Source organism: Vibrio barjaei (genome assembly GCF_001639065.2).
Lineage (GTDB): Bacteria > Pseudomonadota > Gammaproteobacteria > Enterobacterales > Vibrionaceae > Vibrio > Vibrio barjaei.
On sequence record NZ_LQXO02000003.1, the window covers coordinates 1 to 57,671 of the forward strand.

The 57,671-nt window shown below is 44.5% G+C and carries 49 protein-coding genes and 1 tRNA gene; 32 read left to right on the forward strand and 18 right to left on the reverse strand.

The window, feature by feature from the left end:
• The first annotated feature begins 116 nt into the window (after positions 1 to 116).
• Positions 117 to 192, forward strand: a tRNA-Asn gene (locus tag AWH66_RS00060).
• A 259-nt stretch (positions 193 to 451) separates the two neighbouring features.
• Here AWH66_RS00060 and AWH66_RS00065 read toward each other — a convergent pair.
• Positions 452 to 1,774, reverse strand: a complete 1,323-nt coding sequence (locus AWH66_RS00065; protein WP_063606659.1) for a cation:proton antiporter — start codon at positions 1,772 to 1,774, stop codon at positions 452 to 454.
• A gap of 300 nt (positions 1,775 to 2,074) precedes the next feature.
• Between AWH66_RS00065 and metH the strand changes: the two genes are divergently transcribed.
• Positions 2,075 to 5,752 carry a methionine synthase gene (gene metH, locus AWH66_RS00070; RefSeq protein ID WP_063606658.1) on the forward strand — a complete coding sequence of 1,226 codons (3,678 nt, stop codon included), beginning with the start codon at positions 2,075 to 2,077 and terminating at the stop codon, positions 5,750 to 5,752.
• Between the two features lie 65 nt (positions 5,753 to 5,817).
• Here the strand turns inward: metH and AWH66_RS00075 are convergent, their stop codons facing one another.
• The gene (locus AWH66_RS00075) at positions 5,818 to 7,086 is read right to left on the reverse strand and encodes an HlyC/CorC family transporter (RefSeq protein ID WP_063606657.1); all 1,269 of its coding nucleotides are present in this window, start codon (positions 7,084 to 7,086) and stop codon (positions 5,818 to 5,820) included.
• A 104-nt stretch (positions 7,087 to 7,190) separates the two neighbouring features.
• Positions 7,191 to 7,985 (reverse strand): cytochrome C assembly family protein, encoded by a 795-nt coding sequence (locus tag AWH66_RS00080; protein ID WP_038224308.1) that lies wholly within the window; start codon positions 7,983 to 7,985, stop codon positions 7,191 to 7,193.
• 172 nt (positions 7,986 to 8,157) lie between these two features.
• Here AWH66_RS00080 and ffh point away from each other — a divergent pair, with 172 nt between their 5' ends.
• The 5 genes from ffh to rplS all read left to right on the forward strand — a co-directional run bounded on the left by ffh (position 8,158) and on the right by rplS (position 11,765).
• A complete protein-coding gene (gene ffh / locus AWH66_RS00085; RefSeq protein WP_063606656.1) occupies positions 8,158 to 9,537 on the forward strand; it encodes a signal recognition particle protein in 1,380 nt (459 codons plus the stop codon).
• A 221-nt stretch (positions 9,538 to 9,758) separates the two neighbouring features.
• Positions 9,759 to 10,007, forward strand: coding sequence for a 30S ribosomal protein S16 (gene rpsP, locus AWH66_RS00090; protein WP_031494887.1), 249 nt, complete (start codon positions 9,759 to 9,761; stop codon positions 10,005 to 10,007).
• A gap of 20 nt (positions 10,008 to 10,027) precedes the next feature.
• Entirely contained in the window at positions 10,028 to 10,585 is a 558-nt protein-coding gene (rimM, locus tag AWH66_RS00095) for a ribosome maturation factor RimM (RefSeq protein WP_143081441.1), read from the forward strand.
• A 34-nt stretch (positions 10,586 to 10,619) separates the two neighbouring features.
• On the forward strand, positions 10,620 to 11,369 hold the full coding sequence (gene trmD, locus AWH66_RS00100; protein ID WP_063606655.1) for a tRNA (guanosine(37)-N1)-methyltransferase TrmD: 750 nt from the start codon (positions 10,620 to 10,622) through the stop codon (positions 11,367 to 11,369).
• 42 nt (positions 11,370 to 11,411) lie between these two features.
• Positions 11,412 to 11,765 (forward strand): 50S ribosomal protein L19, encoded by a 354-nt coding sequence (gene rplS, locus AWH66_RS00105; RefSeq protein WP_006074418.1) that lies wholly within the window; start codon positions 11,412 to 11,414, stop codon positions 11,763 to 11,765.
• Between the two features lie 187 nt (positions 11,766 to 11,952).
• Here the strand turns inward: rplS and yacG are convergent, their stop codons facing one another.
• The 8 genes from yacG to nadC all read right to left on the reverse strand — a co-directional run bounded on the left by yacG (position 11,953) and on the right by nadC (position 19,003).
• Positions 11,953 to 12,147: a DNA gyrase inhibitor YacG gene (gene yacG / locus AWH66_RS00110; protein WP_006074419.1), complete on the reverse strand. Its 195-nt coding sequence runs from the start codon at positions 12,145 to 12,147 to the stop codon at positions 11,953 to 11,955.
• Positions 12,148 to 12,168: 21 nt separating this feature from the next.
• Entirely contained in the window at positions 12,169 to 12,909 is a 741-nt protein-coding gene (gene zapD, locus AWH66_RS00115; RefSeq protein ID WP_063606654.1) for a cell division protein ZapD, read from the reverse strand.
• 31 nt (positions 12,910 to 12,940) lie between these two features.
• Positions 12,941 to 13,549, reverse strand: a complete 609-nt coding sequence (coaE, locus tag AWH66_RS00120; RefSeq protein ID WP_063606653.1) for a dephospho-CoA kinase — start codon at positions 13,547 to 13,549, stop codon at positions 12,941 to 12,943.
• Positions 13,550 to 13,551: 2 nt separating this feature from the next.
• Entirely contained in the window at positions 13,552 to 14,421 is an 870-nt protein-coding gene (locus AWH66_RS00125; protein ID WP_063606652.1) for a prepilin peptidase, read from the reverse strand.
• Between the two features lie 42 nt (positions 14,422 to 14,463).
• Positions 14,464 to 15,690: a type II secretion system F family protein gene (locus AWH66_RS00130; RefSeq protein ID WP_063606651.1), complete on the reverse strand. Its 1,227-nt coding sequence runs from the start codon at positions 15,688 to 15,690 to the stop codon at positions 14,464 to 14,466.
• Between the two features lie 10 nt (positions 15,691 to 15,700).
• Complete coding sequence (gene pilB, locus AWH66_RS00135) at positions 15,701 to 17,392, reverse strand: type IV-A pilus assembly ATPase PilB (protein WP_063606670.1); 1,692 nt, start codon at positions 17,390 to 17,392, stop codon at positions 15,701 to 15,703.
• Positions 17,392 to 17,871 carry a pilin gene (locus tag AWH66_RS00140; RefSeq protein ID WP_063606650.1) on the reverse strand — a complete coding sequence of 160 codons (480 nt, stop codon included), beginning with the start codon at positions 17,869 to 17,871 and terminating at the stop codon, positions 17,392 to 17,394. The genes pilB and AWH66_RS00140 overlap by 1 nt, the downstream gene beginning before the upstream one ends.
• Positions 17,872 to 18,112: 241 nt before the next feature.
• Positions 18,113 to 19,003 (reverse strand): carboxylating nicotinate-nucleotide diphosphorylase, encoded by an 891-nt coding sequence (gene nadC / locus AWH66_RS00145; protein ID WP_063606649.1) that lies wholly within the window; start codon positions 19,001 to 19,003, stop codon positions 18,113 to 18,115.
• Positions 19,004 to 19,138: 135 nt separating this feature from the next.
• Here nadC and ampD point away from each other — a divergent pair, with 135 nt between their 5' ends.
• The 5 genes from ampD to lpdA all read left to right on the forward strand — a co-directional run bounded on the left by ampD (position 19,139) and on the right by lpdA (position 27,272).
• Positions 19,139 to 19,723, forward strand: coding sequence for a 1,6-anhydro-N-acetylmuramyl-L-alanine amidase AmpD (gene ampD, locus AWH66_RS00150; protein ID WP_063606648.1), 585 nt, complete (start codon positions 19,139 to 19,141; stop codon positions 19,721 to 19,723).
• Positions 19,724 to 20,108: 385 nt separating this feature from the next.
• Entirely contained in the window at positions 20,109 to 20,876 is a 768-nt protein-coding gene (gene pdhR, locus AWH66_RS00155; protein ID WP_006074432.1) for a pyruvate dehydrogenase complex transcriptional repressor PdhR, read from the forward strand.
• Positions 20,877 to 20,932: 56 nt separating this feature from the next.
• Positions 20,933 to 23,596, forward strand: a complete 2,664-nt coding sequence (gene aceE, locus AWH66_RS00160; RefSeq protein WP_063606647.1) for a pyruvate dehydrogenase (acetyl-transferring), homodimeric type — start codon at positions 20,933 to 20,935, stop codon at positions 23,594 to 23,596.
• A gap of 30 nt (positions 23,597 to 23,626) precedes the next feature.
• Complete coding sequence (gene aceF, locus AWH66_RS00165) at positions 23,627 to 25,519, forward strand: pyruvate dehydrogenase complex dihydrolipoyllysine-residue acetyltransferase (protein ID WP_063606646.1); 1,893 nt, start codon at positions 23,627 to 23,629, stop codon at positions 25,517 to 25,519.
• Between the two features lie 325 nt (positions 25,520 to 25,844).
• Positions 25,845 to 27,272, forward strand: coding sequence for a dihydrolipoyl dehydrogenase (gene lpdA / locus AWH66_RS00170; protein WP_063606645.1), 1,428 nt, complete (start codon positions 25,845 to 25,847; stop codon positions 27,270 to 27,272).
• Positions 27,273 to 27,373: 101 nt separating this feature from the next.
• Here lpdA and AWH66_RS00175 read toward each other — a convergent pair whose 3' ends face one another.
• Complete coding sequence (locus AWH66_RS00175) at positions 27,374 to 27,994, reverse strand: LuxR/HapR/OpaR family quorum-sensing transcriptional regulator (protein ID WP_063606644.1); 621 nt, start codon at positions 27,992 to 27,994, stop codon at positions 27,374 to 27,376.
• Between the two features lie 527 nt (positions 27,995 to 28,521).
• Between AWH66_RS00175 and hpt the strand changes: the two genes are divergently transcribed.
• Positions 28,522 to 29,052 (forward strand): hypoxanthine phosphoribosyltransferase, encoded by a 531-nt coding sequence (gene hpt, locus AWH66_RS00180; RefSeq protein WP_006074437.1) that lies wholly within the window; start codon positions 28,522 to 28,524, stop codon positions 29,050 to 29,052.
• Between the two features lie 64 nt (positions 29,053 to 29,116).
• Here the strand turns inward: hpt and can are convergent, their stop codons facing one another.
• Positions 29,117 to 29,776, reverse strand: coding sequence for a carbonate dehydratase (gene can / locus AWH66_RS00185; RefSeq protein WP_006074438.1), 660 nt, complete (start codon positions 29,774 to 29,776; stop codon positions 29,117 to 29,119).
• Positions 29,777 to 30,008: 232 nt separating this feature from the next.
• On the opposite strand from can, the gene AWH66_RS00190 reads away from it, so the two are divergent.
• From AWH66_RS00190 to hldE, 5 genes are all read left to right on the forward strand, one after another.
• The gene (locus AWH66_RS00190) at positions 30,009 to 31,652 is read left to right on the forward strand and encodes a SulP family inorganic anion transporter (RefSeq protein ID WP_063606643.1); all 1,644 of its coding nucleotides are present in this window, start codon (positions 30,009 to 30,011) and stop codon (positions 31,650 to 31,652) included.
• 165 nt (positions 31,653 to 31,817) lie between these two features.
• On the forward strand, positions 31,818 to 32,738 hold the full coding sequence (locus AWH66_RS00195; protein WP_038223002.1) for an ABC transporter ATP-binding protein: 921 nt from the start codon (positions 31,818 to 31,820) through the stop codon (positions 32,736 to 32,738).
• Positions 32,739 to 32,743: 5 nt separating this feature from the next.
• Entirely contained in the window at positions 32,744 to 33,514 is a 771-nt protein-coding gene (locus AWH66_RS00200; RefSeq protein ID WP_063606669.1) for an ABC transporter permease, read from the forward strand.
• A 91-nt stretch (positions 33,515 to 33,605) separates the two neighbouring features.
• Positions 33,606 to 36,455: a bifunctional [glutamate--ammonia ligase]-adenylyl-L-tyrosine phosphorylase/[glutamate--ammonia-ligase] adenylyltransferase gene (gene glnE / locus AWH66_RS00205; protein WP_063606642.1), complete on the forward strand. Its 2,850-nt coding sequence runs from the start codon at positions 33,606 to 33,608 to the stop codon at positions 36,453 to 36,455.
• Positions 36,456 to 36,576: 121 nt separating this feature from the next.
• On the forward strand, positions 36,577 to 38,007 hold the full coding sequence (gene hldE / locus AWH66_RS00210) for a bifunctional D-glycero-beta-D-manno-heptose-7-phosphate kinase/D-glycero-beta-D-manno-heptose 1-phosphate adenylyltransferase HldE (protein ID WP_038224335.1): 1,431 nt from the start codon (positions 36,577 to 36,579) through the stop codon (positions 38,005 to 38,007).
• Between the two features lie 65 nt (positions 38,008 to 38,072).
• On the opposite strand, the gene tolC is transcribed toward hldE, so the two are convergent.
• Positions 38,073 to 39,383, reverse strand: a complete 1,311-nt coding sequence (gene tolC, locus AWH66_RS00215; protein ID WP_063606641.1) for an outer membrane channel protein TolC — start codon at positions 39,381 to 39,383, stop codon at positions 38,073 to 38,075.
• 236 nt (positions 39,384 to 39,619) lie between these two features.
• Here tolC and nudF point away from each other — a divergent pair, with 236 nt between their 5' ends.
• The 6 genes from nudF to parC all read left to right on the forward strand — a co-directional run bounded on the left by nudF (position 39,620) and on the right by parC (position 46,536).
• Complete coding sequence (gene nudF / locus AWH66_RS00220) at positions 39,620 to 40,243, forward strand: ADP-ribose diphosphatase (protein ID WP_063606640.1); 624 nt, start codon at positions 39,620 to 39,622, stop codon at positions 40,241 to 40,243.
• 9 nt (positions 40,244 to 40,252) lie between these two features.
• Positions 40,253 to 40,699, forward strand: coding sequence for a DUF1249 family protein (locus AWH66_RS00225; RefSeq protein ID WP_006074454.1), 447 nt, complete (start codon positions 40,253 to 40,255; stop codon positions 40,697 to 40,699).
• Positions 40,700 to 40,727: 28 nt separating this feature from the next.
• Entirely contained in the window at positions 40,728 to 41,552 is an 825-nt protein-coding gene (gene cpdA, locus AWH66_RS00230; RefSeq protein WP_063606639.1) for a 3',5'-cyclic-AMP phosphodiesterase, read from the forward strand.
• A complete protein-coding gene (gene yqiA / locus AWH66_RS00235; protein WP_063606638.1) occupies positions 41,552 to 42,139 on the forward strand; it encodes an esterase YqiA in 588 nt (195 codons plus the stop codon). Before cpdA ends, yqiA begins: the two co-directional genes overlap by 1 nt.
• 237 nt (positions 42,140 to 42,376) lie before the next feature.
• Complete coding sequence (gene parE / locus AWH66_RS00240; protein ID WP_063606637.1) at positions 42,377 to 44,257, forward strand: DNA topoisomerase IV subunit B; 1,881 nt, start codon at positions 42,377 to 42,379, stop codon at positions 44,255 to 44,257.
• A gap of 2 nt (positions 44,258 to 44,259) precedes the next feature.
• The gene (parC, locus tag AWH66_RS00245; protein ID WP_063606636.1) at positions 44,260 to 46,536 is read left to right on the forward strand and encodes a DNA topoisomerase IV subunit A; all 2,277 of its coding nucleotides are present in this window, start codon (positions 44,260 to 44,262) and stop codon (positions 46,534 to 46,536) included.
• A gap of 92 nt (positions 46,537 to 46,628) precedes the next feature.
• Here parC and degS read toward each other — a convergent pair whose 3' ends face one another.
• The 3 genes from degS to zapG form a co-directional block, all read right to left on the reverse strand.
• Positions 46,629 to 47,693: an outer membrane-stress sensor serine endopeptidase DegS gene (gene degS, locus AWH66_RS00250; RefSeq protein WP_038222997.1), complete on the reverse strand. Its 1,065-nt coding sequence runs from the start codon at positions 47,691 to 47,693 to the stop codon at positions 46,629 to 46,631.
• 242 nt (positions 47,694 to 47,935) lie between these two features.
• Positions 47,936 to 49,303 carry a Do family serine endopeptidase gene (locus AWH66_RS00255; protein ID WP_063606635.1) on the reverse strand — a complete coding sequence of 456 codons (1,368 nt, stop codon included), beginning with the start codon at positions 49,301 to 49,303 and terminating at the stop codon, positions 47,936 to 47,938.
• A gap of 115 nt (positions 49,304 to 49,418) precedes the next feature.
• Positions 49,419 to 49,877: a Z-ring associated protein ZapG gene (gene zapG / locus AWH66_RS00260; protein WP_063606634.1), complete on the reverse strand. Its 459-nt coding sequence runs from the start codon at positions 49,875 to 49,877 to the stop codon at positions 49,419 to 49,421.
• A gap of 140 nt (positions 49,878 to 50,017) precedes the next feature.
• Here zapG and zapE point away from each other — a divergent pair, with 140 nt between their 5' ends.
• The 8 genes from zapE (at position 50,018) to sspB (ending at position 56,433) form a co-directional block, all read left to right on the forward strand.
• Positions 50,018 to 51,121, forward strand: coding sequence for a cell division protein ZapE (gene zapE, locus AWH66_RS00265; protein WP_063606633.1), 1,104 nt, complete (start codon positions 50,018 to 50,020; stop codon positions 51,119 to 51,121).
• Positions 51,122 to 51,323: 202 nt separating this feature from the next.
• Entirely contained in the window at positions 51,324 to 51,752 is a 429-nt protein-coding gene (gene rplM / locus AWH66_RS00270; protein WP_006075739.1) for a 50S ribosomal protein L13, read from the forward strand.
• 15 nt (positions 51,753 to 51,767) lie between these two features.
• The gene (rpsI, locus tag AWH66_RS00275; protein ID WP_006075740.1) at positions 51,768 to 52,160 is read left to right on the forward strand and encodes a 30S ribosomal protein S9; all 393 of its coding nucleotides are present in this window, start codon (positions 51,768 to 51,770) and stop codon (positions 52,158 to 52,160) included.
• 464 nt (positions 52,161 to 52,624) lie between these two features.
• Positions 52,625 to 53,215: a ubiquinol-cytochrome c reductase iron-sulfur subunit gene (gene petA / locus AWH66_RS00280; protein ID WP_038224352.1), complete on the forward strand. Its 591-nt coding sequence runs from the start codon at positions 52,625 to 52,627 to the stop codon at positions 53,213 to 53,215.
• Complete coding sequence (locus AWH66_RS00285; protein WP_063606632.1) at positions 53,215 to 54,480, forward strand: cytochrome b; 1,266 nt, start codon at positions 53,215 to 53,217, stop codon at positions 54,478 to 54,480. Before petA ends, AWH66_RS00285 begins: the two co-directional genes overlap by 1 nt.
• On the forward strand, positions 54,477 to 55,214 hold the full coding sequence (locus tag AWH66_RS00290; RefSeq protein WP_063606631.1) for a cytochrome c1: 738 nt from the start codon (positions 54,477 to 54,479) through the stop codon (positions 55,212 to 55,214). Before AWH66_RS00285 ends, AWH66_RS00290 begins: the two co-directional genes overlap by 4 nt.
• Positions 55,215 to 55,302: 88 nt before the next feature.
• Positions 55,303 to 55,938 carry a stringent starvation protein SspA gene (gene sspA / locus AWH66_RS00295; RefSeq protein ID WP_006075657.1) on the forward strand — a complete coding sequence of 212 codons (636 nt, stop codon included), beginning with the start codon at positions 55,303 to 55,305 and terminating at the stop codon, positions 55,936 to 55,938.
• Between the two features lie 6 nt (positions 55,939 to 55,944).
• Positions 55,945 to 56,433: a ClpXP protease specificity-enhancing factor gene (gene sspB / locus AWH66_RS00300; RefSeq protein WP_063606668.1), complete on the forward strand. Its 489-nt coding sequence runs from the start codon at positions 55,945 to 55,947 to the stop codon at positions 56,431 to 56,433.
• A 471-nt stretch (positions 56,434 to 56,904) separates the two neighbouring features.
• On the opposite strand, the gene AWH66_RS00305 is transcribed toward sspB, so the two are convergent.
• Positions 56,905 to 57,588 carry a GntR family transcriptional regulator gene (locus AWH66_RS00305; RefSeq protein ID WP_063606630.1) on the reverse strand — a complete coding sequence of 228 codons (684 nt, stop codon included), beginning with the start codon at positions 57,586 to 57,588 and terminating at the stop codon, positions 56,905 to 56,907.
• Positions 57,589 to 57,671: the final 83 nt, after the last annotated feature.

The window sequence follows — 57,671 nt, forward strand, 5'->3', positions numbered from 1 at the left end:
TCGGTAGAGCAGAGGATTGAAAATCCTCGTGTCGGTGGTTCGATTCCGCCTCGAGGCACCATTATTTGGTGCTTAAGCAAATAATGGTCTTAATGACCAGTGCTTACACAAATAATTCCCCCTTAGTTCAGTTGGTAGAACGGCGGACTGTTAATCCGTATGTCGCAGGTTCGAGTCCCGCAGGGGGAGCCACTTTAAAAAAGACCGCATCGAAAGATGCGGTCTTTTTGCATTTATGGTCCTAAGCTTTGCAAGCTTGATGTCGCTGACCTAAGCAGCCCCGTCGTATGTCGCTACGAGTGAATGTTCAGTGGAACCACTTATAAATAGGCCGTCTCGTAAGAGACGGCCTATTTTGCATTTGATGTATCTTAGCATTACTACTTCAATCCTATCTGCATAAAAAAGCCCCACCGATAAGGCGAGGCTCTTAGTAGATATTAAAGGTTCACTACTCCTGATGGGCGCTAGTTTGCTCTTGAACCGCTTTCTTTGCCGCCATTTCCTTCTCTGCAAGCTTCGCTTTTTCAATCATAGGTGTAATGGTGGAGCCTTGAATAAGAATAGAGAAAACCACCACAGAGTAGGTCATAACAAGAATTATCTCTTTAACGTCGATAAGTTTGTCTTCGATAACCCAAATTCCCGATGGAATAGAGAGTGCCATTGCTAAAGCAAGACCGCCGCGTAGGCCTCCCCACGTTAAAATTCGAACTGACCAAGGGTTATAAGTGCGATAGCGTTTAAAGCCTACATAGGCCAGTGCGACACTTAAATAGCGTGCACCAAGAACCAGAGGAATAGAGAAGGCCATCAAAATCCAGTCTTCCTGATGGAATTGGAACAGCAGCATCGACATACCAATAAGTAAGAACAGTACGCCATTTAAAAACTCATCAACAAGCTCCCAGAAGTGGTCTAGGTGGTCTTCTGTTTCTTTTGAGAAGCCGATATAACGAGTCCAGTTACCGATCATAATGCCTGACACCACCATCGACAATGGGCCTGATACATGAAGTACTTCGGCAAAAGCATAGCCAGCCGTTGGGATGCCTATGGTTAATAGTAGTTCCATAGAGTGGTCGTCGGTCGAGCTAATTAGGTAGTGAAATACTAAGCCTAAAACAAAGCCATATAAGATACCGCCCAGAGCCTCTTGTAAGAACAACATAGTCACGCTGCCGACAGTTGGTGTCTCACTGCCAAAAGCGATTGTAAAGAGTGTGACGAAGATAACCAGACCGAAACCATCGTTAAACAATGACTCACCTTCCACCTGCGTTGAAACGCGTTCAGGGGCTTTGAGCTTTTTGACGATAGCTAATACCGCGATAGGGTCTGTTGGAGAGATAAGAGCACCAAACAGCAAGCAGTAAATGAGATCAAACTGAATGCCAATGACACTACAAAATCCATACAACACAAAACCGATGAAGAAGGTCGAGAATAGTGTGGCACCGAGTGCGAGTACAGTGATTTCCCATTTCTGATCTTTTAAGTGAGGCAATTTAATACCCAAACCACCTGCAAAGAGCAAGAAACCAAGGATCCCTTGTAGAAGGAAGTCTTCAAAATCTATATCAGCTACGGTTTCTGTGGCAATCTCAGTAAGTTGAAACCAATCGTTTTGGCCAGCAATCAAGATGAGTAGCGACAGCATCATTGCACCAGCTGTGATGGCTATCGTAGTCTGCATTTTTCCTATTTTGCTGTTTACAAAGGCAATTAACATTGCCGCTGCCGACAAAAAACATAAAGTCTGATAAACGGACATCACTCCACCTAGTTTGTAAAAAAATGTTAATGGGATTTTGTGCTTCTCTTACAGGAATATCAATCACTATTTTTGAATTCATTCCTCTTGTTTATAGATTAGAGCTTAATGAGGTAACTTGCGGATTTTTCTCATAACCGAAATGAAACTGGAGCCAGCGGGTTGAATACAGAAGCGCTTGTGTCGGTCCTTTTAGTTAGATAACGTGGAAGGCAATAAGACCAGAAAGATTTTTGGACGTCTAGATTTCTAAAAAATCTATGATACGATGACGGCATAAGCAAGGAATGAGGCAGTATCGTGGGAAGTAACGTAAGACAACAAATAGAGAGTCAGCTAAGGCAACGAATTCTACTGATTGATGGTGGTATGGGTACCATGATTCAGGGCTATAAGCTTGAGGAAGAAGATTACCGAGGTGAGCGCTTTGCTGATTGGCCGAGTGATCTGAAGGGCAACAATGACCTTTTAGTATTGACTCAGCCAGCACTTATTAAAGAGATCCATAGCGCTTATCTGGAAGCCGGCGCGGACATCTTAGAGACTAATACCTTTAACGCTACCACGATAGCGATGGCCGACTATGATATGGAATCGCTCAGCGAGGAAATTAACTACCAAGCGGCAAAGCTGGCTCGTGAAGCTGCAGATGAGTGGACGACTAAAACGCCAGACCGACCTCGCTATGTTGCAGGTGTACTTGGCCCAACCAACAGAACTTGTTCAATATCTCCCGATGTGAATGATCCTGGTTATCGCAATGTCTCGTTTGATGAATTGGTCGAAGCGTACTCAGAATCAACACATGCACTTATCAAAGGTGGTTCAGACCTCATCCTTATCGAAACTATCTTCGATACACTTAATGCGAAGGCGTGTGCTTTTGCCGTCGAATCTGTGTTCGAAGAGCTTGGCTATGAACTACCAGTGATGATTTCGGGCACAATTACCGATGCATCCGGACGAACTCTTTCAGGTCAAACAACAGAAGCTTTCTATAACGCGTTACGTCACGTAAGACCGCTTTCCTTTGGCTTAAACTGCGCTTTAGGCCCTGATGAGCTGAGACAATATGTTGAAGAAATGTCGCGTATTGGTGAGAGCTTTGTTTCTGCTCACCCTAATGCAGGTTTACCTAATGCCTTTGGTGAATATGACTTGTCGCCAGAAGATATGGCAGAGCACATTGGTGAGTGGGCGCGTAGTGGATTCTTAAACCTCGTTGGTGGTTGTTGTGGTACGACACCAGAGCATATTCGTCAAATGGCGAATGCCGTTGAAGGTGTCACTCCTCGTCCTCTACCAGAGCTACCTGTAGCTTGTCGACTATCAGGGTTAGAGCCACTGACGATTGAGAAAGACTCTTTATTTATTAACGTTGGTGAACGTACTAACGTAACGGGCTCTGCACGATTCAAGCGCCTTATCAAAGAAGAGCAATATGATGAAGCGTTAGAGGTTGCTCGTCAGCAAGTCGAAAATGGCGCGCAGATCATCGATATCAATATGGATGAAGGCATGCTTGATGCCGAGGCGTGCATGGTTCGTTTTTTAAACCTGTGTGCTTCTGAGCCTGAAATCTCTAAAGTGCCAATCATGGTTGACTCATCAAAATGGGAAGTGATTGAGGCTGGCCTGAAGTGTATTCAAGGTAAAGGTATCGTTAACTCGATTTCCATGAAGGAAGGCAAAGAGAAATTTGTCGAGCAAGCGAAGCTTATCAGGCGCTATGGTGCGGCGGTTATCGTGATGGCGTTTGATGAAATTGGCCAAGCAGAGACACGTGAGCGTAAGCTAGAAATTTGTACCAATGCCTACAATATTCTTGTCGATGAGGTTGGTTTCCCACCTGAAGATATCATTTTTGACCCTAATATTTTCGCAGTGGCGACAGGTATAGAAGAGCACAATAACTACGCTGTGGATTTCATTGAAGCCGTTGCTGATATTAAACGTGATCTGCCACATGCCATGATTTCTGGCGGTGTATCTAATGTCTCGTTCTCTTTCCGCGGTAACAACTATGTCCGCGAAGCCATTCATGCAGTGTTCCTTTATCACTGTTTTAAAAATGGTATGGACATGGGTATCGTAAATGCTGGTCAGCTTGAGATTTACGACAATGTGCCAGAGAAATTGCGTGAAGCGGTTGAAGATGTCGTACTTAACCGCCGTGATGATGGCACAGAAAGACTGCTTGATATTGCCGCTGAGTATGCCAATAAGGGAGTGGGCAAGGAGGAGGATGCAAGTGCACTTGAATGGCGCACTTGGCCGGTCTCAAAGCGTTTAGAGCATGCTTTGGTAAAAGGTATCACTGAGTTTATTGTTGAAGATACCGAAGAGGCGCGTTTGAATGCGTCTAAACCTCTGGAAGTCATTGAAGGGCCATTAATGGATGGCATGAACGTGGTGGGTGACCTATTTGGTGAAGGCAAAATGTTCTTACCTCAGGTTGTAAAATCCGCTCGTGTTATGAAGCAGGCGGTTGCTCATCTAGAACCGTTTATTAATGCAGAAAAACAAGCAGGTTCTTCAAACGGTAAAATCTTACTTGCGACAGTGAAAGGTGATGTACACGATATTGGTAAGAACATCGTTGGTGTTGTACTGCAATGTAACAACTACGAAATCATCGACCTTGGCGTTATGGTGCCTTGTGAAAAGATTCTTAAAGTCGCCAAAGAAGAGAATGTGGATATTGTCGGCCTGTCTGGACTGATTACTCCGTCTCTTGATGAGATGGTCCATGTGGCGAAAGAGATGGAGCGTCAAGGCTTTACATTACCACTGTTGATAGGCGGTGCTACTACATCCAAAGCGCACACGGCAGTGAAGATCGAACAGAACTACAGCGAACCTGTCGTTTACGTGAATAACGCATCTCGTGCGGTTGGTGTTTGTACTTCACTGTTATCTGAAGAGCTTAAACCAGCCTTTATTGAAAAGCTTGATATCGATTATGAACGCGTGCGCGATCAGCACAACCGTAAAAAGCCTAGAACTAAACCGGTGACGCTTGAAGAAGCTAGAGCAAACAAAGTGGATATTGATTGGCAAAACTACACGCCACCTATTCCAGCGAAGCCGGGCGTACATGTATTCGAGGACTTTGAGGTCGCAACACTAAGAAATTATATCGATTGGACACCTTTCTTTATGACTTGGTCGCTGGTGGGCAAGTATCCAGCGATACTAGAGCATGAAGAGGTTGGTGAAGAAGCGAAGCGATTGTTCCACGATGCAAATGAGTTGTTAGACCGAGTTGAACGTGAAGGCTTGCTAAAAGTGAGTGGCATGTGTGCCTTGTTCCCAGCGGCATCTGTCGGAGATGATATTGAAGTATACTCTGACGAAACTCGCACCCAAGTTCGCAAAGTACTGCATAACTTGCGTCAGCAAACTGAAAAGCCTAAAGGATTCAATTACTGTCTTTCTGATTATGTAGCGCCAAAAGAAAGTGGCAAGCAAGATTGGATTGGTGCGTTTGCGGTAACTGGTGGTATTGGTGAGCGTGAACTGGCTGACGAGTACAAAGCTCAAGGTGACGATTACAATGCGATCATGATCCAAGCGGTTGCCGATCGTTTAGCAGAAGCGTTTGCAGAATATATGCATGAGAAAGTTCGCAAAGAGATCTGGGGTTACTCAGCAGATGAAGCCCTGTCTAATGACGATCTGATTCGTGAAAAGTATCAAGGTATCCGTCCAGCCCCAGGTTATCCAGCCTGTCCAGAGCATACGGAAAAAGGTGCATTGTGGGAGCTACTCGAAGTTGAGCAAACTATCGGTATGTCACTGACTTCTAGCTATGCGATGTGGCCAGGTGCTTCTGTGTCCGGATGGTATTTCTCACACCCTGATTCTCGATACTTTGCAATTGCACAGATTCAACAAGATCAGGTAGACAGCTATGCTGATCGTAAAGGCTGGGATCAAACGGAAGCTGAGAAGTGGCTAGGGCCTAATATCAACTAGGTTGTTCCATATTGGAAATATAGAAAACGGCACCTTTTGGTGCCGTTTCTTTTAATACGGATTGGCTATTTCTTACTCTTTGGAAAAACTTTGACCATCTTGATACGATTCTCTTCGAGTTCAACAATTTCCATTTGATGATCGGCGACCTGAACACTCAGGTGGCTTTCAGGAATATCTTCCAAATACTCCAGCATTAAGCCATTCAGTGTTCTAGGGCCATCTGTTGGCAGGTTCCATTTAAGGCCTTTATTAATGTCTCGGATGTTGGCGCTTCCTTCGATCAAGAAGCTTCCGTCCCCTTGCGGTGTAATTTCATCAGAGAGTGTTGGCGCCATTGAAGTTGTGAACTCACCAACAATTTCCTCGAGAATGTCTTCAAGGGTGACTAGGCCATTAATATCACCGTACTCATCAACGATCAGTCCGATACGTTCTTTATTACGTTGGAACTTCAGCATTTGCACGTTGAGTGGTGTTCCCTCAGGAATGAAGTAAACCTCATCAGCACTTCGGAGCAAGGTCTCTTTGGTGAACTCGTTTTTCTCCAACATTAAACGATAAGATTCACGCAGACGCAGCATCCCAACTACTTCATCAATCTGATCACGATACAGCACCACACGACCATGAGGTGAGTGGGTTAACTGACGAACGATTGATTTCCAATCATCATTAATATTGATACCAGTAATCTCGTTACGAGGGATCATAATGTCATTTACGGTCACGTGTTCAAGATCGAGAATAGAAATCAGCATATCTTGGTGACGTCGTGGGATCAGCGAGCCTGCTTCATTAACTACCGTTCTCAGCTCCTCAGAGCTTAAATGATCTTCATCATTGTGATTAACGCGAATACCCAATAAGCGAATGAAGCCGTTAGTAATAAAGTTAACTAAAACGACCAGAGGAGACAGAACCTTCATCAGAATGGTCAGCAAGATACTGCTCATAAAAGAGACGCGTTCTGGGTACAGTGCGGCGAGCGTTTTCGGAGTGACTTCGGCAAAGACCAAAATAACCAGAGTCAATGCGCCTGTGGCAATGGCGACACCAATATCACCATAAAGACGCAAACCGATGACGGTGGCGATGGCTGAGGCGAGAATATTAACGAGGTTGTTACCGATGAGAATTAACCCAATCAACCGATCTGGGCGATTGAGTAAGCGCTCGACGCGTTTTGCGCCTTTGTGGCCTGTCTTAGAAAGATGTTTAAGTCGATAGCGGTTCAGAGACATCATCCCTGTCTCTGAACCGGAAAAGTAGCCGGAAATTACAATTAGACCTGCCAGGATTGCAAACAAAATACCGGTCGAAATGTCGTCCAAAACTTCAAAATTCCTTTAGTTAATAGCTGGTTAATTAATGAACCATTTATACTGTGTTGTCAACGCGACATTCGTAGTGTGCTAAGTAGAGCATATCAAGCCATTTAGCTTAGTATGATTTCCCTAACGAATCGGCTACCGAAGTATGCCAGAGTCAGCAAGGTTGCGCCTGCAACAGCAAACCAAGTCACTTTTTTGCCGCGCCATCCTTTGCGGTAATGTCCCCAAAGCAATACTGAGTAGATAATCCAAGCCAAGAACGAAAGCACACCTTTGTGAGCCTTGCCTTGAGCAAACATATCTTGAACAAACACAAAACCAGTAAGAAGCGTTGCGGTAAGCAGACCAGTGCCAATCAAAATGATCTTGAAAAGCTGTCTTTCAACCATCATTAAAGGTGGAAGATTAGGATTAATGGTCAGTGCTTTCTTATTCTTAAGCTTATGGTCAAGCCACGCTAATTGAATTGCGTAAAGCGCACCAATGGAGAGCGTAGAATAGGAAAAAAGTGCTAACGAAATATGAATCAGCAGTTTTGGATTATGCTCTAAGTGAGTGATAAACGCGGTTGGAACAAAAGCGGCGGCGGAGAGGTTAATGGCGGCAAAGCCGTAAACCACAGGCAACAAGAACCAAATTCGCGTTTTCAGCATGGCGATGCTCATAAATAGCGAAATAATGAAGCCAATTAATGAAGCGACATTCAAGATGCTGAGGTTTTGTCCACTGCCACTTAAGATGAGATCACTGAGTAGCCACGCATGGAAAGCTAGTGCTAAAACCGCACTGACGAGAACAGTTTTTGTACGGATCCCGACCTGATGAACCAAGCCTGGGATAATTGTAACGATGGCCAGCACATAAAGAATAGCGGCCGCAATTGCGATTAAACTGTCCATTTTTCCTAAAAAATCGATTGCTTAGAGCTGGAATTATACCCTGCATCGTCTCAATGAGCCATCGCAGAAGTAAAAAGTATTGACTCGTATTTGATCTTGTTAGGTATGACTCTCACTGCTGGCTAAGGTATACTCATTACAATTGATCGCAATTTACAGCGAAGAGAAAGAAATGTTTGAGAATTTAACGGATCGTCTATCCAAAACGCTGAAGAATATCAGCGGCAAAGGTCGTCTGACCGACGACAATATTAAAGATACTCTGCGCGAAGTTCGCATGGCGCTTCTAGAAGCCGACGTTGCTCTGCCAGTAGTTCGAGATTTCATCAAAGGCGTAAAAGAGCGTGCCGTTGGTGTTGAAGTTTCTAAATCCTTAACTCCGGGCCAAGAGTTCATCAAGATCGTTCAAGCTGAGCTTGAGTCGGTTATGGGTGAATCCAACGAAGCACTGGACCTAGCTGCGCAGCCGCCTGCGGTCATCTTAATGGCAGGTCTGCAAGGTGCGGGTAAAACGACCAGTGTTGGTAAACTCTCTAAACTGCTGCATGAGCGTGACAAGAAGAAAGTTCTTGTGGTGTCTGCCGACGTTTATCGTCCAGCTGCGATCAAACAGCTAGAAACACTTGCTACCGATATTGGCGTTGACTTCTTCCCTTCATCTGCAGATCAAAAGCCAATTGATATCGCCAATGCAGCTATCGATCATGCGAAGAAAAAGTTTTATGACGTATTGATTGTCGATACCGCGGGTCGTTTAGCGGTTGACCATGAGATGATGGATGAGATTAAAGATCTCCATTCAGCAATCAACCCTGTCGAAACGCTGTTTGTTGTCGATGCGATGACAGGTCAGGATGCCGCGAACACAGCAAAAGCTTTTGGTGATGCGCTGCCGTTAACGGGTGTCATCTTAACTAAAGTCGACGGTGATGCTCGTGGTGGTGCTGCGCTTTCTGTTCGTCATATTACCGGTAAACCCGTTAAGTTCTTGGGTGTGGGTGAAAAGACTGACGCACTAGAACCTTTCCACCCAGATCGTGTTGCATCACGCATCTTGGGTATGGGTGATGTTCTTTCTCTTATCGAAGATCTACAGCGTAATGTTGATACCGATAAAGCAGAAAAAATGGCGAAGAAGTTCAAGGAGAAGAAAGGTTTCGACCTAGAAGATTTCCGTGAGCAACTTGGTCAGATGCAAAATATGGGCGGTATGATGGGAATGATGGACAAGCTGCCTGGCATGTCTAACTTACCTGATAACGTTAAAGACAAAGTTGACGACAAGATGTTTAAGCAGATGGAAGCGATCATTAGCTCAATGACAATGAAAGAGCGTCAACGTCCTGAATTAATTAAAGGTTCTCGTAAAAAGCGTATCGCTGCGGGTTCTGGTACTCAAGTGCAAGATGTTAACCGTCTATTGAAGCAATTCACTCAGATGCAAAAAATGATGAAGAAGATGCAGAAAGGCGGTATGCGCGGAATGATGCGCAACATGCAAGGCATGATGGGTGGCATGGGTGGTGGTGGCTTCAATCCATTTGGTCGCTAGCCGTGGATTGGCTCAGGTTTCAGTCCCTTAAGTTTCAAACTGTTATCTGCGTCACACGAGAAATGCCAGCCAAAAACTGGTGAAAAAATAGCTAAACCCCTTGCAATGCCTCGGAATAAGAGTAAAATTCCGGGGCTTTATTTTGGCACGAGACCTCAGGTTGCTCATTAGAGAAACACTTCTGAGGTCATTTTTATTATTGAGAAAGCAAAGAGGACGATATGGTAACCATTCGTTTGGCACGTCACGGCGCTAAGAAGCGTCCATTCTATCAAATCGTAGTAGCGGACAGCCGCAATGCAGCGACTGGCCGTTTCATCGAGAAAGTGGGTTTCTTTAACCCAACTGCTACTGGTCAAGAAGAAGGTCTACGTCTAGACCTAGAGCGCGTTAACCACTGGGTTGGTCAAGGCGCAACAGTTTCTGACCGTGTTGCTAAGCTAGTTAAAGACGCTCAAAAAGCGGCTTAATTATTAGTTTAGTTAGCAGTATGTCGTCGATGAAAGGTAATGAAACTATGAGCAATACTCCCGAAAGAATTGTTGTAGGTAAATTTGGTTCTACTTATGGCATTCGTGGATGGCTTAAAGTGTTTACCTACACAGACAATCCTGAAAGTATTTTCGATTACAGTCCTTGGTACATTAGTCAAAAGGGCGAATGGGTCGAATTGAAAGTTGAAAGTTGGAAGCGCCATAACAAAGGTATGGTGTGTAAACTTGAAGGTCTTGAGGTTCGTGAAGAAGCTCACCTACTAACTAACTTTGAAATTGCAATTGATCCAGCTGTGCTTCCTGAACTGTCAGAAGATGAGTTCTACTGGCGCGAATTGTTCGGCATGAAAGTAGTGACCACAAAAGGTTACGACCTAGGTGAAGTAACCGACATGTTGGAAACGGGTTCGAACGATGTTCTGGTTGTGAAAGCAAATCTGAAAGATGCTTTTGGGCAAAAGGAACGGTTGATACCGTACCTTGAAGAGCAAGTGATCAAGAAAGTTGATCGCGAAGCTCAACGGATCGAAGTTGACTGGGATCCTGGATTCTAATCCTTAATTGGTAACTGAAAGAGCGAGAGAACAGATGTGGGTTGGCGTAATTAGCCTTTTTCCAGACATGTTCCGCAGCGTTACTGATTATGGAGTAACAGGTCAAGCGGTTAAAAAAGGTCTACTGTCGATTGAGACTTGGAATCCTCGCGATTTCACTCACGACAAACATCGAACTGTCGATGATAGACCCTACGGTGGTGGTCCTGGCATGTTAATGATGGTTCAGCCTTTGCGCGATGCCATTCAAACAGCCAAGCAAGCATCACCGGGTAAGACGAAAGTTATTTACCTCTCTCCTCAAGGTCGAAAACTTGACCAAACTGGGGTAGAAGAGCTAGCGAAAAACGACAACCTTGTGTTGATTTGTGGACGCTACGAAGGGGTAGATGAGCGTATCATCCAAACTGAGGTTGACGAAGAATGGTCAATCGGAGATTTTGTGATGACAGGTGGGGAAATCCCAGCCATGACGCTTATTGACTCAGTATCACGGTTTATTCCGGGAGTACTGGGCGATTTTGCTTCAGCAGAAGAAGATTCTTTTGCAAATGGTTTGTTAGATTGCCCGCACTATACGCGCCCTGAAGTGTTAGATGGACTGGAAGTACCAAGTGTGCTGAAGTCTGGTAACCATAAGGACATTCGTCGCTGGCGACTTAAGCAGTCGTTAGGCCGTACTTGGCTAAGAAGACCGGAGCTCCTGGAAAACCTAGCTCTGACTGACGAACAGGAACAATTACTTGCCGAGTTCATAAAAGAACATCGAGTTAATAGCAAGTAACCTATTTAATTTAGTATCAGTTTATTCTAGGAATTTAAGAACATGAGTAACATCATCAAGGCTCTTGAAGAAGAGCAAATGAAATCAGGCCTACCTAAATTTGCACCAGGTGACACTGTTGTAGTTCAGGTTAAAGTAAAAGAAGGTGACCGTGAGCGTCTACAGGCTTACGAAGGCGTTGTAATCGCTATCCGTAACCGTGGTCTTCACTCTGCTTTCACTGTTCGTAAGATCTCGAACGGCGAAGGTGTTGAGCGTACGTTCCAAACTCACTCTCCAATGGTTGATAGCATCGAAGTTAAACGCCGTGGTGCAGTACGTCGTGCCAAGCTGTACTACCTACGTGAGCGTTCTGGTAAGTCTGCTCGTATCAAAGAGAAACTTGCTAAGAAGTAATGCTATTTTACTAGCGTTCTCAAGTATTAAGCGGAGCCCAAGGGCTCCGCTTTTTTATGTTTGAAGCTGACACATTAGCACTTGTTACTCATGTGTCCGGTTAGAACTGCTACCTATGAGCCCGGTCAGTACTCTTTGATATACGCAGGGATGACGAGAGGTAAGTGGCGGTAATTGCTGGACGAAGTTAGTAATTATCTTCTGACCAGCCATCGCTGTCAGACATATCTGGTGCGCCAGGAATGGTGTTCTCTTCGTCGGCCCACTCACCAAAATCAATCATTTGGCATTGCTTTGAGCAAAACGGGCGAAAAGGGCTGTCTTCGTTCCATACAACTTCTGCTTTACATTGAGGGCATGGAACAACGGTTGGTTTACTCATAGTGATTCCTGAGTGTTACTTTCAGCTGCAAACAGCTAATTCAAATTCAATATCATTAGGGTAGGCTTGACCTGATTCAAAGGCAATAAACTTCACTGCAAAGCGGTTTTTGTGCCCTGAAATCATTGGGTAGACACCATACTCCATTGGAATGGTTAGACGAAGGATATTAGCTTCTTCAGCGTCACTTTGATAAAACCCAGAGCGGGCAATTTGTTTCTTAAAACGACCAGTCTCACGAGTGAGCTTCAGCCATAGCTGGAGGGCATTCATAAGTGGTTTTACTGACGCTAACCAATCCTCAGCATCATGCATACGTTTTTCAATCGGTAGATGTAACCAGTAATGCAGTGACGGAAGATCGAAGCAGCATGAACCACCAGGCAGTCCAAATCGTTGGCGGATCGCGCTAAGGAAGCGATCTTCTTTCAGAGATTGACCGAATCGTTCGGCCATCATCAAATCTTTATGTACACCATCTAGATCTCTTAAGATCGAGCCTAGCATTTCCTGATCGACGTCATCGACATTAAGCCATGCCCGATAAGTTTGACGTTGCTTCTCAAGATCTTTAGCAAGCTCGCTTTTGAGCTGGATTTGTTCAAAGATCTCCAGTAAATCAAACAGTGATTTGAAGAAAATTTGATACTGATAATTATCTGAAAAAGACAAGGAGTGCTGAAGCTGTCTCAATAGAGATTCAACTCTTAGGTACATTCTTGTTTTTTCATTAAGAGGGTGTTCGAATCTATTTGTGATCATCTGTTAGCCTTTAAACGCTTCCCTGCTATTTTCACCGATTTTGTTCGCATAATGCTAGGTACTTTTGGTGTAATTCTGTGACTTGGGACAAAAGTTGAGCGTTATCAGTATTATTATCAATCACATCGTCAGCATGCAATAAACGAGTTTCTCGGTCTACTTGTGCTTTGAGTATAGAACGCACTTGTGACTCAGGCACCCCATCACGTGTCATTGTTCGGTAAATTTGTGTTTCTTCACAGACATCTACAACTAAAACACGGTCAGTCATAGTTTGCAGACCATTTTCGATGAGAAGTGGAACCACGAATAGAGTATAAGGGCTGATGGAGGCATCCAGTTGTGATTGCATGCGCTCTCTGATCATCGGATGCAGTAAGTTATTTACCCAAAGTTTTTCGTCCTCGTTAGCAAAAATACGCTCTCGAAGTGCACCGCGATTCAGAGAACCATCTTCTTGGAGGATCCCAACACCAAAGTGTTGCGTTAAAGCGTCAAGGCCTGCGGAGCCGACTTCTACTACTTCTCGAGCAACAAGGTCTGCATCGACCAAATCAATAGCGAAGTTATCGTGAAAAAGGTTGGCAACGGTGGTTTTTCCACTGGCAATGCCGCCGGTAAGTCCAATAACAAATCCCATGGTTACATCCCTATATACGACGTGAGGTAGTATTGAATAATCTGCTCGCCCCACAAAGCGCTAATCCAACCAGCAATGGCGAGATAAGGTCCGAAAGGAAATGCAACATCAATCCCTTTCTTTTGCATTCGCAATTGAATGAGACCAAATAAAACACCGACAACGGATGACATTAAGACGATCAGAGGCAAATGTTGCCAGCCTAACCATGCTCCGAGAGCTGCCAGCAACTTAAAGTCACCGTAGCCCATTCCTTCTTTACCTGTTAGTAGTTTAAACAGCCAGAAAATGGACCATAAGCAGAGGTAGCCAGCCATGGCACCAATTACAGAATCTGTCAACGAAACTGGAGAGATACCTAATAACGCTAGGGCAATGCCCAACCACATCAGAGGTAAGGTAAGCTGGTCTGGCAACAGCATGGTATCAAAGTCAATGAAAGTGGCGCTGATAAGCACGAAGGTAAAGATGATTAACGCTAAGCTGTATTCACTATACCCAAGTTGCCACGCTACGGTTGCACACATGGCCGCCGTCAGGAGCTCAATAAGAGGATAACGTGCACTGATTTTATGACTGCAATGATGGCACTTGCCCTTAAGTAACAACCAGCTGAGTACAGGAATATTATCGATAATTCGAATCGGTGTATGGCATTTAGGGCATGCTGAGCGCGGAACGCTAAGGTTAAATTTATCGTCTGGAGGGGAAATATTGTACTCAGGAAAGGCTTCGGCACATTCTTCGCGCCAACCACGCTCCATCATTATCGGTAATCGATAAATGACGACATTCAAAAAACTGCCAACGATCAAGCCGAAGAGAGCCGCAAAAGCAGGAAAGAGCCAAGGATAATAGGAAAATGCGTCCATTCTTGAGTATGAAACCGTAAAATCAGTGAGTTATTGCCTATGTTAGCCTATTACCGACATTAAGTTAAAGATAGGTAAGTACATTGCAATCACTAACCCGCCAATTATTGTGCCAAGGAAGACAATAACCAAAGGCTCAATGATTGTTCCTAAGTTGTCTACGATGTTATCGACGTCGGCCTCATAGATGCTAGCGATCTTATTGAGCATTTCATCTAACTTGCCAGTTTCTTCACCTATCATGATCATTTGTAGCACCATTTCAGGGAAGGCGAGACTGTTTCGCATTGCTAAATGAACAGGTACGCCCGCTACGACATGAGTGTGTATAGAAAAAATAGCTTGTTGAAAGTAAGCGTTCTCTGTTGTTTTTGCGCTGGCTTGTATGCCAGTGAGTATCGGTATTCCAGAACTAAAACTGGTCGCTAATGTGCGGCTAAATTTGGCAATGGTTGCTTTGGTAATGATGTCGCCAACAACGGGCAGTTTGATAGCTAATTTACTGATAAATAATTCGGCACTAGCGTTTTTAAGGCAAATAAACTTAATGCTAGCAATCAATAAACCTAGAGAAGCAATGCTAACCAGGCCGTATGACTGGCTCCAGCTTGATAACTTCAGCACCTCGGATGTGAACCAAGGTAAATTGGCATTGAACCCTTTAAACATCGATTCAAATTCAGGTATCACACTAGTGAGCATCAAATAGGTTACGGCACAAGAAACTATGAGCACCATACTCGGATATATCATGGCTTTAACGACCTTAGACTGCAGAGCATCATGTTTCTCACGATATGTTGCTAACCTATCTAACATCACCGCAACGTTGCCGGACGATTCGCCCGTCGCAATCATATCGATATAGAAACGGTCAAAATGTGCACTTAGTGCTTGTAGCGCTTGAGCGATAGGTACGCCACTCTCCACTCGACTAGCGACCTGATTAAGGACTGATTTCATTTCGGCTTTGGAGTGGCTCTCAGAGATAAGCTTAAGGGCTTGAACAAGAGGGACTCTTGTCGTCAGCAAGGTAGCCAATTGCCTGGTGAACAGAGTGATATCTTTGCGTGTAATCCTGTGGGCTATTCTGGTCCAAAACGAAATGCGATGGCGAGAAATTTTGCTGATATGGATTTGCTGCAGACCTAATTGATTTCGGACCTCCATTTCGGTTAAAGCAAGGATTTGTCCCTTTGCCTTTGCGCCAGATCGATCAACACCTCTCCAGCGAAATTTTCTTAATGGCATAGGAAGGGGCTTAGGCATAGGAGTATTCTCATTCGAAATAAAGGACACGCTGTAGTTCTTGGTAGCTAGTCAGCCCAAGAGTAAGTTTTTCAAGCCCCGCTTGTTTAAGTGTCATCATTCCTTGTGACACAGCGATGACTTCAAGATCTTGAATACTGGCTTTCTGAAGAACGGCGGAGCTTAACTCGTTGGAAAAAACTAGCACTTCGTAAATGCCGATACGACCTGAATAACCTCTATTACATTTGCTACAACCAACCTCATTGGCTTTGTAAATCCTCTGGCTGGAGGATATATCGAGACTGCGGAGCAGATCTTTAGGGAGGTGATCTGGGCGCTTACATAAAGAGCACAAACGGCGAGCGAGCCGCTGCGCGATAATTAGCGAAAGTGAAGACACGAGGTTGAAGCTCTCTATTCCCATATTTTGTAGCCGTGTAATGGTCTCAAGCGCGGAATTAGTGTGCAAAGTTGACAGAACTAGATGACCTGTTTGAGCCGCTTTAACCGCAATCTCTGCTGTGTCGAGATCTCGTATTTCTCCCACCATAACCACGTCCGGATCTTGGCGTAAAAAGGTACGCAAGGCTGCAGAAAAACCAAAACCTATCTTAGGGTTAACTTGAACTTGGTTTATCCCATCTAGATGTATTTCAATCGGATCTTCGGCGGTTGAGATATTTCGCTCTGGGGTATTAAGAAGTTTGAGTCCTGCATAGAGCGAGACGGTTTTGCCACTTCCGGTAGGGCCTGTCATTAACACCATTCCTTGAGGCTTGTGCAACGCTTGCAAGTAAAGGGCTTGTTGAGTGTCGTTATACCCTAATTGTTCGATATTCAAACGGGCAGAGTTTAGGTCGAGAATCCTCAGAACTACCTTTTCTCCCCACATAGTTGGCAGGGTTGATACACGGATATCCGTGGCGGAGTGTGGTGATAGTTTGAGTTTGATTCGACCATCTTGAGGAAGACGGCGTTCAGCAATGTCTAGCTTAGCGAGAATCTTCAGGCGAGCAGATAGTCTGCGGCTTAATTGACTCGCTGGCTGATGTGCCTCAATAAGAATACCATCACAACGAAGTCGAATTCGATACTGGTGTTCGTATGGCTCAAAATGAATATCGGACGCTTTCTTGCTGATGGCTTCTAATAAGATTTGGTGAATGAAACGGCTGACAGGGGAGTCATCCAGCATTAGCTCTTCGTCATGCTCAATTTCACTCTCATTCACTTGTACTAAGTTTGCCAGTTCGTGAGAGGTGAGTTCCTTAATCTGCTGGCTCCATTGCTCTCGACCCTCTCCATAAATTTCGCGTATTGCGGCGTTTATGTCTTGATGGTTAGCCAAGCCCAGTTCGATTTGCAATCCTGAGGCAAACTTAAAATCACTTTCTAACTGCGAGAGTGTGGGATCGCTGACCGCAACGGTTAGGATGTTGCCGCGCAGTGAAATTGGTAAGGCTTGGTATTGAGTTATGACGTCCCGTAAACCGAGTTGCTGGCACAAACTCACATAGTCGTTGTCCTTTATCGAGAGTGTTGGGAGTCCAAAAACTTCGGCTAGAATAACGACGAGCTCTTGTGCCTGACAAAGTTTGAGCTCAGTTGCTCCTTCTGGAACCGAGCAACCAGATAACATGGACAGGTCATATAACGCAGCTTCTTGCGCTTCATTGATGGCGTTAGCCTGTCTTAATATAGATGGGAGAGTGGACGGGATCATTCAGGTACCGTTGCTGAGACGCTTTCGGAATATTGACAGCCCTTTGGTAATACTCCAGATTCTTCAGTGGCAGTGCTAATGCATGCCCATCCGCCTTGAGCATTTCGTGCTAATGCCAACTTATAATTACTAACCGAAGGACTTGCGTTGGGGACTTGGTCAAATGACAAAATGATATTGCCTGCACTGCTGACTCCAGCCTCGGTTTCGATGGCTGCAATAATGGCTGTGGGGAAGCCTAATCGGGTTTTTAAGGCAGGCGTAGTTTCAGTATCAGGAAAGCTTCCTTGTTCAAGAGTGTAAGCTTCGATATTGGTGCGAAGCCCAGATAAGGTCGCTAAAGCAGAGGCTGCTTCACTTTTTCCAATGTATTTTTGATATTGTGGTAGGGCGACAGCGGCGAGTACACCGATAACGGCAACAACAATCATCAGTTCGATTAAGGTAAATCCTTTTTGGTTAATTCCTTCGTGCATAGTGATTCCTCAGAGACGTAATGTTTGAACAGTAGAGGCATCATGGTTGACGTTGAAGCGACTAAGTAAGCGCTTACGAGGAGGCGTGGATAATTAAAAGCAGACTTGCAAAAAACGAGAATGGTGTTGCGGAGCAAGTAGCTATTTCGGGTGTAGAACCTTTGGATAGCGTAATACTGACAATAAAAAGCGAAGCTCAAATAGGCTTCGCTTTAGTAATATTCTCTTATTGAGAAATAGACTAGTCTTTAAATCTCATCGACAAGTCCATTGCTTTCAAGTGTTTGGTCAAGGCACCCACAGAAATATAATCAACGCCAGTTTCCGCAAACTCAGCGATGGTGTCCATAGTGACATTTCCTGAGTTTTCTAAAGCGGTACGGCCAGCGTTAATCTCAACCGCCTTGCGCATCATATCGGTGCTGAAGTTATCGAGCATAATGATATCCGCACCTGCATCGATAGCTTGTTGCAGTTCTTCCAGAGATTCCGTTTCAACCTCAACCGGTTTGCCTGGATTAAGCTGTTTCGCGGTTTCAATAGCTTTAGTGATACCACCACACGCAATGATGTGGTTTTCTTTAATTAGGTAAGCGTCAAATACGCCAATGCGGTGGTTAAAACCGCCGCCACAAGCGACAGCATACTTCAACGCACTGCGCAGGCCAGGAATGGTTTTGCGTGTATCTAACAGTCGGCACCCGGTATGCGCAATTTTCTCAGCGTACTGCGCAACCACGCTGGCGCAGCCAGACAGAGTTTGGATGAAGTTCATGGCGTTACGTTCGCCAGTAAGCAAGACTCTCGCAGGGCCTGTTAGTGTGCAAAGCACTTGATTAGGTTCAACTTTGTCACCATCTTGGACATGCCATTCAATGACGACTTCGCCACCAAGTTGCTTAAATACTTCATCAGCCCACATTTGACCACAGAACACACCGTGCTCACGAGTAATAATCGTTGCAACATTCTGAGTCTCAGCCGGAATTAAACTTGCAGTGATATCCGCTGTGGCATCAAGTGTGCCACCGAGATCTTCGCGTAGTGTATCTGCCACGGCACGAGAGATTTCTGTTGGAAGTTGTTGCTTAAGATATTCGAGGCGTTCTTGACTGTTGTGTGTGTTCTTCATCGCTAAAACTGTCTTTGTGGGGTAACAAAGTGCGCATGATACTCTTGCTTGTGCGGAATTTCAGCATCAATTCTCGCATTTTCTCTGTTGTCGGATAAAATCATAACGACATAGAGGTAGATGGAGTCTAGATGTATGCTCAGTAGCAATACAAATGAAGGTAAAGAAAGCCTCGAGCTTATTGATGCTCAAGGGTGGTATTGTCATGCGCGAATTGTCCCATCTCCTCACTATGATGTCCGAGCAGACACTAGTGATATATCACTACTGGTTATTCATAATATCAGCTTACCGCCAGGTCAGTTTGGTGGCTCTTACATCGAAGACTTTTTCCTAGGCAAACTTGACTCGTCAATTCACCCTTTCTTCAAAGTGATTGAGAACATGCGAGTATCTGCGCACTGTTTGATCCGACGTGATGGAGAAGTAGTCCAGTTTGTGCCTTTTCTTGCTAGAGCTTGGCACGCAGGAGTATCGAGTTTTGCTGGTCGAGAGAAGTGCAATGATTACTCGATCGGTATTGAGCTTGAAGGGTCGGACTATGTGACTTACACCGATGAACAGTACCTCAGTCTGCAACACCTCACCAGTGCCTTAATTCAATCATATCCATTAATTACCCAACCACGTATTACTGGACATCAATATATTGCCCCGCTGAGAAAGAGTGATCCCGGTCTTGTTTTTGACTGGGCTCGATTTAGAAAGTCACTGTTATAAAAGAACTATCGCTCAATTACTGAGCAGTTGTGTTTCGCTCCAGATTTATTTTGTTATTCAAATTATTAATAACCCGGCGGTGGGTTATTCCTTCCTTTATTGATATTGGTCAAGTTTCCTTGTCCGACAAAACAATTCCTTTGTTGTTGATTTATAAGTGTTTTTATAGCACGCGATTTACCCGATAAGTTTCTTGTATGTAATTGGTCTGACCATGAGTGTTGATGTTTTAATCTATAAATGTTTCAGAATGGTTAATGCAAGGCCGGTTCTATGATTTGAATCAATTTTTCACTAGACATCGGTGTTTTAAATGTGTTAATTTTTACGCCAATTTGAAATTGGTAATACCAATTAACTTCGAAAGAAAAGTAGAATAATAAATATGGCTTATCAAAGGATTCGTCAGCCGAAACTTTCTGATGTGATTGAACAGGAATTGGAACGTTTGATTGTTGAAGGGACACTTTCAGCAGGTCAACAGCTTCCACCTGAACGAGAGCTGGCTAAACAGTTTGATGTTTCTCGACCTTCTATTCGAGAAGCGATTCAGCGCTTAGAAGCGAAGAAACTACTTACCCGCCGCCAAGGTGGAGGTACGTTTGTGAGCGAAAATATTTGGAAAAGTTTCTCGGATCCATTGCTAGACCTTCTCTCCTCCCATAATGAAACGCAGCTTGACTTGCTCGAAGCGCGTCACGCCATGGAAGGGATTTCTGCTTATTTCGCAGCATTGCGTGGTACCGATGAAGATTTTGCTCAAATTGAAAATTGCTTAGGCACTATTCGTAAAGTACAAGAAACCGATGACATCGAAGCAGAAGCTGCTGCGGTCATGGCTTTTCTTGTTGCGTTAACTGAAGCCGCACATAATGTTGTTTTGCTTCATATTGTGCGAAGCCTAGCACCACTGCTAGAGCAAAATGTTTTACAGAATTTAAAGTTATTGCACCGCCGAAGTGAAGTGGTGGAGAAAGTCAGTAAACACCGAGCTAATATCGTGGAAGCGATTGTTTCTGGAAAGCCTGAAAAGGCACGTGAAATGTCTCATTCACACTTAGCTTATATCGAAGAAACATTGTTGGATTTGACTAGAGAAGAGTCTCGACGTGAGCGCTCTTTAAGACGAATTCAACAAGATAGTGATTCTTAAAACTAGAAACGCTTACTTTTATTAAGTAGATCCAACCAACAGAAGGAAAGATCGCCATGTCTGACATGAAGCATGACGTAGATGCACTGGAAACTCAAGATTGGCTACAAGCACTTGAGTCCGTTGTTCGCGAAGAAGGTGTAGAACGCGCGCAGTTCCTACTAGAAACAGTTCTAGAGAAAGCACGTTTAGACGGCGTTGATATGCCAACAGGTATCAACACTAACTACATCAACACTATTCCAGCAGCACAAGAACCAGCTTACCCTGGTGATACCACGCTTGAGCGTCGTATTCGTTCGATTATTCGCTGGAACGCAATCATGATCGTATTGCGTGCTTCTAAGAAAGACCTAGACCTTGGCGGTCACATGGCTTCTTACCAGTCTGCTGCAGCATTCTACGAAGTGTGCTTCAACCACTTCTTCCGTGCTCCTAACGAAACAGACGGTGGTGATCTAGTTTATTATCAAGGTCACATCTCACCGGGTATCTACTCGCGTGCATTCGTTGAAGGCCGTCTAACTGAAGAACAGCTAGACAATTTCCGTCAAGAAGTAGACGGTAAAGGTGTTCCTTCATACCCACACCCTAAGTTGATGCCTGAGTTTTGGCAATTCCCAACAGTATCTATGGGTCTTGGTCCAATTTCTGCTATTTACCAAGCACGTTTCCTTAAGTACCTGAACGGCCGTGGTCTTAAAGATACGTCTGCTCAGCGTGTTTACGCCTTCCTAGGTGACGGTGAGATGGATGAGCCAGAATCACGCGGTGCTATTTCTTTCGCTGCGCGTGAGAAGCTAGACAACCTATGTTTCCTAATCAACTGTAACCTACAGCGTCTAGACGGCCCAGTAATGGGTAACGGTAAGATCATTCAAGAGCTTGAAGGTCTATTTAAAGGTGCTGGTTGGAACGTAGTGAAAGTTATCTGGGGTAACAACTGGGATGCACTACTGGCTAAAGATACGACGGGCAAGCTACTACAGCTTATGAACGAAACGATCGATGGCGACTACCAAACATTCAAATCTAAAGATGGCGCCTACGTACGTGAGCACTTCTTTGGTAAGTACCCTGAGACGGCAGCACTAGTTGCAGACATGACTGACGACCAAATCTTTGAATTGAAGCGTGGTGGTCACGATTCTTCCAAGCTGTTTGCTGCGTTTAACAATGCAAAAGAAACAGGCGGCAAACCAACAGTAATCCTAGCTAAGACTGTTAAAGGTTACGGTATGGGTGAAGCGGCTGAAGGTAAGAACATCGCTCACGGTGTGAAGAAGATGGACATGACTCACGTACAGTACCTACGTGATCGTTTAGGTCTACAAGACATTCTTTCTGATGAGAAAGTAGCTGAACTGCCTTACCTAAAACTGGAAGAAGGTTCTGCTGAGTACGAATACCTACATGCTCGTCGTAAAGCACTGAAAGGTTACACGCCACAGCGTCTACCTAAATTCACACAAGAGTTCAAAGTACCAGAGCTAGAAGAATTTGCTCCTCTACTGGGTGCTCAGAAGCGTGAAATTTCAACGACTATGGCTTATGTACGTACGTTGAACATTCTTCTTAAAGACAAGAACATCGGTAAGAACATCGTTCCTATCATCTGTGATGAAGCGCGTACGTTCGGTATGGAAGGTCTATTCCGTCAGGTTGGTATCTACAACCCAGACGGTCAAGAATACACACCCGAAGATAAAGGCATCGTTTCTTACTACAAAGAAGCGACATCAGGCCAAGTTCTTCAAGAAGGTATCAACGAACTAGGTTCAATGGCATCTTGGGTTGCTGCTGCGACTTCTTACAGCACAAACGATCTGCCAATGATCCCGTTCTACATCTACTACTCAATGTTCGGTTTCCAACGTATTGGTGACATGGCATGGCTAGCAGGTGACCAACAAGCTCGTGGCTTCCTACTAGGCGCTACAGCTGGTCGTACAACACTGAACGGTGAAGGTCTACAGCACGAAGATGGTCACTCGCACATTCAAGCGAACACTATCCCGAACTGTATCTCTTACGATCCAACATTCGCTTACGAGCTAGCAGTAATCATGCAAGATGGTATCCGTCGTATGTACGGTCCTGAGCAAGAAAACATTTACTACTACCTAACAGTAATGAATGAAAACTACGCAATGCCAGCAATGCCAGAAGGCGCTGAAGAAGGCATCCGTAAAGGTATCTACAAGCTTGAGTCTCACGAAGGTGCTAAGGGTAAAGTTCAGCTAATGAGCTCTGGTACTATCATGAACGAAGTACGTAAAGCAGCGACTATCCTAAGTGAAGAGTACGGCGTAGCATCTGACGTGTTCTCTGTAACTTCATTCAACGAGCTAACTCGTGATGGTCAAAATGCTGAGCGCTATAACATGCTTCACCCAGAAGCTGAAGCGAAAGTACCTTACATCACTACTGTTCTTGGTAACGAACCAGCAATCGCTGCGACGGATTATATGAAGAACTACGCTGAGCAAGTACGTGCATTCATGCCTACTGAGTCTTACAAAGTTCTTGGTACTGACGGCTTCGGTCGCTCAGACAGCCGTGAGAACCTACGTCGTCACTTCGAAGTTAATGCAGGCTACGTAGTAGTTGCAGCACTAACTGAACTAGCGAAACGTGGTGATGTTGAGAAGTCTGTTGTTGCTGAAGCAATTGCGAAGTTCAACATCGACACTGAAAAAACAAACCCACTTTACGCTTAATACAGCGCTTAACTAGAAGGTAAATAAGCAATGGCAATCGAAATTAATGTACCTGACATCGGTGCGGATGAGGTTGAAGTTACTGAGATTCTTGTAAGCGTTGGCGACAAGGTTGAAGAAGAACAGTCTCTGATCACTGTTGAAGGCGACAAAGCTTCTATGGAAGTTCCAGCGTCTCAAGCAGGTATCGTAAAAGAAATCAAAGTAGCGGAAGGTGATTCTGTTACTACTGGTTCTCTAATTATGATTTTCGAAGCCGACGGTGCAGCAGCAGCTGCACCTGCTCCTGCGGCTGAAGCGGCTCCAGCAGCGGCTCCAGCTCCAGCGGCAGCGGCTGAACTTAAAGAAGTTCACGTTCCAGATATCGGTGGTGACGAGGTAGAAGTTACTGAAATCATGGTTAAAGTTGGCGATGCAGTAGAAGAAGAGCAATCACTTCTAACTGTAGAAGGCGACAAAGCTTCTATGGAAGTACCAGCACCATTTGCAGGTACAGTTAAAGAGATCAAGATTGCTGAAGGCGATTCAGTAACAACTGGCTCTCTTGTGATGGTATTTGAGGTATCTGGCTCAGGTGCAGCGGCTCCAGCTCCTGCAGCGGTTGAAGCGCCAGCGGCTCCTGCTGTAGCAGCGGACAAAGAAGTTAACGTTCCAGATATCGGTGGTGACGAAGTAGAAGTTACTGAGATCATGGTTAAAGTTGGCGATACAGTAGAAGAAGAGCAATCTCTAATTACTGTAGAAGGCGACAAAGCTTCTATGGAAGTACCAGCACCATTCGCAGGTACAGTTAAAGAGATCAAGATTGCTGAAGGTGACAAAGTAACGACTGGCTCTCTAATCATGACTTTCGTTGTTGAAGGCGCAGCACCTGCAGCTCCAGTTGCAGCAGCGGCTCCTTCGGCAGCAGCTCCAGCACTTGCGGCGGCTCCTGCTCCAGCAGCAAAAGCTGAAGCAGCACCTGCAGCGAACGATTTCCAAGAAAACAACGAATACGCACATGCGTCTCCAGTTGTTCGTCGTCTAGCTCGTGAGTTTGGCGTAAACCTATCTAAGGTTAAAGGTTCTGGTCGTAAGAGCCGTATCCTAAAAGAAGACGTTCAAAACTACGTGAAAGATGCACTTAAGCGTCTTGAGTCTGGTGCTGCGGCATCTGGTAAAGGCGGTGACGGCTCTGCTCTTGGTCTACTACCTTGGCCGAAGGTTGACTTCAGCAAGTTTGGTGAGACTGAAGTTCAGAAGCTTTCTAAGATCAAGAAGATCTCTGGTGCTAACCTACACCGTAACTGGGTAATGATCCCGCACGTTACACAGTGGGATAACGCTGATATCACAGCTCTAGAAGCGTTCCGTAAAGAGCAAAACGCTATCGAAGCGAAGAAAGATTCAGGAATGAAGATCACGCCACTTGTGTTTATCATGAAAGCTGTTGCGAAAGCACTTGAAGCCTTCCCTGCGTTTAACTCTTCTCTATCAGAAGATGGCGAGAGCATCATTCTTAAGAAGTACGTGAACGTTGGTATCGCGGTTGATACGCCAAACGGTCTTGTTGTTCCAGTCTTCAAAGATGTAAACAAGAAAGGCATCTACGAGCTATCTGAAGAACTAATGGTAATTTCTAAGAAAGCACGTGCCGGTAAATTAACTGCGGCTGACATGCAAGGTGGCTGTTTCACTATCTCAAGCCTAGGTGGCATCGGTGGTACAGCATTTACGCCTATCGTAAATGCGCCTGAAGTAGGTATCCTTGGTGTATCTAAGTCTGAAATGAAGCCTGTGTGGAACGGTAAAGAATTCGAACCACGTCTGCAGCTACCTCTGTCTCTATCATACGATCACCGTGTGATTGATGGTGCAGAAGGTGCACGTTTCATTACTTATCTAAACAGCTGCCTAAGCGATATTCGCCGCCTAGTACTGTAAGATAACTTTCCCTCTCTCGCTCCCCCTTGATTAGGGGGGAGAATTTGTTTTTTGATAGTTTCAGTAAACAAATTGCGCCCCATGATAGGTAAGCGAGTGGGGGAAAACAAATTCATACAACATTTCCAACGTGAATTGTTGTCTAGCTCACAGGCTAAATTGATTTACTTTTCACACCATTAACATCTCTGTAAAATGTTGGCGGTCTGAAATCATAATTGTTTAAGTTATTTGTTTAATAGAACGTCTGTTTAAAACGAAGTCTAAGCATATAAAAATCAATACCCACTCAGCCTGTTAGGGATAATGACTACAAGAGGTCAAAATGAGCAAAGAAATTAAAGCCCAGGTGGTAGTACTTGGTGCCGGTCCTGCTGGTTACTCCGCTGCATTCCGTTGTGCCGATTTAGGCCTAGAAACCGTTCTTATTGAACGTTATAGCACGCTTGGTGGTGTGTGTCTGAACGTGGGTTGTATCCCATCTAAAGCACTACTTCACGTTGCTAAAGTTATCGAAGAAGCAAAAGCGCTTGCTGAGCACGGTATCGTATTTGGTGAGCCACAGACTGATATCGATAAGATTCGTCTATGGAAAGAAAAAGTTATTAACCAACTTACTGGCGGCCTTGGCGGTATGGCTAAGATGCGTAAAGTAAATGTGGTTAACGGTTTCGGTAAGTTTACTGGTCCTAACTCAATTGAAGTTGAAGGCGAAGACGGTAAAACGGTTGTTAACTTCGATAATGCCATCGTAGCTGCGGGTTCACGCCCTATTAAATTGCCATTCATCCCGCATGAAGACCCACGTATTTGGGATTCTACTGATGCGCTAGAGCTGAAAGAAGTACCAGGAAAACTGCTTATCATGGGTGGTGGTATCATCGGTCTAGAAATGGCGACGGTATACCACTCTCTGGGTTCTCAGATTGATGTTGTAGAAATGTTTGACCAACTTATCCCTGCTGCGGATAAAGATATGGTGAAAGTCTACACTAAGCGTATTAAGAACAAGTTTAACTTGATGCTTGAAACCAAGGTCACAGCAGTTGAAGCGAAAGAAGACGGTATCTACGTTTCAATGGAAGGTAAGAAAGCACCTGCTGAAGCTGAGCGTTACGATGCAGTACTTGTGGCTATTGGTCGTGTACCAAACGGCAAACTGCTTGATGCAGAAAAAGCAGGTATTGAAGTTGATGAGCGTGGCTTTATCAATGTTGATAAGCAAATGCGTACTAACGTGCCTCACATCCATGCAATCGGCGATATCGTTGGTCAGCCAATGCTTGCTCACAAAGGTGTGCATGAAGGTCACGTAGCGGCAGAGGTTATCTCTGGTAAGAAGCACTACTTTGACCCGAAAGTGATTCCGTCAATTGCTTACACTGAGCCAGAAGTAGCTTGGGTTGGTAAGACGGAGAAAGAAGCGAAAGCAGAAGGCATCAACTACGAAACGGCTACATTCCCATGGGCAGCATCCGGTCGTGCAATCGCATCTGACTGCGCAGACGGTATGACTAAGCTTATCTTCGATAAAGATACTCACCGCGTAATTGGTGGTGCTATTGTTGGCACGAACGGTGGTGAACTGCTTGGTGAAATCGGTCTAGCGATCGAGATGGGTTGTGATGCAGAAGATATCGCATTGACTATCCACGCTCACCCAACGCTTCACGAATCTGTTGGTCTTGCGGCAGAAGTATTTGAAGGCACTATCACTGACCTTCCAAATGCAAAAGCGAAGAAAAAGAAATAATTTCTGAGTGAAGACAAAAACGGCCAGTTTCATACTGGCCGTTTTTTTATGGATACTTTTAAAAATTAAGCCCTTAAACATTTATGTTCAAGGGCTGTTCTTTAGTGGCGGCTATCTTTCTCGTAGATGCAAACCATATCCATGTAGCAGTCGGTTAACGATTTAATAGATTCACCATCACTACTGCGATTAGCTTCAACAAACAGTGAATAGCAAATACCATGGAATAAGCTTGTGAGATGCTTAGTGTTGTGTTGAGAGCAGACTTCGCGACGCTCAATGGCTTTAATGAACATGTTTTCAATCAGTGCTTGGCTGGTTTTGTTCGATGAGACAAACAATGGCCAAACCTCATCACGCGTAGATGTACTCCATTCAAACCATACTTTATTCCAGTGACAGTCTTCGATCACCATATCCACCACACCATCAAGAATGTTGGTTAGGTTTTCTTTGATGTCGACATCAAGGTCAATGGTATTTGATAAGAAGTTGGAATACTGACAGACGACGTGGTTAAGCACTTCATCAACCAAGTCTTCTCGTGTTGGGAAGTAGTTGAATACAGTTGCTACTGAAACTTGTGCAATTTCTGCGATATCCGCGTGACCTCCACGACCAATGCCGCGTTTCGCGAATACTTCTAGTGCAATCTCCATAAGCTGTAATTTGCGCTTTTGTGGAGATAAGCGAGTTCTAGGTCTTTTTACTATTGAGTCCATAATATTTCCTTGCCAACGTTGGTAGGGCTGGTAACTCTATGAGTACGTCCAACTGCGCCCTGTTTGTTATACAGAGTCAGAGATTTGGTCCAATATGAAAGCTGTTATACACAATAACTGGCATATTAATGTTAGTTTTTGGTTAACAATTTCCATTTTGGAAATCACATGCTCTATTTTTTCTTTTGTTTTATAAGTGTAATGGTGCATATGTGCTTTGGTCAATAGTCATACACTGATAATTTTCATAATTAGCGTTAATTTACCTGCATATCACACTTTGCGCTGAAAGCGTCATATTCTTTCAACACTATGCGTTAACAAACATTCGTTCTGGTTTATACCAACAGAGTAATTTGACGCCAGATTTTCGCCTGATTTTTATCCTGAGTCAGAAAGTGATACCATACTGCGCAAATGTGAACGCTTGGCATCTTTTCACTAAAATAGTGTTGTCTGTTTTAGGTAGGGATTCACAGCCAGTGTTGCTGTGGCGACCAAGTAAACCAATCAACATCGAGATAGATATGAAACATACTGTTGAAGTCATGATTTCTGAGCAAGAAGTTCATGAGCGTGTAAAAGTGTTAGGTAAAGAAATTACTGAACACTACAAAGGTAGCGAAGATTTAGTTATGGTCGGCTTGCTACGTGGCTCTTTTGTCTTTATGGCGGATTTGGCTCGTGCCATTGAGCTTACTCACTCAGTAGACTTTATGACGGCATCAAGCTATGGCAATACGATGGAAAGCTCACGCGATGTGCGTATCCTGAAAGATCTTGATGATGATATTAAAGGTAAAGATATCCTGCTTGTGGAAGATATTATCGATACTGGTAATACCTTAAACAAAGTGAAAGAGATTCTATCGCTACGCGAACCAAAATCTATTCAGATTTGTACCTTGCTAGACAAGCCATCACGCCGTGAAGTCGATGTTGATGTTAAATGGATTGGCTTCGAAATCCCGGATGAGTTCGTAGTGGGTGTTGGTATCGATTACGCTCAGAAATATCGTCACTTACCATACATCGGTAAAGTGGTACCTCAGGAATAAATCTGGTCGTACAAACATAAAAAATGCCCATCTCTGTGAGATGGGCATTTTTCTAAATACTGGATTATTTTAGTACTTCGGTACTCAAAATTTTCGACATGGCAGCTTGGTAATTTACTTCAAGACTCTCTCTGCTTGAACAGCGAACACCGAGATCTTGCAGCTTACCATCACCAATGCCATAGACCACACCATGAACTTCAACTTCTTGGCCGCGTTCCCAAGCGTTTTGCATAATGGTTGAGTTACCTAGGTTGTACACCTGCTCAGCAACGTTAATCTCACAAAGCTTGTCACCCCACATGTCGCGTGGCAATTCACCGAGCCAGTTACGATGCTTTAAGTACAAATCACGGATATGCAGAAGCCAGTTGTTAATGAGCCCAAGCTGTGGGTTATCAATAGCAGCATTCACGCCACCACAGCCATAGTGACCACAAACGATGATGTGTTTGACTTTTAGCACATCTACCGCGTATTGCACTACAGATAGGCAGTTAAGATCGGTATGAATGACTTGGTTGGCAACATTACGGTGAACAAAGAGTTCGCCTGAATATAACCCCGTTAGACGCTCTGCTGGTACTCGGCTATCGGAGCAACCAATCCAAAGGAATCCAGGGTTTTGGCCTTCCTCTAGCTTTGCGAAATACTCTGGTCTTTCGGAGCGAATTTCTTCAGACCACTTTGAATTGTTGTCAAAGAGTTGTTTGATTTCCGGCATGATACTTCCCTTCAATAATTCGAGATACTATACACAATGTTACAAATTGAATCTCGAAAAAAAAGTATCAAAATGTACTCATCTGACGTGTTCATGTACCTAAAATCAGTGACTTAACGATTCGGTGAAAAAAACTTATATCTTATGAAAATTGAATGGCCCTTATTAGTTATTAACTTATTGTCACATTTGTTAAGGTGAGGCAATTTTTTGGTTATTTTCAAGGATAGTAATGAAGTTAGGACGTCGTTTTGAAGATATAAACCTTAAAGGGGATGTATTTGGCGGGGTAACTACCGCGATTATTTCATTGCCACTGGCGTTGGCATTTGGTGTGGCATCTGGAGCCGGCGCAGAAGCAGGGCTGTGGGGCGCAATCATGGTGGGGCTGTTTGCCTCTCTATTTGGCGGTTCTTCTAGCCTTATTTCCGAACCGACAGGCCCTATGACGGTCATCATGACAGCGGTATTGACAGCAATGATGGCTAAGTACCCGGAAACAGGGATGGCGATGACCTTCACTGTCGTTATGATGGCGGGTATTTTTCAAATCTTGCTTGGTACGTTAAAACTCGGAAAATACGTTACCTTAATGCCATACAGTGTTGTCTCAGGGTTCATGTCGGGAATTGGTGTGATCTTGGTGATTCTTCAACTGGCGCCACTATTAGGACAAGCCGCGCCAACGGGCGGCGTTATTGGGACAGTCAAGGCATTACCTGAACTGCTAACCCATATCGACTTTTCAGAATTATTCCTTGGGCTACTGACGTTAGCGATTCTATTTCTGTTCCCTAAAAAATACCGTCAACATATTCCTCCGCAACTTGTGGCGCTGGTGTTAGTCACAGTGATATCTATGCTGTTTTTCAGTAGTGAGAGTATTCGCAGAATTGGCGAGATTCCAGCAGGTTTACCTTCATTAGTTATACCGCATTTTAACGCAGAAATGCTGACCACCATGCTTATTGATGCGCTTGTACTCGGTACATTAGGCTGTATTGATACCTTATTAACAGCTGTTATCGGTGACTCTCTAACTCGTAAAGAGCATGACTCAGATAAGGAATTGCGCGGCCAAGGGTTAGCGAACCTTATCGCAGGTTTGTTTGGGGCTCTACCGGGAGCTGGTGCGACAATGGGAACGGTGACCAATATCCAAGTAGGTGCTCGCTCTCCATTATCGGGTGTGGTGCGGGCATTAGTGCTAGCGCTGGTAGTATTGGTGGCAAGTGGTTTAACTGAACCCATTCCAATGGCTGTGTTGGCAGGCATTGCTGTTTATGTCGGTTTTAACATACTGGATTGGAGCTTTATTCAGCGAGCACATAAGGTGAGTTTGGCCGGTATGGCGATCATGTACGGTGTTATGCTGCTGACTGTATTTGTAGATCTTATCGTTGCCGTAGGCCTTGGTGTGTTTATCTCGAACATCATTATTATTGAAAGACTGAGCCGTGAGCAAGCTCGTCAGGTAAAAGCGATCAGCGATGCTGACGACGATGTGCCGTTAAGTGAATATGAGCGAGAGTTGCTAGAACAAACCCAAGGTAAGGTACTGTTTTTCTACTTATCTGGGCCAATGATTTTTAGTGTCTCTAAAGCAATTTCAAGACAACACTCAAGTATTGCTGACTATCAAGCGATGATACTCGACCTTACGGATGTTCCTATGATCGACGTAACGGTTGGTCTTGCTCTAGAAAATGCCATCAAGGATGCCAAAGACGCAGAGTGTCAGGTGTACTTGTTATGTCCAAATACGCAAACTCGACAGCAATTGGATAAATTCCACGTTATTGATCTTGTTCCGGATGGCAATATCTATCAGCAGCGAGAACACGCACTGGATGCCGCATATAAGGCAACGGCTTAAAAGGGATAAAAAGCGAGTACTAACATACTCGCATTTTTTATAGCCAATTTATCACCACCACTTGAAAAATTGAGCCATCATCATCATGTGTAAGGGTATATTCAAACTTTTCGATATCATTGGAAATATCAAATTATTCCAATGATGCATTCTTCGGTGCAAATTATGATCGCATTAGAAATTGAGCAGTTAAGAAAGACCTATGCGGGTGGCTTTGAAGCGCTTAAAGGGGTGAGTCTTCAAGTTGAGCAGGGAGACTTTTATGCTTTGCTTGGGCCTAATGGTGCGGGTAAATCCACCACCATCGGTATCATTACGTCTCTAGTCAACAAAACATCGGGCAAGGTCTCGGTGTTTGGTCACGATATTGATAATGAGCTTGAACTGGCGAAGCAGCAACTTGGTCTGGTGCCACAAGAGTTCAACTTTAACCAGTTCGAAACCGTTGAGCAGATTGTTCTTCAGCAAGCAGGGTATTACGGTGTTGCTAAGGATGTGGCGAAGCAGCGCGCGCAAAAGTACCTGTCTCAGCTAGACCTTTGGGAAAAGCGCAGTGAGCGAGCTCGAAACCTCTCCGGAGGAATGAAGCGTCGACTTATGATTGCTCGCGCTTTAATGCATGAACCTAAACTACTCATTCTTGATGAACCGACGGCTGGGGTTGATATTGAGCTTCGTCGCTCAATGTGGGATTTCCTTAAAGAGATTAATCGACAAGGTATCACCATTATTCTGACAACTCACTACCTTGAAGAAGCGGAACTGCTTTGCCGCAATATCGGTATTATCCAACGCGGTGAACTGATTGAGAACACATCGATGAAAGCTTTGCTTAATAAGCTGGATGTAGAAACATTTATTCTCGATATTGACGCAAGCGTTGATATTCCTGAGCTACAAGGGGTTAAATCGCAAAACGTGGTGAATGGCTCTTTGGAGATAGAAATTGAGAAAACTCAGGGGTTGAACCACATTTTCACTCAGCTTTCTGAGGCTGGTATCAAAGTGTTGTCGATGAGGAACAAAGCCAACCGACTTGAAGAGTTATTTGTTTCTATTGTGCGTAATCAAACGGAGGCAAACTGATGAATTTGTACGGTTTGTATTGGACGGCATTTAAAAGCCTTCTGACGAAAGAAATTAACCGCTTTACTCGAATTTGGGTACAAACCCTAGTACCGCCAGCGATTACCATGACACTTTACTTCATCATCTTCGGTAGTCTGATTGGTTCTCGAATCGGTGAGATGAACGGTTTCAGTTACATGGAATATATTGTTCCTGGCCTTATTATGATGTCGGTGATTACTAACTCGTATTCGAATGTTGCTTCGTCCTTCTTTAGTGCTAAATTTCAGCGCAATATTGAAGAGCTCCTTGTCGCACCTGTACCCAATTACGTCATCATTGCTGGCTTTGTCATGGGCGGTGTCGTGCGTGGTTTATTGGTTGGCACGATAGTGACTTTTGTCTCGCTGTTTTTTGTTGATTTACAAGTTGAGCATTGGGCCGTAATTATCTTGACTGTGTTTATGACGTCGGTGGTGTTCTCACTCGGTGGTCTTATTAATGCGGTGTATGCCAAGACCTTTGATGATATATCGATTATTCCCACTTTTGTTTTGACGCCGCTGACATATCTAGGCGGTGTGTTTTATTCCATTAGCCTGCTTCCTGAGTTCTGGCAAGGTGTATCCAAAATCAATCCAATCGTTTATATGGTCAACGCTTTCCGTTACGGTTTCTTAGGTGTGTCGGATGTAGGGATTGTGACATCTTTTGGCGTACTCTTGGTGTTTATCGTGGTACTTTATGGAGTAGCCCATCATTTGGTGACTAAGGGTATTGGCCTTAGAAGCTAGAGTAAGATTCTAGCGTAATACACTGATATGTGATCAATGAAGTGGTAGCGGTAGCTGCCACTTTTTGTTTCAGTCGAGACAAGGACGACAAATGCAACTGCCTGCCGAATTACAACACGATGCTCAATCAGCGTTTGAGCGAATTCAACAAGCCTATTCTGACCTATCCCATTGGACTCCAGAGCGACAACAACAGCTAAAGTATGTCATGGCGATGAGCTGTTTCGTGGAAGAGTCACTACTGAAAGACGAAGGGCTGTTCGCGGATCTACCTGACATGCTCTCGCAGCATAGTAGAGCTGAGAACTATCGAGTGCGATTAGCGACTCAACTTGAGGCTTGTAGTAGCGAAATGGAAGGCCATCGTGTATTACGTCGATTCCGAAATCGCGAAATGACATATATCGCATGGCGCGATTTCCGTAGTGACTGGAGCCTAGAACAAAGCTTGCACCATCTTTCCATGTTAGCTGAAGCGATGATCTTTGAGACTTATCAATGGCAGTATAAAGCGTGCTGCTTGGAATGGGGCACACCTTGTAATGCAGAGGGCAAAGCGCAGCCAATGTTGATTATCGGTATGGGGAAACTCGGTGGCGGTGAGCTGAATTTCTCATCGGATATCGATCTCATTTTCACTTATCCAGAAAACGGTGAAACACAGGGTACACGTCGCTCAATTGCTAATGCCCAGTTCTTTACACGCTTAGGGCAGCGCATCATCAAAGCGCTTGATCAGCAGACGTTTGATGGCTTTTGTTATCGAGTGGATATGAGATTGCGCCCATTTGGTGAGAGCGGACCATTGGTGATGAGTTATGCGGCACTGGAAGATTACTATCAAGAGCAAGGCCGTGATTGGGAACGTTATGCGATGGTGAAAGCGCGCGTAATGGGCAGTGAGATGTATCCACAATACCAAGAGCTGCGTAAAATGCTGCGCCCTTTTGTGTTCCGTCGTTATATCGACTTTAGTGCCATTCAGTCATTAAGACGCATGAAATCGATGATCAGCAGCGAAGTTCGCAGACGTGGGTTAGGAAACAATATTAAGCTCGGTCCAGGCGGTATTCGTGAAGTGGAATTTATCGCTCAAGTGTTTCAGCTTATTCGAGGAGGACGTGAACCGAGTTTACGAGGTCGAGGGTTATTGGAAACGCTTGATGCAATCGACACTCTGTCGCTACTAGAGTCAGAAAACGTCCAACAGCTGCGTTCGGCTTATTGTTTCTTGCGTCGGTTGGAAAACCTATTGCAAGCCATGGCCGATAAGCAGACTCAAACACTACCTGATAAACCATGCGACCAGCTCAAATTAGCGTGTGCGATGCGATTTGAAAATTGGTCTGCTTTGGTTCACGCAACCGAGCAGCATATGCTGAATGTGCATCAGGTGTTTGCCAACTTGATTGGCGAAGATGAAGACGAAGAAGACGCGAACCCAATCGCTAAACACTTCCATGAGTTATGGGATATGGCGGATCGACCAGAAGTGATCGAGCACTTATTAGAACATGATCTTCATGTGGAGAATCCAGCCGACAAACAGAAAACCATTCAGCAATTTAAAGCAGACCTTGCCAAGAAAACACTAGGCCCTCGTGGGCGTGAAGTGCTTAATCGGTTGATGCCTAAAGTCTTTAGTGCCATTTATGCCCATAAAGATGCAGAGTTTGGTTTATCGCGAGTGCTGCATGTTCTGCATCGTATTGTGACTCGAACAACTTACCTTGAGCTATTGGACGAGCACCCAGCTGCACTCGTGCAGTTAGTGAGACTATGTACGGCAAGTCCAATGATCTCGGAACAGCTTGGACGTTATCCGATCTTGCTTGATGAGTTGCTTGATCCTGCTCATCTCTATAACCCTGTACCTCTTGAGTCCTATAAAACCGAACTACGGGATTATTTAGCTCGTATTCCAGAAGAGGATATGGAGCAGCAGATGGAGGCGCTGCGCCAGTTTAAGCAGACCTGCATTCTGAGAATCGCGGCCGCCGATATTGCAGGCGTATTGCCCGTTATGAAAGTAAGTGACCACTTAACGTATTTGGCTGAAGCTATTGTAGAGGCGGGTATAAACCAAGCTTGGCAGCAAATGGCGGCGAAATATGGTGAACCAACACACTTGAAAGACCGTGGTAGCAAAGGTTTTGCCGTTATTGGCTACGGTAAAGTAGGAGGTTGGGAACTAGGTTATAACTCTGATCTGGATATTGTGTTCATGCATGATTGTCCGGTAAACGCGTATACCGATGGCAAAAAGGATATCGACGGTCGTCAGTTCTATCTTCGCTTAGCACAGCGTATTATCCACATATTCTCTACCAGAACAGCATCGGGAATTCTGTATGAAGTGGATACTAGACTGCGTCCTTCCGGTGCGTCAGGACTGCTAGTAAGTCCGACTGACGCCTTTGATGAATATCAGCACAATGATGCTTGGACGTGGGAGCATCAAGCTTTAGTAAGAGCACGTATGATTTACGGTGATGCACCTCTGCAACACGCATTTGAAAACACCCGCAACGACGTCCTTCGGACCGCTCGTGATGAATCGACATTGAAACAGCAAGTGGTCGATATGCGAGAGAAAATGCGTGACCATTTAGGTGGTAAAAAAGCGGGTCGATTTATGCTTAAACAAGATGCTGGGGGGATTACTGATATTGAATTTTTAGCCCAGTATTTGGTGTTGCAATATAGTCACGACAAGCCAAAGCTGACACGCTGGTCGGATAATGTTCGTATATTTGAGTCAATGATGTCACAAGGTGTGATGGAAGAAGAGCAAGCGATGGCACTCACGCACGCCTACACCACATTGCGTGATGAAATTCATCATCGTAACTTGCTCAATTTAGACGCGGATGTTGACGAGAGTAAGTTTACTCAAGAAAAAGCCATCGTCGTTGAAGCATGGAAACAGTGGCTAGGGTAATTCTTGCTTCAGCTTGGTATTGAAACGAAGAGTTGTGCTACTATCCATTCAATGGCTTAGCCAAAAGATTTAAGACAAGAGGGCATAATCAAGCCCTCTTACATCATATTGGAGTACAGAAATGAAACCCATCCTACCGAATTACAGCGACTCTGGCGTATTGATTGTCGGTGACCTTATGTTAGACCGTTACTGGTATGGTCCGACAGGGCGTATTTCTCCAGAAGCCCCAGTTCCTGTAGTAAAAGTAGAAAACAACGAAGAACGTCCAGGTGGCGCTGCCAACGTCGCTATGAATATCGCTTCGCTAGGTGGTCATGCACATACGATTGGACTTGTTGGTATGGATGAACCAGCAAAAGTACTAACTGAAACACTGACGTCTTTGAAGGTAACTTGTGATTTTGTTGCATTACCTAACTATCCAACTATCACCAAACTTCGTGTTTTGAGCCGAGGGCAGCAACTGATTCGTTTGGACTTTGAAGATAAGTTCGAGAATACAGACCCTGAGCTTGTATTAGCTAAGATGGAGCAAGCGTTACCAAATGTGAAGTCTGTGGTGCTATCCGATTACGCCAAAGGTGCGCTAGAGCATGTTCAAGCGTATATCCAGAAAGCGAAAGCTGCAGGTGTCCCGGTGTTTATCGACCCTAAAGGGGCAGATTTCGAACGCTATCGCGGCGCGACATTGCTAACACCAAACATGGCTGAATTTGAGCATGTGGTAGGCAAAGTGAAAAGCGAAGAAGAGCTTATCGAGAAAGGTAATGCGCTAATTAAAGAGTTCGACTTTGAAGCACTATTGGTAACACGTAGTGAGCACGGTATGACTTTACTTCGTAAAGATCAGGAACCGTTCCATTTGCCAACACAAGCGAAAGAAGTGTATGACGTTACCGGTGCAGGCGATACGGTTATCTCTGTATTAGCGGCGTCAGTTGCAGCGGGTAAACCGCTTGATGAGGCGTGTGCATTGGCTAATGCGGCAGCTGGAGTGGTTGTTGGTAAGCTGGGTACATCAACACTATCTACTATTGAACTTGCTGAAGCGGTTCACGGTAGTCAAGATACCGACTTCGGTGTGATCAGTGAAGCTGCGTTGATTGAAGCGGTAGCGAAAGCGCGCTCTAAAGGCGAAACCGTTGTGATGACGAATGGTTGCTTTGACATTCTTCACGCCGGGCATGTGTCTTATCTAAATCACGCTGCTGAACTGGGTGATCGCTTAATTGTTGCTGTGAACACTGATGAATCTGTTCGAGCGTTAAAAGGACCAGGTCGTCCGGTTAATCCAACCGATCGCCGTATGGCTGTTCTTGCTGGTCTAGGGGCTGTTGATTGGGTTGTACCATTCTCAGAAGAAACGCCACAACGCTTGATCTCTGAAGTGCTACCAAGTCTGCTTGTTAAAGGCGGTGACTATAAGCCAGAAGAGATTGCAGGTGGTAAAGAGGTGATCGCTGCTGGTGGTGAAGTAAAAGTACTGAACTTTGAAGATGGCTGCTCCACGACTGAGATCATTGAAGCTATCAAAGGTGGCCGAGGCTAATCCTTCAGTCAACATAAACAAGTAAAAAGGGACGCATCAGCGTCCCTTTTTACTTCAGTTAGCAACTACTTCGCTTTCTTAAGGCCAGCATTGATATCAACGATATCTTGCTCGCTTAATGTACCTACTGATTGACGTAGGTTCAGAATACTAATGATGTAATCGTAGCGTGAATCAGAAAGGTTACTCTCTGCGTTATAAAGTGCCTGAGTGGCTTCTAACACGTCAACGATAGTACGGGTACCGACATCAAAACCAGCTTTCGTTGCTTCTAGTGCGGATTCAGCAGAAATAACGGTCTGCTCATAAGCACGAATAGCGCCAATAGAAGAGTTGATGTTGTTGTTATTCGCACGAACATTCTTCACAACTGAACGGTAAGTTTGTTCTAGCTGTTCACTTGCTTCAACGTAGGCGAACTCAGCCTGTTTGGTTTGTGAGGTAATGTTGCCACCAGTGTATAGCGGGACCGAAAGGTTAATGCCTGCATTAAAGCTATTTGTACTTCCTGCTCTACTTGCAACGGTATCATTACGTTCGTTTCCGTAATTATAACCACCATCCAATGTTAGCTTCGGAAGATGACCGGAGCTTGCCAGTGTGATGTTGTCTTTAGCAATATCTTGGCCGATACGAGCTGATAGTAAAGAGAGGTTTTTGTTCTGAGCTTCTTCTAAGAAGAACGTCACAGACTGCTCAGGGCGCGCGGCAGAGAAGCGGTCTGTATCAAGAACATCGATGTTCTTATGTTCTTGACCTGTAATTTCGCGAAGCGCTTCATATTGGTTAAGTAAGTTGTTTTCTGCAACAACTTCATCGGCCAACACGCGGTCGTATTGTGCTTGTGCATCGTGAACGTCAGTAATGGCTGAAAGACCTACTTCAAAACGTTGTTTAGTTTGCTCTAACTGACGAGCAACTGCCGCTTTGTTAGCGCGGACCGATTCTAGGTTATCTTTAGAACGTAATACTTCGAAATAAGCTTGAGCAGTACGTAGGATTAGGTCTTGTTGTGCTGCTGCATATTCTGAGTCAGCTTGACGAGCAGTTTTCTCTGCACTGTCTAATGTGATCCAACTAGTGCGGTTATACAGCTCTTGTGAGAAACCGACACCGGCTGTCGCTTTGTCACTATCTGTAATATCGTCATCGCTACGGTTGATGTTATAACCAGCCGTTAAGTTGATTTGTGGCAACAGAGTTGCACGAGCAGAGTTAATGGCTTCAAATGCACGATCACGCTGTGCCGCAGCTCTTAATAGCTGAGGATCATTGGTTTTTGCTTGATCGTAGATTTCCGTTAGGGAGTCGGCCCATGCCGCTGCACTTACGCTTCCTAATGCAGCTGTGATAAATAATGGAAGCAGTTTTTTCATTTGTCCTAATCCTGCCTGATAATACTGATAAGGGTATGATTCACAGTTTAACTTAAAATGACCGTAATTCACTCGAAACTTTGCACTTTTTTACGCAAGCTCACCTAAAATTGCGACAAATAATTAACCAAAAGCAAATTTTATTTGAATTATTGCGTAAAAAGTTGAACCTTGTCGTTGGTAGAACCCCCTTTCCTTGAGTAGACTATAAGATTAACTTCAGCCAGAGGTCAGTGATGAAAGACTCTTTACAACAGCATGATAAATTTACATCTGACGATGTAGAAATAATGTCAAAACAAACGGTGTTCAAAGGGTTCTTCGAAATGGTTCTATATCGCTTCAAGCATAGACTGTTTGAAGGCGGTTGGAGTTCCGTAATTGACAGAGAAATGTTAGTTCGCGGTGGGGCTGCTGCCATGCTGCCTTATGATCCGGTTCGCGATGAAGTAGTGCTGATTGAGCAAATCCGAGTTGGTGCCCTTGAACATGAAAACCCATGGCAGGTTGAGATTGTCGCAGGCATAGTCGACAAAGATGAAACGATTGAAGAGCTAGTCCGTCGCGAATCAGTAGAAGAAGCTGGAGTAGAAGTTAAGGCATTAGTCCCCATCACTCGCTACTACCCTTCCTCTGGTGGATGTTCAGAACGCATCTCTGTATTTGTCGGGCATGTTGACGCATCACTTGCTAGTGGCGTCCATGGCCTGGAGACAGAGGGAGAGGATATACGAGTTCGCGTTGTGTCTCGTGAAGCAGCGTATCAGATGGTAGAAAGCGGTGAAATTGAAAATGGAGCTTCGATCATTGCATTGCAATGGTTAGAGCTTAATTACCGCAAATTACAGGCAAATTGGTAGGAATTTTCTATGGTAGGCGTTGTCGATAGTAATACGTATCATGTTGATCTTGCGGAGCTAATGCGGATCTATGAAACGAATTACGCTAAATTGAATCGCTTGATTCCAACAACACCGACGGTTGGAGATGTCCGTTGCTACCAAGCAGCAAATTTGACGTATCAATTGGAAGTTCTAGAAGTGACGAAGTACACAACATTGGTCGAAATTTGCCAAGATGATGAGCTTCCTGTTTTTCCATTGCCTAAAATGACGGTACGACTCTATCACGATGCAAGGGTCGCAGAAGTTTGCAACTGTGAGCAAACTTCACGAGTAAATGCGCGTTATGATTATCCCAACGCCAAAATGCTGCAAAAAGATGAAAAATTTCAGTTCAATCAGTTTCTAAGTGATTGGCTAACTTTTTGCTTAAAAAATGGAATTAGTCGAGCTCCGATTATGTATCGAAGCTGAAAGAATTTGATGTTCAGGTTTTTATATTTTGAAAACAACACCCAGTGATGAATCTCAGTTAAGTAGCGTCAGGTTGCTGCAATTGACCGACACGCATCTATTTGCGCCGCAAGATGGCTGCCTACTGAGTGTTAATACCCAAGAGAGTTTTAATGCTGTTGTGGCTGAAATCGTTGCACAAGGCACGCAATTCGATGCCTTGCTTGCGACAGGTGATATTTCACAAGACCACACAGAAGCTTCATATGAGAAGTTTGTTGCGGGAATTGAGCCGTTAGCTCTTCCTTGCTACTGGTTGCCAGGCAATCACGATTACAAACCTTGTATGAATAGTGTAGTGAGCTCACCGCTTATTCAAGATGTTACCCATGTTCTTCTAGGAGAGAAGTGGCAGGTAGTGCTGCTTGATTCTCAGGTCGTGGGAGTACCTCATGGTCGCTTGAGTGATAGTCAACTCGAGTTTTTAGACCGTATGCTTTCTACGCATTGTGACAGACATACCTTAGTCTTGCTGCATCACCATCCATTGTTAGTGAACAGTGCTTGGCTCGATCAACACTCGCTAAAAGATGCGGATGAGTTTTGGAATGTTGTCGAAAAGCATGACAATGTTCGTGCTGTGCTTTGTGGCCATATTCATCAAGAACTAGATGAATTGCATGGCGGAGTGCGCGTGCTGGCAACGCCTTCTACTTGTGTGCAGTTTAAACCGAACTCGAACGAGTTCGCTCTAGATATCCGCTCTCCAGGTTGGCGTGAGTTGGAACTAAGAGAGGATGGTAGCTTGCTCACCGAAGTGAAACGCCTTGCTAACGGCTCGTTTAGACCTGACTTTAACGCGGAAGGCTACTGATGACGGAAAAGAAGCCGCTGCTTTTATATATTCATGGTTTTAACAGCTCACCTCTATCGGTTAAAGCGCAGGTAATAGTGGAGTACTGCCAAAAGCACCGTCCAGATATCAAAGTTTTAGTGCCGCAAATGCCTTGTTTTCCTCAGCAAGCTGCTGAACTATTAAAACAATTGATAGAGCGCTATCAAAATGACTATCAAATTGCGCTAGTTGGTAGCTCTCTTGGTGGCTATTTGTCTACTTGGCTCAACGCTCACTATGGATTGAAAGCGGTGTTGGTGAATCCTGCAGTTAAGCCCTATGAGTTGTTGCTCGATTTTCTCGGGGAGCAAGAGAACCCTTATACTCAAGAACGTTATACCCTTGAGCATAAGCATATCGATGAACTTAAGAGATTAGATGTGCCAGTGCTTAAAAAACCTGATGACTTTTGGTTATTGCAACAAGAAGGTGATGAAGTTTTAGATTATCGCCAAGCCGTGGCAAAATATCAGCACAGTAAGCTAACTGTGGAAGCTGATGGAGATCATAGCTTTATCGGTTTTGAGCGCTATCCAGAAAGGATAATTGAGTTCTTAGCGCTTTAAAGTGGTGCTTTTTTCGTCTCTGCTTGAGGAGACAGTCATAAATTTATCCCCAACTTTGGCTTGAAACTTGACAACACTTCCTCAGAGCCAGAGTATGATGTGTCTGTACTTACGCGTAAGCCTTGGAAGTTTGTCATATTTTGACAGTAAAGTGTCTTCTAACAGGCGTGGTATAAAGCCACAATCTCTATTTTTGCTGCTAAGTATCAATCTTTATTTGAGTAAAATTTCCGTATTATGACAGAACAATATAATGCTGGAGCCATTGAGGTACTCAATGGGCTTGAGCCAGTACGTCGCCGACCAGGGATGTATACGGATACAGTGCGCCCAAATCACTTGGGCCAAGAAGTCATCGATAACAGTGTCGATGAAGCGCTAGCCGGACATGCCTCTAAGGTACAAGTAATTCTGCACGCAGACCAATCTTTGGAAGTCATCGATGATGGTCGAGGCATGCCAGTTGATATCCACCCAGAAGAGAAGATTTCAGGCGTCGAGCTGATTTTCTGTAAGCTGCACGCTGGTGGTAAGTTCTCCAACAAAAACTACCAGTTCTCCGGTGGTCTGCATGGTGTAGGTATTTCGGTTGTAAATGCCCTGTCTAAGCGTGTTGAAGTTACCGTCCGTCGTGATGGTCAAGTCTATGAAATGGCTTTTGAGAACGGCAACAAGGTTGAAGAGCTGACCGTGACTGGTACATGTGGTCGTCGCAATAAAGGCACCAGTGTCCACTTCTGGCCAGACGCTAGTTATTTTGATTCGGCTAACTTCTCTGTTACAAGACTTATCAACAACCTACGCGCTAAAGCGGTGCTTTGTCCAGGTCTTGAAATTACCTTTACCGATAAGGTGAATAACAAGGACTATAAGTGGTTTTACGAGGATGGTTTAAAAGACTATCTGGTAGAAGGCGTAAAAGGTTATGCGGTTCTTCCTGAGCAACCATTTACCGGCGAGTTTTCCGCCGAAACTGAAGCGGCAACGTGGGCAGTAATTTGGCAGCCAGAAGGCGGTGAGATGATCACCGAAAGCTACGTCAACTTGATCCCTACGGCTCAAGGCGGTACGCATGTTAATGGCCTTCGCCAAGGTTTGCTTGACGCAATGCGCGAGTTCTGCGAGTTCCGTAATTTATTGCCTCGCGGTGTGAAGCTAACTGGTGATGATGTGTTCGAGCGTTGCTCATACGTTCTCTCTATCAAGATGCAAGACCCGCAATTTGCAGGGCAGACTAAAGAGCGTCTCTCTTCACGTCAATGTGCTGCGTTTGTATCTGGTGTTGTTAAAGATGCGTTCAGCTTATGGCTGAATGAAAAGCCCCAGCTAGCAGAACAGTTAGCGGAAGTCTGCATTGCCAATGCGCACCGCCGTATGCGAGCGAGCAAAAAGGTCGTGCGTAAGAAGGTGGCTTCAGGCCCAGCGCTTCCGGGTAAGCTGACAGACTGTTCGCAACAAGATCTAAATCGTACAGAAATCTTCTTTGTGGAAGGGGATTCTGCGGGTGGTAGTGCTAAGCAAGCACGTGACCGTGAGTTCCAAGCGGTAATGCCATTGCGTGGTAAGATTCTCAACACTTGGGAAGTGTCTGCGGACCAAGTGTTAGCATCGCAAGAAGTACACGATATCTCGGTAGCGCTGGGCATTGACCCTGACACCGAAAATCTTGACGGGTTGCGTTACGGTAAAGTCTGTATCCTTGCCGATGCGGACTCGGATGGGCTTCATATTGCGACACTGTTGTGTGCTCTGTTCACCAAGCATTTCCGCTCTCTCGTTGCTGCTGGCCATGTCTATGTAGCGATGCCTCCTTTGTATCGTATCGACTGTGGCAAAGAAGTCTTCTACGCCCTAGATGATGACGAGAAGGATGGCGTTCTTGAGCGATTAAGTAAGAAGAAAGCTAAGATCAACGTTCAGCGATTCAAAGGTCTGGGTGAAATGAACCCACTTCAACTTCGCGAAACGACAATGGATCCAAACACTCGTCGTCTAGTTCAGTTGACGATTGATGACGACGAAGCGACCGATGAAATGATGGATATGCTGCTAGGTAAGAAACGAGCAGATGATCGTCGTAGTTGGCTGCAAAACAACGGTGATATGGCTGAGGTATAACAATGTCCACTGAAATGTCTTTTGATGGCGTAGAACAACTGCCTCTGCGAAAGTTCACCGAAGACGCCTATTTGAATTATTCAATGTACGTTATTATGGATCGTGCATTGCCTTATATTGGCGACGGCTTAAAACCAGTTCAACGTCGTATTATTTATGCGATGTCAGAACTTGGTTTGTCAGCCGCAGCCAAGTACAAAAAGTCTGCTCGTACCGTTGGTGACGTTCTAGGTAAATATCACCCGCACGGTGACTCGGCTTGTTATGAAGCTATGGTATTGATGGCTCAGCCGTTTTCCTACCGTTACCCTTTAGTTGATGGTCAGGGAAACTGGGGTGCGCCAGACGATCCTAAGTCATTCGCTGCAATGCGTTATACCGAAGCAAAACTGTCTAAGTTCGCGGAAGTCCTGCTAGGTGAAATTGGTCAAGGCACGGTTGAATGGCAACCAAACTTCGATGGCACCATGAAGGAGCCAAAGATTCTGCCAGCGCGTTTACCGCATATCTTGCTCAATGGTATTACCGGCATTGCCGTTGGTATGGCAACCGATATTCCGCCACATAATGTGCGTGAAATTGCGGATGCGACCATTCATCTTATCGACAACCCTAAAGCCGATTTACCGCAAGTGATGGACTTCGTTAAAGGTCCAGACTATCCAACGGAAGCGGAAATTATCTCGCCAAGTGCTGACTTAGAGAAAATTTATCGTACCGGTCGCGGCAGCGTGAAGATGCGCGCTGTATGGCATAAAGAGGGCTCTGATATTGTTATCACAGCCTTGCCACACCAAGTTTCAGGCGCAAAACTGCTAGAGCAAATTGCCAACCAGATGCGTGCTAAGAAGCTACCTATGGTCGATGATCTGCGTGATGAGTCAGACCATGAAAATCCAACTCGTATTGTCGTGGTGCCACGTTCAAACCGTATCGATTGTGATCAGCTAATGAATCACTTATTTGCGTCGACTGATCTTGAGAAGAACTTCCGGGTTAACCTCAACATGATTGGTCTGGACAATCGTCCACAAGTGAAAGGTTTGGTTCAAATCCTATCTGAATGGATTCAATTCCGTCGCGAGACAGTACGTAAACGCCTTCAATATCGCCTAGATAAAATCCTAGCGCGTTTACACATTTTAGAAGGTTTGTTGGTTGCGTATCTAAACTTGGATGAAGTGATTGAAATCATTCGTACCGAAGACGAACCTAAAGCTGTGCTTATGGAACGTTTCGGAATCACAGATATTCAAGCTGATGCGATTTTAGACACCAAACTTCGTCATCTTGCTAAGCTTGAGGAAATGAAAATCCGTGGCGAGCAAGAAGAGTTAGAAAAAGAGCGTGAGAAGCTAGAAAAACTTCTAGGCTCTGAGCGTCGCATGAACACTCTGCTTAAGAAAGAGATTCAAGCGGATGCGGAGAAATACGGCGATGACCGCCGCTCACCAATTGTTGAGCGTGCAGAAGCAAAAGCTATGACCGAGCGCGACCTGGTTCCTAGTGAACCAATTACGGTTGTACTGTCTGAAAAAGGTTGGATTCGTCATGCGAAAGGGCATGATGTGGATGCTAGTAGCTTGAACTACAAAGCCGGTGATAAGTATTTGGCTAGCGCGCGAGGTAAGAGTAACCAGCCTGCTGTATTCCTAGGCAGTGATGGTCGAAGTTACTCGCTTGAGTCACATTCGTTGCCATCAGCAAGAAGTCAGGGCGAACCAATCACTGGTCGATTGAACATTAATGCTGGCACGAGCATTCGCCAAGTAGTGATGGGTGAGGAGTCTCAGCTATGGCTGGTGGGCTCTGATGCAGGCTATGGCTTTGTTTGTAAGGGCTCGGATTTGCTTTCTAAGAACCGCAGTGGTAAAGCGCTTGTCACGCTTCCACAAGGAGCTGAAGTGATCACACCGTCGACGATCGGAGACCTAGAATCAGACGAGATTCTTGCCATTACTAACCAAGGGCGTATGTTGCTGTTCCCGATTAAGGACTTACCTCAACTTGGTAAGGGCAAAGGGAACAAGATCATTAACATTCCGTCCGCCAAAGCGAAAGCCCGAGAAGAGTTTGTTTCGCACCTCATGGCATTGCCACAAGGCGCGACTATCACGCTCTATGCAGGTAAACGCAAGCTTGGTTTGAAGCCCGCCGACCTAGATAACTTCCGTGGTGAGCGCGGTAGAAGAGGTGGTTTGTTGCCTCGTGGATTGCAGCGTGTCACACGCATTGAAGTTGACTCAGGTGAGAGTGCTTCAGAAGAGGTTCAAGAGTAACTTTACGACCAAATAAAAATCTCCGAGCTAGCTCGGAGATTTTTTTTGAATTCAAAGGATTTACCATAGTCTAATCGTTAAACGAATCTTTTTTATTCGCGAGTATCTTCGCCTACCGTAACAGGTACGGTGAGTTCTTTGCCATCACGAAGTAGCTTAACGTCAACGGTGGTGCCCGGTCTTAGGTCTGTTACTAGATCTAACACGCCCTGACGTCCATTGAGTTTGTTGCCATCTATCATCAGGACGATGTCTTGAACTTTGATTCCTGCTTTTGCCGCAGGGCCTTCAGGGTCCAAGCCAAGAACAATAATACCGCCGATATGCTCATTCCCAAGTAATCGAGCGGTTACAGAGTTAATGTCCTGTCCATCGATACCAATATAACCGCGGATAACTCGACCATCTGCGATAATCTTTTCCATGATTTTGCTGGCTAACTGGTAAGGAATAGCAAAAGAAATACCGTAGGTTTCAAGGTCGGTTGCTTGCTGGAAAGAAGCGGTATTAATGCCGACTAGCTCACCAAGTGTATTGACTAGAGCACCACCCGAATTACCTTGGTTAATTGCCGCATCTGTCTGGATGAATGCTTGAATTCCGCCGGCACTAATAGAAGAACGTCCGGTTGCTGAAATAATACCAAAAGTAGTGGTTTGTCCAAGGTTATAAGGGTTACCAATCGCTAAGACAACATCGCCAACTTTAGGGGAATAATTAGGGTTGAGTGGAATAACGGGTAGGTTACCACCTTCAATTCGCAGAACCGCAATATCCGTGCGCTGATCTTTACCAACCAGTTGTGCTGCCGCCACTCGGCCGTCTTGCAGCGCGACAATGATTTGATCGGCATTCGCGACCACATGATAGTTGGTAATGATGTAGCCTTTGTCGCTAACAATAACGCCAGATCCTAGTCCTTGGGTGGATAGAGTGGTACGGTCATTTTCTTTATACTGTCGACTGTAGATATTCACAACCGCAGGTGCGGCTTTACGTACAGCTTGGTTAAATGAAATCTGTAGGCTGCTATTGTCTGCAGGTTGAGCAGTTAAGTTTTGAGGTATGATGTTCTGTCTTAGAGAAGGGACCGCCAATAGCACTAATAGTGCGGTTACTAGACCCATAGATACCGATCGGATTAGAAAATTCAGCATCACTTCCTCTATTCAAACGCAAAAACTGATGTCGTTAACGTATTCTTTCAATGACTTCTACTTTGCAAGCATAGTATTGAGAGGCGACTCAAACGAGTTGATTTCATGATATTAACTAAAAAACTCGTGTTGCATGAAACGACAACTATAAAGGCAGAGGATATCATTTAACACTTAAATAATAAAAGAGCAGCTCTAATCAGAGCTGCTCTTTCACTTAGAATTTACAATTTTGTGAGCTTCTAGCGTACAACTAAGTAAATGCTTCGGTCATCACGCTGGATATTGAGAGCTAAAACACCAGGTTTCTTCTCAAGTATCTTACGCAGTTCTCCAACATTCTTCACTCGAGTACGGTTCACACCGATAATGATATCGCCTTGCTCAAGTTGATATTGAGCAGCTGGAGATCCTTCCGCTACCGATTTCACTTTTACCCCTTCAACAGGGTCGCTCTTATCAGTGTTTGCAAACTCTGCGCCTGTTAGTCCTTCATGAAGCTTATCGGCCTTGGTAATGGTTTTGGTGGCTTCTGTTAGGGTGACATCAAAGGATTTATCTTTGCCATCACGTACGATGCCAAGCTTAACCGTTTTACCCGCACCAAGTGTTGCCACTTTGGCTCTGAGCTCGCTAAAGGTCGAGATCTTCTTACCGTTAACAGACACAATGATGTCACCCGCTTCAAGTCCAGCTTTATCTGCTGCGCTGTCAGGGACTACCTGGCTTACGAAGGCACCTTTACTGGAGTCGTAACCTAAGGCCTCAGCAAGTTCCGAAGTGACTTCTCCACCTTGAACACCCAGCATGCCGCGTTTCACTTCGCCAAATTCGATGATTTGTTCGGTTAAGTTTTTCATCATATTCGAAGGGATTGCGAAACCTATCCCGACGTTACCGCCATTAGGACCAAGAATAGCGGTATTGATACCGATGAGCTCACCTTTCAGGTTAACTAACGCGCCACCTGAGTTACCACTGTTAATTGCAGCATCAGTTTGAATGAAGTTCTCAAAATTCTCTAGATTCAGTCCACTACGACCCAATGCAGAGACGATACCAGAAGTAACGGTTTGCCCCAGTCCAAATGGGTTGCCGATAGCTACCGTAAAGTCACCGACGCGTAGTTGATCTGAGTCGGCAATTTTGATTTCTGTGAGGTTTTTAGCGCCATCAACTTTTAGTAACGCTACATCTGACATTTCGTCACCACCGACAAGTTCGGCTTCATACTCTTTACCGTCATGAAGTTTAACGCGAATGTCTTCTGCGCCATTGATGACGTGATAGTTAGTAACGATATAACCTTTGTTAGCATCTACGACAACGCCAGATCCTAACCCTCTAAAAGGCCTTTCTTGTAATTGCTCGGTTGGGAAGTCAGGGCCGAAGAAAAAACGGAATTGCTCAGGCAAACTTTGACGGGAAACCTGAGTACCTTCAACAGCAATACTAACAACTGCGGGCGTAACTTGCTCTAGCATAGGAGCAAGGCTTGGAAGCTGTTCGCCATCGACAGATAAAGGTAAAGCAGCGGTTGCAGGTAGTGGGGCGATGATTGAACTCAAGCTTAACGATAGAACAGTTAATGCAAGCAATGGTTTTTTCATCATAAAACTCCTCTATGGATCAGTAAGGGTTATGACTCAACGAATTCTATAAAGTTCACTTGGGGTGGTGAATTAGCCAGCAATTTGTGTAATTGCTGGCCAATAGATGAGGATGTTACGAAGCTTTAGCGGTGACGGGCTCTTGTGAGACAGCTTCTGGAGCTTCAATCACTTCCTTCTTCTCTTCTCTAAGAAGTCCTGTCGCGCCATTAACGTAATCCTTTGGCGGTTCTTCTGTAGTGTTAGCATCGTTTATCGTTTCTACATTGTGTTCAGCAATCTTTTTGACAAACGGGTTATCTTGCTCGGGTAGGTTTGGCAGCAGCTCCGAAGAGGTCTTCGCCATGTGTTGATAAAGCTTAGTGTAGTCTTTCCCCAATGTATCAAGCATTTCAGCGGTTTGTGCGAAATGATCAGACAATTCTTGACGCTGTTGCTCCAGTGCAAACTTCGCGGACTCAAGGTCTTTTTGGATGGTCTTTTGTTTCTTGTATTGTGGAGTAGTCAGTCGAGAAATCACAATTCCTAGAATAGCACCAACTAGCAAGCCGACAATGGCATATATCCAAGGCATAACAGCTCCTTTATAATGTTTATTAACATGTGCGTTACCAAGCGGTTACACACGTCGTTTAGCCATGTTACTATGAGAATTCAAGCCAATAAAGCAAAATACGCTAATAATAACAGTTGGATCAGTGTTGCGAGTTATCCATGACGCCCATAGAAAAATACAATAATGATATTGAAACAAATGGTTTCCAAAGCGACCCCGCGCAGAGGGCTGCCGTTGAAGCCTTAGACCGTTTGCATCATGAGTACGTCGATTATTTGAACTTCGAAGCCCCTGCGTTAAGTATGATGCAGAAGCTGCTAGGAAAATCACCCGAGCAAGCTACTCCGCCACAAGGGTTATACTTTTGGGGTGGGGTAGGTCGAGGGAAAACCTACTTAATGGACGCATTTTTCGACAGTCTGCCGACGTCTCAAAAGATGCGAGTTCATTTTCACCGTTTTATGTATCGAGTTCATGATGAGCTAAAGCGCTTAGGTGATGTGCAAGACCCTCTAGAACAGGTCGCAGATACGTTTGCTTCTGAAGCGAAAATCATCTGCTTTGATGAGTTTTATGTTTCTGATATTACGGATGCCATGATTCTAGCCACTTTGTTGCAAGCTCTATTTAAGCGTGGTGTTGTACTGGTAGCGACGTCGAATATTCCTCCAGAAAACCTATATCGAAACGGTTTGCAGCGAGCAAGGTTCCTTCCTGCTATTACTATGATTCAGAAAAACTGTAATGTACTGAACGTCGATAGTGGTATTGATTACCGTTTGAGAACATTAGAACAGGCAGAGATCTATCATTACCCGTTAGATGCCGCTGCGCATGCCAATCTAAAGCGTTATTTTGGTCAGTTAGTAACAGAAGATCGAGTTCAAGAGCAATCAATAGAGGTTAATCATCGAGACATCGAAGTGATTGCCTCTGCCGATGATGTACTCTACGCCAGTTTTGCACAGCTTTGCCAAACCATGCGCAGCCAAAATGATTACATCGAGATATCGAGAATTTATCACACTGTATTGCTGGCTGATGTTAAGCAGATGGATGCCAAATTAGATGATGCGGCGAGGCGCTTTATTGCCTTAGTTGATGAATTTTACGAGCGAAGGGTAAAACTTATCATTTCTGCTGAGGTAGCCCTTGAGAATATCTATACTAAAGGTCAGCTGGAGTTTGAATTTAAGCGCTGTATTTCGCGATTAACGGAGATGCAAAGCCATGACTATTTGGCATCAGAGCACTTAGCTTGAGGTTTTTACCAATTTTGTCCAAAAAATAGATGATTTTTTCTTCGAGCTTCTCTATAATCCTGCGACCCACCGTTACTGCAGGCTAGTTTCTCTGAAACAAATAGCCGAGAGTTTCAACACTCGAAGGGGTGATGTATGGGCTCTTAGACAGTGGGAGCGAAAGCTCCTTAAGTGTAAATTTAATTAACGGGTTATTATTAGCATGAAAACTTTCGTTGCTAAACCAGAAACTGTAAAACGCGACTGGTACGTTGTAGACGCTGAAGGTAAAACTCTTGGCCGTCTAGCAAGTGAAATTGCATCTCGCCTACGTGGCAAACATAAAGCTGAATACACTCCACACGTTGACACTGGTGATTACATCATCGTTGTAAACGCGGAGAAAGTTACTGTAACTGGTAACAAGGCTAAAAACAAAGTTTACTACCGTCACTCTGAGTTCCCAGGTGGCCTAAAATCAATCACTTTCGAAAAGCTGATTGATCGTAAGCCTGAAATGGCTCTTGAGCTAGCGGTTAAAGGTATGCTACCACGTGGTCCTCTAGGCCGTGCTATGTACCGTAAGCTTAAAGTTTACGCTGGCGCTGAGCACAACCATGTTGCTCAACAACCACAAGTACTAGACATCTAATCGGGGATTTCGAAAATGGCAGAGAATCAATACTACGGCACTGGCCGTCGCAAAAGCTCAGCTGCTCGTGTTTTCATCAAACCAGGCACTGGCAACATCGTAGTTAACAAGCGTGATCTAGAAACTTACTTCGGTCGCGAAACTTCTTGCATGGTAGTTCGTCAGCCTCTTGAGCTAACTGAACTAACTGAGAAGCTAGACCTATTCGTTACTGTTAAAGGTGGCGGTATTTCTGGTCAAGCAGGTGCTATCCGTCACGGTATCACTCGCGCGCTAATGGAATACGATGAGACTCTACGTCCTGCTCTACGTGCAGCTGGCTACGTTACTCGCGACGCTCGTTGCGTTGAGCGTAAGAAAGTTGGTCTACGTAAAGCACGTCGTCGTCCACAGTTCTCTAAGCGTTAATTTTCTCCTTATCGAGAAGATTATGCTTTCCAGTTTCGACTGGATTGTGGATCAAAAAGCTCAGCCTTATGGCTGGGCTTTTTTGTTTATTGCGTTTATCTAACCTCTGAAAATTGCTCAACTCCTCATAACAGACTGTCCTTTTCCTCCCTTTTGTGAACTAGCAAGCGATTTCCTGCTATAGATGTTACGAAAAGGTAGCTTTATCTTGTCAAAAAGTAGGGTTTTCTTTATCATTTGCTATCAAATAAATACAACAAAAATTTGTACTTTGTTAGCCATGCTCTGCTGGTCGGAATCGATGTCTGAGCTGACTCAAGTAGCCAAAATAATAAACTAGATTTGGCTCGTTCAATTCAAGGAAAATAACCCAAGGAATGGTTCCCCGTAAGGTTATTTAACATGAAAGAGCAACTTGGATTCGCTCGGTATTGACCCAAAGGAGCAAATGGGAGAAATGTTGGATGAGCAATGCGCCTTTAAATAACGGTCGCAGGCGTTTCCTAACTGCTACAACTGCGGTTGTTGGTGGTCTGGGGGCAGCTGCAGTCGCCGTTCCTTTTATTAAATCTTGGAACCCAAGTGCCAAAGCTAAAGCTGCTGGTGCCCCTGTAGAGGTGGAAGTCAGTAAGCTCGAAGAAGGCCAAATGGTCCGTGTCGAATGGCAGGGTAAGCCCGTTTGGATCGTACGTCGAGCTCAATCAGTTTTGGACAACCTGACTACTATCGATGGTCAGTTACGAGATCCTAAATCTGTTGAAGAACAGCAACCTGAATATGCACAAAATGAATTCCGCTCAATTAAACCTGAGTATTTTGTTGCCGTCGGTTTCTGTACCCACCTAGGATGTTCACCTACTTATCTACCAGACACTTTTAGTGAACAAGTTCAAGGTGTACGTTCTGGATTCTTCTGTCCATGCCACGGTTCTAAGTTCGACATGGCGGGACGTGTATTCCAGAGTGTTCCTGCGCCACTTAACCTAGTGGTCCCTAAACATATGTATTTGAGTGACACGAAAATACTCATTGGTGTTGATGAGGGGGATGCATAATGCAAGCGTTACTTGATTGGGTAGAAAAACGTATACCAGCAATGAATGCTTATAAAAAGCATTTATCTGAATACCCGATGCCAAAGAACTTTAATTTTTGGTATCTATTTGGCTCTCTAGCCATGCTTGTCCTGGTTAACCAAATCCTTACAGGCATTTGGCTAACTATGAACTACGTACCTTCTGGCGATGGTGCATTTGCATCTGTTGAATACATCATGCGTGATGTGGAATACGGTTGGCTACTTCGTTACATGCACTCTACGGGTGCTTCAGCATTCTTTGTTGTCGTATATCTTCACATGTTCCGTGGCCTGATTTATGGGTCATACCAAAAGCCTCGTGAGCTACTGTGGGTATTCGGCATGCTCATCTTCCTAGTCTTAATGGCAGAAGCTTTCATGGGCTATCTATTACCATGGGGACAAATGTCATACTGGGGTGCTCAGGTTATTATCTCACTATTTGGTGCGATTCCTGTTATCGGTGACGACCTTACTCTTTGGATTCGTGGCGACTACATCATCTCTGGAGCGACGCTCAACCGCTTCTTTGCTCTGCATGTTATTGCTCTGCCTATCGTGCTACTTCTTCTTATCGTTTTACACGTTTTAGCACTTCACGAAGTGGGTTCGAACAACCCTGATGGTATCGAGACTAAGCTACCGAAAGGCACAATGGGCGACGATTATAAGACGCAGTTTAAGTTCCACGATTACTACAGCAAGAAATATGACATCATCGATTCCATTCCATTCCACCCTTATGGAACTGTTAAGGATATGGTGGGTATCGCAGGTTTCTTCTTCTTGTTCTGTTACGTGTTGTTCTTCAATCCAGAAATGGGCGGCTATTTCCTTGAGCCACCTAACTTTGAAGCAGCAAACCCTCTGAAAACGCCTGAGCATATTGCTCCTGTATGGTACTTCACTCCGTTTTACGCGATTCTTCGCGCTGTACCGGACAAGTTACTAGGTGTTGTTGCAATGGGACTATCGATTGTATTCCTATTCCTATTGCCATGGTTCGATCGTTGTAAAGTACGCTCTTATCGCTACAGAAGTAAGATTCACCTACTGAACATTATTCAGTTCACTATCAGCTTCATTGCTTTGGGTATTCTTGGTGCACTACCTGCAACACCAACGTATACGCTGCTGGCTCAGATCTTCAGTTTAGGTTACTTCATGTTCTTCGTTCTGCTGTATTTCTACAGTAAGAATGAGAAAACTAAGCCATTACCAGAGAGGGTGACTTTCAAATGAAAAAGTGGATTGTAGTACTTTTCGCATTGCTGCCATCTCTAGCGCTAGCTGCTGGTGGTAATGTACATCTAGATAAAGCAAACAACGATCTTAGTGACCAAGCATCACTTCAAAATGGCGCTAAGCTGTTTATGAACTACTGTTTTGCCTGTCACTCGACGCAATACCAACGTTATGAGCGTGTCGCGAACGACTTAGGTATCCCAGTAGATCTTGCTAAAGAGAACTTTGTTTTCGACCCAGAAGCGAAGATTGGTGATTTGATGGTGAATGCAATGCCACAGAAACAAGCTGCGGCTTGGTTTGGTGCTGCGCCACCTGATCTAACGCTTGTTGCACGTGTTCGTGGTGTTGATTGGTTATATACCTATCTGCGTTCATTCTATGTGGACCCAAGCCGTCCATTTGGCGTGAACAACGTGACGTTCCCGAACGTAGGTATGCCTCATGTTCTTGAAGAGCTTCAAGGTATTCCAACTCCTATCTACGAGACACAAATTGTTGATGGTCAAGAAGTTAAAGTGGTTGTTGGTACAGAAACTGATGGCCGTGGTGAGTTGAGTTCGAGTGAATATGATGATGCCGTTCGCGACTTAGTGAACTTCCTAGAATACTCTGGTGACCCAGTGAAACTTGAGCGTCATGCGCTTGGGTGGTGGGTGATGGGTTTCCTAGTCATCTTCACTATTGTCGTCGTGTTGCTCAAGAAAGAGTATTGGCGTGATGTTCACTAATTGTGCTATAATCTCGCGCTAATTCCAAATTTGTTCACAATGGAGGCGTCGCCTCCATTGTTTTTTTGTAAGTATCCCGGAGGGCTCCATGGCTGTAGCTGCCAATAAACGTTCTGTGATGACTCTTTTCTCAAGTGCTACCGATTTATATAGCCACCAGGTTCGAATCGTTCTAGCTGAAAAAGGTGTCAGTGTTGAAGTTGAGTTAGTGGATGAAATGAACATCCCTGCTGAGCTTGCTGAGCTAAACCCATATAAGACCGTTCCTACTTTGGTTGATCGTGAGCTAGCCCTTTACGATTCAAAGATCATTATGGAATATCTTGATGAGCGTTTCCCTCATCCGCCACTTATGCCTGTTTACCCAGTTGCACGTGGTAATAGCCGACTAATGATCTACCGTATTGAACGTAACTGGTACACTCTTGCAGAGAAAGTTATGAAAGGTTCTGCGGAAGAATCTGAGGCTGCTCGCAATAAACTACGTAATGATCTTCTGACTCTTGCACCGATTTTTGCTGAGTACGAATACTTCATGAGTGAAGAATTCAGCTTGATCGATTGCTACCTAGCACCACTACTATGGCGCTTACCTGAAATGGGTATCGAGCTAATTGGTCCAGGTTCAAAAGAGATCAAAGTTTACATGAATCGTGTATTTGAACGTGATTCATTCCTTGCTTCACTGACTGAAGCTGAACGTGAGATGCGTTTGGTTCGCTAAGTGACCATGGATATTGAAAAAATGACACCTCGCCGACCATACATGCTTCGTGCATTCTATGATTGGCTAGTGGAAAATGATCTAACACCACACATTGTAGTTGATGCAATGCTGCCTGGCGTTCGTGTTCCTCAAGAGTTTATTCAAGATGGTCAAATCATACTGAATATTGCTCCTCGGGCAGTAGGCCAACTTGAATTGGGTAATGAAGCGATAACCTTCCATGCTCGATTTGGTGGCAAACCTCACTCGGTTATCGTGCCTCTTTATTCTGTACAAGCTATCTATGCTCGCGAGAATGGTGCAGGAACAATGTTCGAGCCAGAAGATGCTTATCTTTCAATTGAGGAAGAAGAGACGACTGAGGCAGCACCAGTTTCTGGCCTGTCTGTCGCATCTGAACCAGATGTTACTGAGTCTGAAATAGGCTCATCTAATGGCGATGATGAGCCACCAAAACCGAAGGGCCGCCCTAGTCTTCGTGTGGTGAAATAGATGCTAGAATGAAAATAAGCTGCAAGTGATTGCAGCTTATTTTATACCTCAAGAATCAACCCCTAAAGTCCTATCTATTGCTTTCACATCTTATGAGTCTTTATCTTGAGACATGAAAAATACGTGCCACTGTATTAGACTAAAGTCTAATACTGGTTAAAACTTGACCTAAAAGGAATAATCAGTAAACTACCAGTTCTTGAATGTAGATCACACTTTTTTACAAACGCTTTTCCTGATTTCAAGAACGGAATTCTTCAAGTTTTTGACAAAATATATTAAGGATGTCAAATAGTTGGGTGGTAGAGGTTCGTTATGTACAATCACTTTTTGGTAAGACTTACCATTGGGACTCTCGTTGTTTTAGGTATTAAGCTGAGTGCATTATACTTTTTGCCTATGGTGCTACTATTGAATACGCATCACAAAGAGTTTTTTGGATGGTAAAAATCGGGGCTAGCCCCGATTTTTTTATGCCATTTCTATCTCGTCGACCGTGGGTTCTATCTCTTTCATCATTCGATATAGTTGTTCAGCAAGTTGCTGTTTCGCACCATCAAGATCTTTGTCTAGCGTTAGCTTCATAATCTTTTCATGTTCATCGAGGTTGAAGAGCTGTGAGAAGCTTTTTGGTGAATGGGTTAACGAGATACGTCGATAACGTTTAACCTGCCTGATAATATCGCTAAAAAATTCAAGCATATTCTTAGAGAAACAACCACTTAATAGAGAAGTATAGAACGCTTCTTGACGCTCCTCCCACTCTTGCCAGTTGAAGCTTTCTGCTTGGAACTTAAAGCGCGATAGCTTATGAAATTCAGTCAGTATTTCCAGCTCCCAGCTTTCACTGCCTTCTTTGATTGATTTTTCTAGTAACACAGATGATACAACCTTGAGGCTTTCATATAGGTCGTAGAGTTCGACCTTAGAAACAGGTGCAACCCAGCATCCTTTTTGCGGTTCAAGCTTTACGTACTTAATCCACGAAAGCTGAATTAGTGCCTCTCGGATAGGGGATGCTCCTACGTTATATTTTTCTTTAAGCTCCGCAACAACCAGCTTTTGGTTTGGTTTAAGCTCTCTGGAAAGAATATCCTGACAGATTAGCTTCGCTACTTTGTCTGTCAAAGTTGGGCTAGACACAATGCACCTCATTAACTCAATAGAATTACCTAAAAGCAACTCAGCGGTATGCTGTGTTGTAAAAACGTAAGAATAGTACAGCGTGTTGAAAAATT

Coding starts and splice junctions, on each gene's coding strand:
- AWH66_RS00065 (WP_063606659.1), bottom strand. CDS start 1,774: ATGTCCGTTTATCAGACTTTATGTTTTTTGTCGGCAGCGGCAATGTTA.
- AWH66_RS00080 (WP_038224308.1), bottom strand. CDS start 7,985: ATGGACAGTTTAATCGCAATTGCGGCCGCTATTCTTTATGTGCTGGCC.
- ffh (WP_063606656.1), top strand. CDS start 8,158: ATGTTTGAGAATTTAACGGATCGTCTATCCAAAACGCTGAAGAATATC.
- rpsP (WP_031494887.1), top strand. CDS start 9,759: ATGGTAACCATTCGTTTGGCACGTCACGGCGCTAAGAAGCGTCCATTC.
- rimM (WP_143081441.1), top strand. CDS start 10,028: ATGTCGTCGATGAAAGGTAATGAAACTATGAGCAATACTCCCGAAAGA.
- trmD (WP_063606655.1), top strand. CDS start 10,620: ATGTGGGTTGGCGTAATTAGCCTTTTTCCAGACATGTTCCGCAGCGTT.
- rplS (WP_006074418.1), top strand. CDS start 11,412: ATGAGTAACATCATCAAGGCTCTTGAAGAAGAGCAAATGAAATCAGGC.
- yacG (WP_006074419.1), bottom strand. CDS start 12,147: ATGAGTAAACCAACCGTTGTTCCATGCCCTCAATGTAAAGCAGAAGTT.
- zapD (WP_063606654.1), bottom strand. CDS start 12,909: ATGATCACAAATAGATTCGAACACCCTCTTAATGAAAAAACAAGAATG.
- coaE (WP_063606653.1), bottom strand. CDS start 13,549: ATGGGATTTGTTATTGGACTTACCGGCGGCATTGCCAGTGGAAAAACC.
- AWH66_RS00125 (WP_063606652.1), bottom strand. CDS start 14,421: ATGGACGCATTTTCCTATTATCCTTGGCTCTTTCCTGCTTTTGCGGCT.
- AWH66_RS00130 (WP_063606651.1), bottom strand. CDS start 15,690: ATGCCTAAGCCCCTTCCTATGCCATTAAGAAAATTTCGCTGGAGAGGT.
- AWH66_RS00140 (WP_063606650.1), bottom strand. CDS start 17,871: ATGCACGAAGGAATTAACCAAAAAGGATTTACCTTAATCGAACTGATG.
- nadC (WP_063606649.1), bottom strand. CDS start 19,003: ATGAAGAACACACACAACAGTCAAGAACGCCTCGAATATCTTAAGCAA.
- ampD (WP_063606648.1), top strand. CDS start 19,139: ATGCTCAGTAGCAATACAAATGAAGGTAAAGAAAGCCTCGAGCTTATT.
- pdhR (WP_006074432.1), top strand. CDS start 20,109: ATGGCTTATCAAAGGATTCGTCAGCCGAAACTTTCTGATGTGATTGAA.
- aceE (WP_063606647.1), top strand. CDS start 20,933: ATGTCTGACATGAAGCATGACGTAGATGCACTGGAAACTCAAGATTGG.
- aceF (WP_063606646.1), top strand. CDS start 23,627: ATGGCAATCGAAATTAATGTACCTGACATCGGTGCGGATGAGGTTGAA.
- lpdA (WP_063606645.1), top strand. CDS start 25,845: ATGAGCAAAGAAATTAAAGCCCAGGTGGTAGTACTTGGTGCCGGTCCT.
- AWH66_RS00175 (WP_063606644.1), bottom strand. CDS start 27,994: ATGGACTCAATAGTAAAAAGACCTAGAACTCGCTTATCTCCACAAAAG.
- hpt (WP_006074437.1), top strand. CDS start 28,522: ATGAAACATACTGTTGAAGTCATGATTTCTGAGCAAGAAGTTCATGAG.
- can (WP_006074438.1), bottom strand. CDS start 29,776: ATGCCGGAAATCAAACAACTCTTTGACAACAATTCAAAGTGGTCTGAA.
- AWH66_RS00190 (WP_063606643.1), top strand. CDS start 30,009: ATGAAGTTAGGACGTCGTTTTGAAGATATAAACCTTAAAGGGGATGTA.
- AWH66_RS00195 (WP_038223002.1), top strand. CDS start 31,818: ATGATCGCATTAGAAATTGAGCAGTTAAGAAAGACCTATGCGGGTGGC.
- glnE (WP_063606642.1), top strand. CDS start 33,606: ATGCAACTGCCTGCCGAATTACAACACGATGCTCAATCAGCGTTTGAG.
- hldE (WP_038224335.1), top strand. CDS start 36,577: ATGAAACCCATCCTACCGAATTACAGCGACTCTGGCGTATTGATTGTC.
- tolC (WP_063606641.1), bottom strand. CDS start 39,383: ATGAAAAAACTGCTTCCATTATTTATCACAGCTGCATTAGGAAGCGTA.
- nudF (WP_063606640.1), top strand. CDS start 39,620: ATGAAAGACTCTTTACAACAGCATGATAAATTTACATCTGACGATGTA.
- AWH66_RS00225 (WP_006074454.1), top strand. CDS start 40,253: ATGGTAGGCGTTGTCGATAGTAATACGTATCATGTTGATCTTGCGGAG.
- yqiA (WP_063606638.1), top strand. CDS start 41,552: ATGACGGAAAAGAAGCCGCTGCTTTTATATATTCATGGTTTTAACAGC.
- parE (WP_063606637.1), top strand. CDS start 42,377: ATGACAGAACAATATAATGCTGGAGCCATTGAGGTACTCAATGGGCTT.
- parC (WP_063606636.1), top strand. CDS start 44,260: ATGTCCACTGAAATGTCTTTTGATGGCGTAGAACAACTGCCTCTGCGA.
- degS (WP_038222997.1), bottom strand. CDS start 47,693: ATGCTGAATTTTCTAATCCGATCGGTATCTATGGGTCTAGTAACCGCA.
- AWH66_RS00255 (WP_063606635.1), bottom strand. CDS start 49,303: ATGAAAAAACCATTGCTTGCATTAACTGTTCTATCGTTAAGCTTGAGT.
- zapG (WP_063606634.1), bottom strand. CDS start 49,877: ATGCCTTGGATATATGCCATTGTCGGCTTGCTAGTTGGTGCTATTCTA.
- zapE (WP_063606633.1), top strand. CDS start 50,018: ATGACGCCCATAGAAAAATACAATAATGATATTGAAACAAATGGTTTC.
- rplM (WP_006075739.1), top strand. CDS start 51,324: ATGAAAACTTTCGTTGCTAAACCAGAAACTGTAAAACGCGACTGGTAC.
- rpsI (WP_006075740.1), top strand. CDS start 51,768: ATGGCAGAGAATCAATACTACGGCACTGGCCGTCGCAAAAGCTCAGCT.
- petA (WP_038224352.1), top strand. CDS start 52,625: ATGAGCAATGCGCCTTTAAATAACGGTCGCAGGCGTTTCCTAACTGCT.
- AWH66_RS00285 (WP_063606632.1), top strand. CDS start 53,215: ATGCAAGCGTTACTTGATTGGGTAGAAAAACGTATACCAGCAATGAAT.
- AWH66_RS00290 (WP_063606631.1), top strand. CDS start 54,477: ATGAAAAAGTGGATTGTAGTACTTTTCGCATTGCTGCCATCTCTAGCG.
- sspA (WP_006075657.1), top strand. CDS start 55,303: ATGGCTGTAGCTGCCAATAAACGTTCTGTGATGACTCTTTTCTCAAGT.
- sspB (WP_063606668.1), top strand. CDS start 55,945: ATGGATATTGAAAAAATGACACCTCGCCGACCATACATGCTTCGTGCA.
- AWH66_RS00305 (WP_063606630.1), bottom strand. CDS start 57,588: ATGAGGTGCATTGTGTCTAGCCCAACTTTGACAGACAAAGTAGCGAAG.